47 protein-coding genes and 2 pseudogenes (2 of these 49 running past the window's edge) are annotated in these 57,671 nt (G+C 65.9%); 25 read left to right on the forward strand and 24 right to left on the reverse strand.

Features of this window, described 5'->3' with window-relative positions:
• A protein-coding gene (locus ABC383_RS22140; RefSeq protein ID WP_413017294.1) for a nuclear transport factor 2 family protein crosses the window boundary here: on the forward strand, positions 1-328 show its 3' portion. It extends 116 nt beyond the left edge of the window; 328 of the gene's 444 nt are visible here — the last part of the coding sequence; the start codon falls outside the window, past its left edge; its stop codon occupies positions 326-328.
• Between the two features lie 42 nt (positions 329-370).
• Positions 371-1,381, forward strand: coding sequence for an NAD(P)H-dependent flavin oxidoreductase (locus tag ABC383_RS22145; RefSeq protein WP_413017296.1), 1,011 nt, complete (start codon positions 371-373; stop codon positions 1,379-1,381).
• A gap of 9 nt (positions 1,382-1,390) precedes the next feature.
• On the opposite strand, the gene ABC383_RS22150 is transcribed toward ABC383_RS22145, so the two are convergent.
• Positions 1,391-2,041, reverse strand: coding sequence for a PEP-CTERM sorting domain-containing protein (locus ABC383_RS22150; RefSeq protein ID WP_413017298.1), 651 nt, complete (start codon positions 2,039-2,041; stop codon positions 1,391-1,393).
• 237 nt (positions 2,042-2,278) lie between these two features.
• On the opposite strand from ABC383_RS22150, the gene glxR reads away from it, so the two are divergent.
• The gene (glxR, locus tag ABC383_RS22155; protein ID WP_413017300.1) at positions 2,279-3,178 is read left to right on the forward strand and encodes a 2-hydroxy-3-oxopropionate reductase; all 900 of its coding nucleotides are present in this window, start codon (positions 2,279-2,281) and stop codon (positions 3,176-3,178) included.
• A gap of 8 nt (positions 3,179-3,186) precedes the next feature.
• Entirely contained in the window at positions 3,187-3,966 is a 780-nt protein-coding gene (locus tag ABC383_RS22160) for an SDR family oxidoreductase (protein ID WP_413017302.1), read from the forward strand.
• 253 nt (positions 3,967-4,219) lie between these two features.
• On the opposite strand, the gene ABC383_RS22165 is transcribed toward ABC383_RS22160, so the two are convergent.
• The 6 genes and pseudogenes from ABC383_RS22165 to ABC383_RS22190 all read right to left on the reverse strand — a co-directional run bounded on the left by ABC383_RS22165 (position 4,220) and on the right by ABC383_RS22190 (position 19,397).
• Positions 4,220-4,588, reverse strand: a complete 369-nt coding sequence (locus ABC383_RS22165; RefSeq protein ID WP_413017304.1) for a hypothetical protein — start codon at positions 4,586-4,588, stop codon at positions 4,220-4,222.
• Positions 4,585-5,673, reverse strand: coding sequence for a CdiA family toxin C-terminal domain-containing protein (locus ABC383_RS22170; RefSeq protein WP_413017306.1), 1,089 nt, complete (start codon positions 5,671-5,673; stop codon positions 4,585-4,587). Before ABC383_RS22170 ends, ABC383_RS22165 begins: the two co-directional genes overlap by 4 nt.
• A gap of 292 nt (positions 5,674-5,965) precedes the next feature.
• The gene (locus ABC383_RS22175; protein WP_413017308.1) at positions 5,966-6,223 is read right to left on the reverse strand and encodes a hypothetical protein; all 258 of its coding nucleotides are present in this window, start codon (positions 6,221-6,223) and stop codon (positions 5,966-5,968) included.
• Positions 6,220-16,770 (reverse strand): two-partner secretion domain-containing protein, encoded by a 10,551-nt coding sequence (locus ABC383_RS22180; RefSeq protein WP_413017309.1) that lies wholly within the window; start codon positions 16,768-16,770, stop codon positions 6,220-6,222. Before ABC383_RS22180 ends, ABC383_RS22175 begins: the two co-directional genes overlap by 4 nt.
• A gap of 45 nt (positions 16,771-16,815) precedes the next feature.
• A pseudogene (locus tag ABC383_RS22185) lies at positions 16,816-18,849 on the reverse strand (ShlB/FhaC/HecB family hemolysin secretion/activation protein).
• 344 nt (positions 18,850-19,193) lie between these two features.
• A complete protein-coding gene (locus ABC383_RS22190; protein WP_413017311.1) occupies positions 19,194-19,397 on the reverse strand; it encodes a type 2 periplasmic-binding domain-containing protein in 204 nt (67 codons plus the stop codon).
• A gap of 275 nt (positions 19,398-19,672) precedes the next feature.
• Between ABC383_RS22190 and ABC383_RS22195 the strand changes: the two genes are divergently transcribed.
• The 8 genes from ABC383_RS22195 to ABC383_RS22230 are packed head-to-tail and all read left to right on the forward strand — an operon-like array spanning position 19,673 to position 26,761.
• A complete protein-coding gene (locus ABC383_RS22195; protein ID WP_413017312.1) occupies positions 19,673-20,635 on the forward strand; it encodes a Bug family tripartite tricarboxylate transporter substrate binding protein in 963 nt (320 codons plus the stop codon).
• Between the two features lie 47 nt (positions 20,636-20,682).
• Positions 20,683-22,350, forward strand: a complete 1,668-nt coding sequence (gene mdcA / locus ABC383_RS22200; protein ID WP_413017313.1) for a malonate decarboxylase subunit alpha — start codon at positions 20,683-20,685, stop codon at positions 22,348-22,350.
• Between the two features lie 7 nt (positions 22,351-22,357).
• Positions 22,358-22,693: a malonate decarboxylase acyl carrier protein gene (mdcC, locus tag ABC383_RS22205; protein ID WP_413017314.1), complete on the forward strand. Its 336-nt coding sequence runs from the start codon at positions 22,358-22,360 to the stop codon at positions 22,691-22,693.
• Complete coding sequence (locus ABC383_RS22210; RefSeq protein ID WP_413017315.1) at positions 22,693-23,589, forward strand: biotin-independent malonate decarboxylase subunit beta; 897 nt, start codon at positions 22,693-22,695, stop codon at positions 23,587-23,589. Before mdcC ends, ABC383_RS22210 begins: the two co-directional genes overlap by 1 nt.
• On the forward strand, positions 23,589-24,299 hold the full coding sequence (mdcE, locus tag ABC383_RS22215; RefSeq protein ID WP_413017405.1) for a biotin-independent malonate decarboxylase subunit gamma: 711 nt from the start codon (positions 23,589-23,591) through the stop codon (positions 24,297-24,299). Before ABC383_RS22210 ends, mdcE begins: the two co-directional genes overlap by 1 nt.
• Positions 24,283-24,963, forward strand: a complete 681-nt coding sequence (gene mdcG, locus ABC383_RS22220; protein WP_413017317.1) for a malonate decarboxylase holo-[acyl-carrier-protein] synthase — start codon at positions 24,283-24,285, stop codon at positions 24,961-24,963. The genes mdcE and mdcG overlap by 17 nt, the downstream gene beginning before the upstream one ends.
• A complete protein-coding gene (gene mdcB / locus ABC383_RS22225) occupies positions 24,951-25,826 on the forward strand; it encodes a triphosphoribosyl-dephospho-CoA synthase MdcB (RefSeq protein ID WP_413017318.1) in 876 nt (291 codons plus the stop codon). Before mdcG ends, mdcB begins: the two co-directional genes overlap by 13 nt.
• Before the next feature lie 2 nt (positions 25,827-25,828).
• On the forward strand, positions 25,829-26,761 hold the full coding sequence (locus ABC383_RS22230; protein WP_413017320.1) for an ACP S-malonyltransferase: 933 nt from the start codon (positions 25,829-25,831) through the stop codon (positions 26,759-26,761).
• Between the two features lie 79 nt (positions 26,762-26,840).
• On the opposite strand, the gene ABC383_RS22235 is transcribed toward ABC383_RS22230, so the two are convergent.
• Positions 26,841-27,434 (reverse strand): hypothetical protein, encoded by a 594-nt coding sequence (locus ABC383_RS22235; RefSeq protein WP_413017322.1) that lies wholly within the window; start codon positions 27,432-27,434, stop codon positions 26,841-26,843.
• A 595-nt stretch (positions 27,435-28,029) separates the two neighbouring features.
• On the opposite strand from ABC383_RS22235, the gene ABC383_RS22240 reads away from it, so the two are divergent.
• From ABC383_RS22240 to ABC383_RS22250, 3 genes are all read left to right on the forward strand, one after another.
• Entirely contained in the window at positions 28,030-29,469 is a 1,440-nt protein-coding gene (locus tag ABC383_RS22240; RefSeq protein WP_413017324.1) for a DUF2868 domain-containing protein, read from the forward strand.
• Positions 29,466-30,941, forward strand: coding sequence for a DUF3482 domain-containing protein (locus ABC383_RS22245; RefSeq protein ID WP_413017326.1), 1,476 nt, complete (start codon positions 29,466-29,468; stop codon positions 30,939-30,941). The genes ABC383_RS22240 and ABC383_RS22245 overlap by 4 nt, the downstream gene beginning before the upstream one ends.
• 118 nt (positions 30,942-31,059) lie before the next feature.
• On the forward strand, positions 31,060-31,485 hold the full coding sequence (locus ABC383_RS22250; protein ID WP_413017328.1) for a hypothetical protein: 426 nt from the start codon (positions 31,060-31,062) through the stop codon (positions 31,483-31,485).
• Between the two features lie 126 nt (positions 31,486-31,611).
• On the opposite strand, the gene gcvA is transcribed toward ABC383_RS22250, so the two are convergent.
• On the reverse strand, positions 31,612-32,514 hold the full coding sequence (gene gcvA, locus ABC383_RS22255; protein ID WP_413017330.1) for a transcriptional regulator GcvA: 903 nt from the start codon (positions 32,512-32,514) through the stop codon (positions 31,612-31,614).
• Positions 32,515-32,588: 74 nt separating this feature from the next.
• A complete protein-coding gene (locus tag ABC383_RS22260; RefSeq protein WP_413017332.1) occupies positions 32,589-33,269 on the reverse strand; it encodes a FadR/GntR family transcriptional regulator in 681 nt (226 codons plus the stop codon).
• A 195-nt stretch (positions 33,270-33,464) separates the two neighbouring features.
• Between ABC383_RS22260 and ABC383_RS22265 the strand changes: the two genes are divergently transcribed.
• The 6 genes from ABC383_RS22265 to ABC383_RS22290 all read left to right on the forward strand — a co-directional run bounded on the left by ABC383_RS22265 (position 33,465) and on the right by ABC383_RS22290 (position 40,079).
• Positions 33,465-34,334, forward strand: a complete 870-nt coding sequence (locus tag ABC383_RS22265) for a fumarylacetoacetate hydrolase family protein (protein WP_413017333.1) — start codon at positions 33,465-33,467, stop codon at positions 34,332-34,334.
• Positions 34,335-34,434: 100 nt separating this feature from the next.
• On the forward strand, positions 34,435-35,424 hold the full coding sequence (locus tag ABC383_RS22270; protein ID WP_413017335.1) for a Bug family tripartite tricarboxylate transporter substrate binding protein: 990 nt from the start codon (positions 34,435-34,437) through the stop codon (positions 35,422-35,424).
• Positions 35,425-35,611: 187 nt separating this feature from the next.
• Positions 35,612-37,066 carry an LVIVD repeat-containing protein gene (locus tag ABC383_RS22275; protein WP_413017337.1) on the forward strand — a complete coding sequence of 485 codons (1,455 nt, stop codon included), beginning with the start codon at positions 35,612-35,614 and terminating at the stop codon, positions 37,064-37,066.
• A 17-nt stretch (positions 37,067-37,083) separates the two neighbouring features.
• Positions 37,084-37,533: a copper-binding protein gene (locus ABC383_RS22280; protein WP_413017338.1), complete on the forward strand. Its 450-nt coding sequence runs from the start codon at positions 37,084-37,086 to the stop codon at positions 37,531-37,533.
• Positions 37,530-38,813, forward strand: a complete 1,284-nt coding sequence (locus ABC383_RS22285; protein WP_413017340.1) for a TolC family protein — start codon at positions 37,530-37,532, stop codon at positions 38,811-38,813. Before ABC383_RS22280 ends, ABC383_RS22285 begins: the two co-directional genes overlap by 4 nt.
• A gap of 3 nt (positions 38,814-38,816) precedes the next feature.
• On the forward strand, positions 38,817-40,079 hold the full coding sequence (locus ABC383_RS22290) for a multicopper oxidase family protein (RefSeq protein ID WP_413017342.1): 1,263 nt from the start codon (positions 38,817-38,819) through the stop codon (positions 40,077-40,079).
• A gap of 222 nt (positions 40,080-40,301) precedes the next feature.
• On the opposite strand, the gene ABC383_RS22295 is transcribed toward ABC383_RS22290, so the two are convergent.
• Both ABC383_RS22295 and ABC383_RS22300 read right to left on the reverse strand, forming a co-directional pair.
• Positions 40,302-42,536 carry an NADP-dependent isocitrate dehydrogenase gene (locus ABC383_RS22295; protein WP_413017344.1) on the reverse strand — a complete coding sequence of 745 codons (2,235 nt, stop codon included), beginning with the start codon at positions 42,534-42,536 and terminating at the stop codon, positions 40,302-40,304.
• A 386-nt stretch (positions 42,537-42,922) separates the two neighbouring features.
• The gene (locus ABC383_RS22300) at positions 42,923-43,147 is read right to left on the reverse strand and encodes a YjfB family protein (protein ID WP_413017346.1); all 225 of its coding nucleotides are present in this window, start codon (positions 43,145-43,147) and stop codon (positions 42,923-42,925) included.
• Between the two features lie 259 nt (positions 43,148-43,406).
• Here ABC383_RS22300 and ABC383_RS22305 point away from each other — a divergent pair, with 259 nt between their 5' ends.
• A complete protein-coding gene (locus tag ABC383_RS22305; RefSeq protein ID WP_413017348.1) occupies positions 43,407-43,739 on the forward strand; it encodes a hypothetical protein in 333 nt (110 codons plus the stop codon).
• Positions 43,740-43,798: 59 nt separating this feature from the next.
• Here the strand turns inward: ABC383_RS22305 and ABC383_RS22310 are convergent, their stop codons facing one another.
• The 4 genes from ABC383_RS22310 to ABC383_RS22325 form a co-directional block, all read right to left on the reverse strand.
• Positions 43,799-44,254: a PAS domain-containing protein gene (locus ABC383_RS22310; RefSeq protein ID WP_413017350.1), complete on the reverse strand. Its 456-nt coding sequence runs from the start codon at positions 44,252-44,254 to the stop codon at positions 43,799-43,801.
• Positions 44,255-44,324: 70 nt separating this feature from the next.
• Positions 44,325-44,993 carry a hypothetical protein gene (locus ABC383_RS22315; protein WP_413017352.1) on the reverse strand — a complete coding sequence of 223 codons (669 nt, stop codon included), beginning with the start codon at positions 44,991-44,993 and terminating at the stop codon, positions 44,325-44,327.
• Positions 44,990-46,396, reverse strand: a complete 1,407-nt coding sequence (locus ABC383_RS22320; protein ID WP_413017354.1) for a selenium-binding protein SBP56-related protein — start codon at positions 46,394-46,396, stop codon at positions 44,990-44,992. Before ABC383_RS22320 ends, ABC383_RS22315 begins: the two co-directional genes overlap by 4 nt.
• A gap of 116 nt (positions 46,397-46,512) precedes the next feature.
• Positions 46,513-46,749, reverse strand: coding sequence for a hypothetical protein (locus tag ABC383_RS22325; protein WP_413017356.1), 237 nt, complete (start codon positions 46,747-46,749; stop codon positions 46,513-46,515).
• A 25-nt stretch (positions 46,750-46,774) separates the two neighbouring features.
• Between ABC383_RS22325 and ABC383_RS22330 the strand changes: the two genes are divergently transcribed.
• The gene (locus tag ABC383_RS22330; RefSeq protein ID WP_413017358.1) at positions 46,775-47,347 is read left to right on the forward strand and encodes an H-NS family nucleoid-associated regulatory protein; all 573 of its coding nucleotides are present in this window, start codon (positions 46,775-46,777) and stop codon (positions 47,345-47,347) included.
• A 45-nt stretch (positions 47,348-47,392) separates the two neighbouring features.
• On the opposite strand, the gene ABC383_RS22335 is transcribed toward ABC383_RS22330, so the two are convergent.
• Together ABC383_RS22335 and ABC383_RS22340 are read right to left on the reverse strand one after the other, a co-directional pair.
• Entirely contained in the window at positions 47,393-48,082 is a 690-nt protein-coding gene (locus ABC383_RS22335; RefSeq protein ID WP_413017360.1) for a cupin domain-containing protein, read from the reverse strand.
• 180 nt (positions 48,083-48,262) lie between these two features.
• The gene (locus ABC383_RS22340) at positions 48,263-49,513 is read right to left on the reverse strand and encodes a glycoside hydrolase family protein (RefSeq protein ID WP_413017361.1); all 1,251 of its coding nucleotides are present in this window, start codon (positions 49,511-49,513) and stop codon (positions 48,263-48,265) included.
• A gap of 195 nt (positions 49,514-49,708) precedes the next feature.
• Here ABC383_RS22340 and ABC383_RS22345 point away from each other — a divergent pair.
• Both ABC383_RS22345 and ABC383_RS22350 read left to right on the forward strand, forming a co-directional pair.
• A pseudogene (locus ABC383_RS22345) lies at positions 49,709-50,428 on the forward strand (ribonuclease activity regulator RraA).
• A 350-nt stretch (positions 50,429-50,778) separates the two neighbouring features.
• Complete coding sequence (locus ABC383_RS22350; protein ID WP_413017363.1) at positions 50,779-51,627, forward strand: polyprenyl synthetase family protein; 849 nt, start codon at positions 50,779-50,781, stop codon at positions 51,625-51,627.
• A gap of 6 nt (positions 51,628-51,633) precedes the next feature.
• Here the strand turns inward: ABC383_RS22350 and ABC383_RS22355 are convergent, their stop codons facing one another.
• The 6 genes in view from ABC383_RS22355 to ABC383_RS22380 are tightly spaced (at most 11 nt apart) and all read right to left on the reverse strand, a layout consistent with a single transcriptional unit that may run on beyond the window.
• Positions 51,634-52,563, reverse strand: coding sequence for a phytoene/squalene synthase family protein (locus ABC383_RS22355; RefSeq protein WP_413017365.1), 930 nt, complete (start codon positions 52,561-52,563; stop codon positions 51,634-51,636).
• Positions 52,564-52,574: 11 nt separating this feature from the next.
• Positions 52,575-54,053 carry a phytoene desaturase gene (locus ABC383_RS22360; RefSeq protein WP_413017367.1) on the reverse strand — a complete coding sequence of 493 codons (1,479 nt, stop codon included), beginning with the start codon at positions 54,051-54,053 and terminating at the stop codon, positions 52,575-52,577.
• Complete coding sequence (crtY, locus tag ABC383_RS22365; RefSeq protein WP_413017369.1) at positions 54,050-55,219, reverse strand: lycopene beta-cyclase CrtY; 1,170 nt, start codon at positions 55,217-55,219, stop codon at positions 54,050-54,052. The genes ABC383_RS22360 and crtY overlap by 4 nt, the downstream gene beginning before the upstream one ends.
• A complete protein-coding gene (locus ABC383_RS22370) occupies positions 55,212-56,495 on the reverse strand; it encodes a glycosyltransferase (protein WP_413017371.1) in 1,284 nt (427 codons plus the stop codon). Before ABC383_RS22370 ends, crtY begins: the two co-directional genes overlap by 8 nt.
• A complete protein-coding gene (locus ABC383_RS22375) occupies positions 56,492-57,217 on the reverse strand; it encodes a fatty acid desaturase (RefSeq protein WP_413017372.1) in 726 nt (241 codons plus the stop codon). Before ABC383_RS22375 ends, ABC383_RS22370 begins: the two co-directional genes overlap by 4 nt.
• Positions 57,214-57,671 carry the 3' portion of a sterol desaturase family protein gene (locus ABC383_RS22380; protein WP_413016455.1) on the reverse strand. It continues 13 nt past the right edge of the window, so 458 of the gene's 471 nt are visible here — the last part of the coding sequence; the start codon falls outside the window, past its right edge; it ends in the stop codon at positions 57,214-57,216. Before ABC383_RS22380 ends, ABC383_RS22375 begins: the two co-directional genes overlap by 4 nt.

Genomic DNA, 57,671 nt, shown 5'->3' on the forward strand with positions numbered 1-57,671 from the left:
CCGCTCGCCGGTGGCGCACACACCCTATCCCGGCAAGGCCGCCATCCGCCTGGTGCTCAAGACCGTCAACACCGTATTTGAGAATTTTCACTATCACCGCAGCTTCGTCAGCGAGGACGGCCGCAGCATCGTGCTGGAATTCAGCGCCGAGGTCAGCGGCAAGGCGTTGAAGGGCATCGACATGCTGCGCTTCGACGACCAGGGCCTGATCGAAGAGTTCGAGGTGATGGTGCGCCCGATGAGCGGCCTGCAGGCGCTAGCGGCGAAGATGGGCGCGCAGCTGTCGTCGTCCACCGCCACGCTCAAGGGCAACAGCATTCCCGGCTGAACCCGAAACACCCACTTCAATCATTCCCCACCCGGAGCCACCATGTCACTGCCACCCATCCTCGAAGGCCGCCTCTCGCTGCCCATGATCTGTTCGCCGCTGTTCATCATCTCCAACCCGGACCTGGTCATTGCCCAGTGCAAGGCTGGCGTGGTCGGCTCCTTCCCCGCGCTGAACGCGCGGCCCGAGCCGGCGCTGGAGCAATGGCTGGAGCGCATCACCAACGAGCTGGCCGAGCACAATGCCCGCCACCCGGACCGGCCGGCGGCGCCGTTCGCGGTGAACCAGATCGTCCACAAGTCCAATGACAGGCTGGAGCGCGACCTGGAGCTGTGCGCAAAGTACAAGGTGCCCATCACCATCACCTCGCTCGGCGCGCGCGAGGACGTGAACCGCTCGGTGCATTCCTACGGTGGCATCGTGCTGCATGACGTGATCGACAATGCCTTTGCCAAGAAGGCGATCGACAAGGGCGCGGACGGCCTGATCGCGGTGGCTTCCGGCGCCGGCGGCCATGCCGGCCGGCTCTCGCCGTTTGCGCTGCTGCACGAGATCCGGGAATGGTTCGACGGCCCGCTGGCGCTGTCGGGCGCCATCGCCAGCGGCAACGCCATCCTGGCCGCGCAAGCCGCCGGCGCCGACCTCGCCTATATCGGCTCGGCCTTCATCGCCACCGCGGAAGCCAATGCCGACGAGCGCTACAAGCAGATGATCGTCGACAGCAGCGCGGCCGACATCGTCTATTCCAACCTGTTTACCGGCGTGCATGGCAACTACCTGCGCCAGAGCATCGTCAATGCCGGCCTGGACCCGGAGGCATTGCCGCAGTCCGACCCGTCGAAGATGAACTTCGGCTCCGGCGGCGGCAGCAAGGCCAAGGCCTGGCGCGACATCTGGGGCGCCGGCCAGGGCGTGGGCGCGATCAAGCGCGTGGTGCCGGCGGCCGAGCTGGTGGCCCGTTTCGCCGACGAGTACCAGGCCGCGCGCCACCGACTCAATCTCGCCATTGCACCGGCGGCCGGCAATGCCAGGCCGCAGGCTGTGAACGCCTGACCGGCGGGATCAGCGCGCAAGGACGCGGCGTCTCAGCAGCAGGCCGAGCCAGCCGAGGAAGCCCGCGCCCAACAGGGCCGGCATTGTCGGCTCCGGCACGTCGTGGGCGTCGCGCCCGTCCCGTGCCTCGCGCACCAGCCAGTGCGTCTGAGGGCTGTCGAGCCGGACGCCAAACAGCTGGCTGTCGTATTCGACTGGAAACCGGTCGCCGGGGTAATAGTAAAAGTGCACGCCAAAGGTGGCGGCGTAATCGTCGATCCACCCGAACTGCCTGCTCTGTTCTGGCGAAAACACGGAATACAGCGACCATTCCGTGAAGCCGGTGCCGAACAGGTTCAGGAAGGCCCGAACCTGCGCCTCGTCCGTCGAGGCCGAAAAACTGCCGCAGCCGAATCCGGTCTGCGGCTTCAGCAAGCCGCAACTGAATTCATCCTGCGTGGAATAGCGGAAGCCCTCGAACATCCCACCCGGCGCCATGGCGGCCCGGACCTGATTGACGGAAAGATTGCGCGTGTACGACAGCTTCAGCCACTCAAGACCGGAGCTGGTGTCCTGCACCGTACTGGCCGGACCCAACGGCGAAGCGACTTCAATCAGCGCCGCCCGGGCAGTGCCCAGCGACAAGGCGGACGCGACCAACAACATGAACAGCGCTTTCATGATTGCCTTTTCCTGAAGGTGGCCGCCAGATGCGGCGCTCCCCAAAATCGTCCGGCAGGCAAACGCCTGCGACTCTGATCAATGGCAAACATGGGAAACACCCGACGCCTGCAATTGTTTGCGCAATGCGCCGGATCAAGGCGCAGGTCCGCATGCCCCTCGCAGGTGAGGCTTTCTCGCCACGGCCGCAGCCATTACACTGCTGCGCACATACCAATCACTTCACGAGGAGGACACATGGCTAGCATCGGATTCATCGGGCTGGGCGTCATGGGCGCGCCGATGGCATTGAACCTGCAGAACGGCGGACACCAGCTGTTCGTGCATACCCGCACCCGGCGCGAACCCGATCCGCTGGATGGCAAGGCCCGCTATTGCGCATCGGCCGCCGAGGTGGCGCGCCAGGCCGAGATCATCTTCCTGATGCTGCCCGACACGCCGGACGTGCAGAAGGTGCTGTTCAACGACGATGGCGTGGCAGCCGGACTGTCGGCCGGCAAGGTGGTGGTCGACATGAGTTCGATCTCGCCGATCGAGACCAAGGATTTCGCCGAGCGCATCAATGCCCTTGGCTGCACTTATCTCGACGCGCCGGTATCGGGCGGCGAGGTCGGCGCCAAGGCGGCTTCGCTGACCATCATGGTGGGCGGACCGGACGATGCCTTCGAGCGGGTGCGCCCGCTGTTCGAGCTGATGGGCAAGAACATCACGCTGGTCGGCGGCAACGGCGCGGGCCAGACCACCAAGGTCGCCAACCAGATCATCGTGGCGCTGACCATCGAGGCCGTCAGCGAAGCGCTGCTGTTCGCTTCCAAAGCCGGCGCCGATCCCGCCAAGGTGCGCCAGGCCCTGATGGGCGGCTTCGCCTCCTCGCGCATCCTGGAAGTGCATGGCGAGCGCATGATCAAGCGCGCCTTCAATCCGGGCTTCCGGATCGATCTGCACCAGAAGGACCTGAACCTGGCGCTGCAGGGTGCACGGGCGCTGGGCGTGGCGTTGCCCAACACGGCCACCGCGCAGGAATTGTTCAACACCTGCGCCGCCAACGGCATGGGCCGGCTGGACCATTCGGCGCTGTGCCAGGCGCTGGAGCTGATGGCCAACCATCCGATCGCGCCCGACGGGCCGGCGCAGTGAGCGCGCCGATGGAGCAGCAGCCAGCAACGCCGGCCAGGCCCGCCGGCAGCCCGCGCGCAGTGCTAGTGACCGGCGGCGGCCGCGGCATCGGCGCCGCCGTCTGCCGCCTGGCTGCGAGGCGGGGCTATGCGGTGGCCATCAATTACCTGCATGACGAAGCAGCAGCGCGCCAGCTTGCCGACGAGATTAGCGCCGGCGGCGGCGCCGTTTGCCTGGCGCAGGGCGACGTCGGCGAGCAGGCCGATGTCGAGCGCATGTTCGACATCACGCAGGCCCAGCTCGGCCCCTTGTTCGGGCTGGTCAACAATGCCGGCATCACCGGCCGCCTGGGCCGTTTCGCCGATGCCGACCCGGCATCGATCGAGCAGGTATTCCGCACCAATGTGCTGGGCACCATGCATTGCAGCCGTGCCGCCCTGAAGCGTTTCCGTGACGCCGGCACGCACGGCGTGATCGTCAACCTGTCGTCGATCGCGGCTGTTACCGCCAGTCCGAATGAGTACGTGCATTACGCTGCCAGCAAGAGCGCTGTGGAGACTTTCACGCTGGGTCTCGCGCGCGAAGTTGCGGCGGACGGCATCCGCGTCTGCGCGGTCGCGCCTGGCTCGACCCTGACCGGCATCCATGCCGCCGCCGGCGAACCCGACCGGCCGCTGCGGGTAGCGCCCAAGATCCCGATGGGCAGGCTGGCCACGCCCGAAGAGATCGCCGCGCCGGTGGTGTGGCTGCTGTCGGATGAGGCTTCCTACATGACGGGGGCGGTGGTGCGCTGCGCGGGAGGGCTGTAGGGAGAGAGGATTGCGGCTGCCGAACACGCCTGACTTCTTCTCTTCATGCAGATGGTATTCCTGACGGCTTTCGCGGGCGGCTTCGACGACCACATTACCGCCGGCCGACAGGCTGACCGTGCCGCTGCCGGCAATGGCGCTGCCGCGAACGGTCAGGTCGCTACCGCTGGTGACGCCGTCCTAGCCGTCTAATGGACGATGCCCGACTTGTATATAACGAGATGGATTATTGCTCAGCGCACAGGCAAAAAAGTTAGTGATCTAACGCATATCGCTTTAGTGTCTCTTTGACTTCATGCTCGCGTTCTGGTTGTGTCTCGACTAATGCTAGCAGGGAATTGCGGATCGCATGCATAACTGCTTCCTTGCTATATGTTGCAGCAGGAGGGTCAATTCCGCTCATATTCGGGTCAGCCCAAACGAGGAATCTGCAGTTACCGGTGCCGTCTGAAACTCGCTCTATTTCCCATCCTGGATCCCCACCCACACCACCATCTTGGCCGAGGATCTTCTTTAGCCAATGATCAATAGGATCATCAAAGTATGGAGAGAGCACATACATAAGCACCCAATAGAGAAGCCGTTCCGAGGCGTCGACCGTATCGAAATGAGCCCATTTCATTTCACAACTCCTGTTGGGATAACTGTCGGAACAGTGGGAACGCCATTTTGAACCCTAATCGGGACAGTAAATTTTATGCCTTCTACAACTACTGAAATGGACAAGTCTCCAGTTTGTTGATACTGCATCAGAGCCTTATTGGCTGCCACATTCACCAATTCAGTCATGTTTGGATAAACGACTGGATCATAAACCGTCTTGGTAGCCGATTTTGAAGCTCCCGGCATTTGATACTCAATTTCATAAATTCCTAGCGCTTTTTCATTGCGCGAAAGAACTTTTCCGCCGGCTTCATTGAGGGCTATGGTGAAGTTTCCTATCTCATGCCCCCCTGAAATTTGTCTGCCTGAGCGCGAAGCATTTACCAAATGGTTAGCTAGATCCTGCCTAACCAAGCCACGTCCTGCAAAATCCGCTTCTGGTTGTAAAAAATCTGGATTAACACGAAGGTTTTCTGATAGATGAGACGGAGGCTGTCCACTTGGCGATTCCGAATTCGTAGCTGATCGTACGGCAGGACTGCGATTCAATACCGTTCCTGCGCCAATCGCCATCACGCCAGGAATCATGCCTGTCACCAGATTCTTCGCATCCCGCGCCAACCGTTCTGTTTCACGCTGCTCGTACAACGCCTTATCTCGCGCAGACGCACTGGCCGGTGGCGCATAGTTAATCCCCACTGAGTTCCACATGAAATCCCGATACGCCGCATCCGCGTTGTATTGCGAGTACTTCAGCGGGTCGTAGAACTCATTGCCTTGCACCGTAAAGACCCGTTGCGCTTTGCCTTGATCATTGATGAAGACGTCAGGTTGGTTGTTCAGGAATTGCTTGGCCGCGATATAGCTTTCATCCTTGCCAATCCCGAGTAACACGTTGGCTTTCTGTTCACCGTTATCGTCATTACCCAAGGCTGCATAAGTCAAATAACTCTGGGCCTGCGCGATCTGATCTTTCGATGGCGTGTCTGTGCTGTACAGCTTCTTTGCAAACTCAGCTGACTTGTTTTGGATCCATTTCACTTCAACCGGATGCAATTGCCGGTTATACCGCTGCACCCGCCTGCGCTGCTCCACTACCACCAACCATCGCTCCTACCGCGCCACCCGTGACCACTGCTGCCCACTGCTCGATCACGTTTCTCTGACTTGGCGTCAGCTCCGGGTGCCGCTCCAGGTAGCCGCTCACCTGTGTCAGCACATACTTTGGAAAACAACTCCACCAACCGGCTGCCAGGCTCCGAGTGCTTGTGAAGTTTTTCAGTCCGCGTTATTGCAGAACGCACCGGGCACTTATGGCGCGATCTGGGGATAGCTCGAGTCCGCAGATATTAAAGGTAACCCGGGTTTCGATTTTCTCACCCAGGCTAGAGCACGATTACGAGACGCGTTCCCATAAACCAGCAAACGGCGGATCAGGCTCCACCAAACGCCACACACCTTCGCACTTACTGCACTGATACCAATGCTCATCTAAGCCAACATTGGAGTGAGGTGAAATAACAGGTTTTGGCAAGAAGTCATCTGACGCCTTAATCAAGGCAACAAATGCGTCAAAGTCATTCCAACCGCTAAATGATCTAGGCTCCCCAAGTTTTTCGCAGTCGCGTTGTCCTGCTTCTGAATTTGTGTTCACTTTAATGTTCCTCCACCAGTTTTCCAAGAAGGTTGCACACCACCTTCGATCAGCAATTGACTCTTGCCACCAACCCAAACGCTTCCCTGGGAACCAACCTCGCCAACGTAAATGGTTGTGCCAGCAGGTAATGTGATGGTGGTGTACTGCGTAGCTTGAGCGCTAAACGGTGTACCGCGCACATTTCCCCACTGTGGCAAAAGATCTGCATCAATGCTTGTCTGCAAAGACCCTACGGGCTCTTCTAGAGACCAGAAGGCACCAAACTCTCGCGACTGGCCTGGTGCCCACGCTCGATAAACTGTCATAGGCTTATCCAATTGAACAGTCGCATAGCGACCACCTGAAAATGTTCCCGGCAATCCAGATGGATCATTGCCTAAGGCTCCAGGAGTCAGCGCATCAGCCTCATAAATTACTTTTCCTGGTATGCGGCCGAGGATGCTCTGGTAGGTAGAGCCTGCACTATTTCCCCCTGCGGTTGCTTTAACATTTTCCGGCTTAGGTACTTGGTTTCCTGCTTCACCTGAACCAGGCAATTTTACGGCAGAACTCCGATTCAATACCGTTCCTGCGCCAATCGCCATCACGCCGGGAATCATGCCTGTCACCAGATTCTTCGCATCCCGCGCCAACCGTTCTGTTTCACGCTGTTCATACAACGCCTTATCTTGCGCAGACGCACTGGCCGGTGGCGCATAGTTAATCCCCACCGAGTTCCACATGAAGTCGCGATACGTCGCATCCGCGTTGTATTGCGAGTACTTCAGCGGCTCATAGAACTCATTGCCTTGTACCGTAAAGACTCGCTGCGCTTTGCCTTGATCATTGATGAAGACGTCAGGTTGGTTGTTCAGGAACTGCTTGGCCGCGATGTAGCTTTCATCCTTGCCAATCCCGAGCACCACGTTGGCTTTCTGTTCGGCGTTATCGTCATTACCCAAGGCTGCGTAAGTCAAATAACTCTGGGCCTGCGCGATCTGTTCTTTCGATGGCGTGTCTGTGCTGTACAGCTTCTTTGCAAACTCAGCTGACTTGTTTTGGATCCATTTCACTTCAGTTGGGTGCAACTGCCGGTTATACCGCTCCCCATCCAGCGCCGACGCTGCGCCCGCCTGCGCCGCTCCACCACCACCAACCACCGCCCCCACCGCGCCACCCGTCACCACCGCCGCCCACTGCTGGATCACGTTTCTCTGACCCGGCGTCAGCTCCGGATGCCGCTCCAGGTAGTCGCTCACCTGCGTCAGCACATACTCGCCTGCCGCCGCGCCCGCTGCCCCGGCCAGCGCATTGCCGCCGGCGGCACTCGCCTGCAATGCCCCCACCGCCGCATGCAACGCCATCTTCTCCGGGCTGCCATCGGCCAGCCCCAGCTTCTGGCTCACCGTGCCCACAGCCTGATTGCCTACCTCGCCCACCAGCCGCGACAACTCCTGCTGTTGCTGCACCTTCTTCTGGTCGAAGATCTTCCCGATTGCGCCATTGGCATTGGCCGTGTCACGGTTCAGCGTCGCTACCGTGGTGGCCGCATCCTGGCCCGTTCTGGCTTGCTGGCTGGCGTCATCGGTGATCACGATCGTGCCTGGGCTGATGGCGCTTCTGGTTACGCCCGCTGCACTGTCCCCGCTCGGCATGCCAACGTTCGGGGTGACGACAACCGTGTTCTTATCGCCTGTCGAGAGACTGATACCGGAAATGCTGGCGCTGTACTCGGCACGATTCTCCAGGTCGCTCGTCGTCAGCGTGCCGGTCACCAGCCGGTTCTTGGCCGCCTCTGCCGAGCTCGCGATCACCGCGCCCGTCAGGTTCGTGTTGCCCTTGACCTGCACTTCGTACCCTTCCTTGCCGGCGTACAGGCCGCTCTGCTCGCGTACTGACAAATAGCCACTGTCGACGTCGGCGCGCTGGTAGCTCACCGACCCCTGCACCGGCGTGCCCACGCAGGCCGGCGGCACGCAGACGCTGATGCCGGCGCTCGCGCTTTGCTGCTCGATCCGAACCGTCTCCTTGTCCTGCGTGCTGGTGATGTCGAGGTTGCGGCCGATCTGCGTTTCGACACGGTTGCCACTGGCTTGCGCACCGTGCAGCGTGGTGTCGCGACCGCTCTCGATGCGCAGCGTGTCGGCCGCGCGGATCTGGCTGGCGTCGTAGCGGCTGCTGTCCTGGTCGGCCTTGCCGCGGCTGGCCGAGGCTTGCGCTTCCAGTGTCACGCCGTTCTGCTTGCCGCCCACCGCAAAGCCCACGCCGACGCCCACGCTGCTGCCGCTGGACTGGCCGCGGTTGCTGGCGGTGCTCTCGGCTGCGGTAAGTTCGACGTCGCGTGCGGCGGCAATGGTGATGTTGTTGCCGCTGATCCTGGCCCCAGCCGCTTTCAGATCCCCGTCCACCGCGTAACCTGCCGCGTCCCTTTCGCCATTGCCGGTGGCGCTGATGTACACGTCCTTGCCCGCGGCGATGCTGCTGCCGCTTTGCACCGTTTCCCGGCTCACGCTTTGCGCATGGCTCTTGCTGCTGCCTACTGTGGCGCTGATCTTGAAGGCCATGGGCTTGCTGGCCGGTGCGGCGTTTGGATCGCCGTTGGCGGCGTTGGCTGCGTCCAGTGCTTTGGCTTGCCCGGCCTTGTCCAGGTAGTCGTTGACCATCAGCCCCGCTTTCACGCCCTGCAATGCGGCGATGCGCGGGTCCCGGCTTTGCACGTCGCGGTCGGCGGCACGCGCCACGCTCTGCGCCACCGCGGCGGCGGGGCCGCTGACGGTGATGCTCAGGCCGCTCTGTTTGACATCGTGTGTCTCACGGCTGTCATGGCGGTCGGTGCCGGGGTTGAGCGTCACATTGCGGCCAACCAGGATCGTGTCCTGGCCCGATACCAGGTCGCTGCCGGCAATCGTCACATTGCCCTGCGCCTGCACCACTACGTCACCCGTGCTGCTGCCTACCAGGCTGCGCCGCCGGTTCTCGGTCAGGCCATCGCCCTGATACTCGTCACGCTCGCTGCGGCTGCCGATGGTGATGCCAATGCCGCTGCCGCTGGCGAACACGCCTGACTTCTTCTCTTCATGCAGATGGTATTCCTGACGGCTTTCGCGGGCGGCTTCGACGACCACATTGCCGCCAGCCGACAGGCTGACCGTGCCGCTGCCGGCAATCGCGCTGCCGCGCACGGTCAGGTCGCCACCGCTGGTGACGCTCACTGCGCTGCCGCTGACCGTGCTGCCGGTGGCGGTTTGCGCCTTGCGGCTGTCAAGGTCGCGGCGGTACGTGCTGGACAAGGTACTGCTGCTGGTCTGGCTCGACTCGGTGCGGTAGCTGAAGTTGCTGCGCGCGGCGTCGAGCTCGGTGCGGCCGGTGGCGCCCAGGCTCACCTTGCCATCCAGCGCCGGATTCAGGCCGGCCACGATGCTGCTGCCACGCAGCGTCAGGTCGCTGCCCTCCTTGCCTGCGCTGGGGTTGAAGCGCAGGCTGCCATCGGCACCCTGCTCCACCCCGGCATGCACCGACACCTGGCCGCCAGCAGCCAGCTTGCTGCCAATGACAGTGTCGGTCGTCAGGTCGGTGCTGCTGCGGTAGCTCGATGTGCGCGCCGACATGTTTAGCGTACTGCGGCCGGTGCTGTTGACGATATTGACCGGGCCTTGCGCGGCAATGGCGAGGTCGGCACCGGCACTGAGCTGGCTGCCTTCGATGTTGACCGCGCCGGCGCTGAACACATTCAAGTTGCCGCCGGCGGTGATGCTGCTGCCGACGCTGGTGCGGGTGCTCGACTGGTACGTGCTCTCGCGCCGCATGGAGTCGAATATGCTGGGCAGGCCTTTCATGCCTGCCCATCCGTCGCCGGTCGACAGGTCGTACTCGCTTCCGGTTTCCACGCCGCTTACCGATAGCTTGCGGCCGGCTTTCATTGTCAGGTCGCCTGCTGCGCTGACCTGCGCACCCTGCATGGTCAGGTCGCCACCGGCAGACATGGACAGATCGCCGGTGGCTGCGATGCGGCTCACGGCTGTCACGCTGGTAGTGCTGCTGCTTTGCTTGCCTGTCGTGCTGCGCTCGGTGCCAGTGAGCGAGCGGGCAAGCAGGTTGTTGCCGACCTGCAGGCTGACATTGCCGCCCAGGATGGCGCCGGCGCTGTTGTCCACATCGCCTGTGGTGCGCAGCACCAGCGCGTTGGTGGCTTGCAGTGTGCTACCGCGGTTGTCGACCTCGCTGGCCTGGATGCCCAACGCATCGCCGGCCACCAGTGCGCCGGTCGGCGTGAGCTGCGCATGGCGCGCCAGGTAGACCTGCGGCGCAAGCACGGTCTGCCGGCTGCCGTCGGGCAGGGTCACGCTCTGCTCGACCAGCCAGACGATGTTGCTGGTGAGCTGCGCCATCTGCTGGTCAGTCAGGGCGATGCCGGGGGTCAGGGCGAAGCGCTCGGCGAAGGCGACGCCGTTGGTCATCAGGTCGATGTACTGCGCTTCGGCGCTGGCATGGCCGTCGAGGAAGCGCTTGCCGGTCATGGCCGTGGCCTGGGCGAGTACCGGGCGCTGTTCGTAGAAACCGTCGCCCAGCCGCTTTTGCGTGCGCTCGGGCTGGATGCCCAGGCGCTGCAGCAGGTAGTCGCTGGAGATGAAGTTCTTGTAGCTGGTGAAGCGCGGATCGGTCTCGACCAGGTAGCGCCCTTGCGGCTGCGGTTCAATGCGGTACAGGCCGCTTGTGGGCAGGGTCTGGCTGAGCGCGCCGGCACGGGCGCCGTCGACCATGCGCGCCACGCCTGGCAGCGGCGCGGCTAGCGTGCCAGCCGCAGCCGCGACGGCTTGCATGATGCCCGGCATGCCCTGGATGGCCGGCTTCAACTGCCGGTCGGCGGCGCTGCCGGTATAGACCGCGATATCCTCGCCCAGGCCGATGGCAAGCGGGCTGGCGCCGCCAGGGCCGTTGACCTTGGTCACGGTTTGATTGACCAGCTTGCCGGCATTGATCACCACGGTTTGATTGGATGTGATGGTGCCACCCACGGTGGCGATGGGCTGGGTGATCGAGGAATTACTCCAGGACACCCAATCAACCGGTGGCGCCGCCTCGATCATGGCGCTGCCAAAGCCGGACTGGTTCTCAAAGGTGTAGGTGCGCTCCAGACGGGTGCCGATGTTGCGGATCAGGGCCTGGCTGCTGCTGTCAGACACGGCCTGGCCATTGACCAGCAGGTTGCCGCCGGCGGCAATCTGGCCATTGTCGTTACTGAGCAATGTGCCGATCTGGAGCTGCATGGCGCCGCCTGAGGTCATGCTAGCCACCTGACCGCTGTCGGCGCTGAGTCGGGTTTCAGTAATGGTCTGATGGGCCTTGCGCTGGACTTCCACGGGGAAGACGCCGGGTGCTGCAATACCCTCACGGGCTATGCGGTGGTTGGCCATGATCTGCGTAGTGGGATCGGTGAAGTCGGGCAGGGCTTCCAGGCGGACGCAGTTACTGGTGCAATTGCCAAAGTTGCCCGAGTAGCTAGCCGACCCCAGCATCTGACGAATCAGGTAGTTCGCTCTGTCGGCCCACGGGTCGACACCGGCGACCTGGTCAGGATTGGCCTCATTGTTACGCCGGTTGATGTAATAAATGATCCTGGTGCCGCTCTCGGGCGGGAGGCGGGATGTGCTGCCATACTGCACGTCGGACTGACCGTCCTCCAAGGGATAGGTCAGGCCGCCTACCATCCACTGGAATGCCGAGTCATTCGCGTTCAGCTTGACCGTCGCCTTATGGATCACATAACCGTCCGGCGTGAGCATGGCTTCATCGGACAGAATGGCTTTTGGGTCCAGGTAATAAGCGTCGAAGCGGTTGGTGTTGGTGTTGCGTTCCGGCGTGCCCCTGCCGGGCGCCAGAGAACTCAACCAGGGAAGCATAGTCAGGGTAAAGGCCGCATCGGCCACCGTCACGTTCTCGGTGCGAACGTTTTCGCGGACGTTGTTGACGAGCTCGGCGGCCAGGTTGAGTTGGCCACCCGCTTCCACCGTCGAAGACAGATTGTTGACCACACCGATGCGATGCAGCAGCAGGCCGGCACCATCCCTTGCCTCGTCGGCAGCCATATTGATGTCGCCCAGACTGAACAAGGTGGCGCCGCGGCGGTTGGAGAGCGTGCGCCTGATCCATAGATCAAGATTGGAGACAGCGGCGATCATGCCAGCCTGGCCATCGTTGTCGAGGCTGTCAGCCCTGACGCTGACAAGGTCGCCGAGCACCGTGCCGCGGTTATGGAAGTTGCTGCTGCGGCTATCTACCCGATTGCCTTCGATGCGGCCTGCATTGTCCACATCACCCGCAATGTTGAGCCGGGTCAGGCCAGTGGCCGGATCGTCCGGGCTGCCCGATGCGATCACTGCGTTATTGAGATTGACCAGCCTTGCCGCGTCAAGCACGATGCTGTCCGCCGCACCCAGCGTGCCGGCGTTGGTCAGGGTGCCGGTGGTGGAAAGGCGCAACTCGCGGTTGGCGCTGATCAGGTTGCCGGCTTCATTGGTGTAATCACCTTGCAGACGCACATCGGCATCGCGGCCGCCAACCAGGTTGCCCTTACCGGTCAGGCGGTCTGCCACCACCAGCAAGTCGCGGTCGCTGCCGATCCGTCCGCCCCCATTGACCAGCTGGCCGGTGTGGATGGCGACATTGCCATCGCTGCCCTTGGGGTTGGCGATGACGCCGCTGCTGTTGTCCAGGCTGGCAGTGGTGAGATTGATGTCCGCCGCGCTGATTTCGCCGCCGTTGTTGCGCAGGCTGGCGCCCGGCTGCCGCATCAGCAGCTTGCGGCCTGCAATCAGCTTGCCGCCATTGTCCGTCAGGCCAGTCACGGCAAGTGTCATGTCGCCACCCGCCACCAGGCTTGCCTGCGTCAGGTTCTGCAGCGTGCCGGCTGACACGAGCAGGTCGCCATTGCCGCCTATCAGGCCGGCATCCTGGGCGCCCTCGGGATTGGCATTGACGATGCTGCCGGCAGTCACCGCCGCGAGTCCCTTGCCGGCATTGATTATCAGGCCGCCGCTATTGATCAGCTGGGCGCCACTGGCCTCCAGGGCGCTGCCCTGGCCCAATGCGCGCAACTTGCCGTTTGCATTGTCAAGCACGGTGGTGGCGCGCGCCGCAAGCTTGCTCCATGACTGCATCACGCCGCCGGCGTTGCTGATCTGTACGCTGGAGGTGATGGTGGCATCGCCCTGCGCGCTGATCACGCCGGCGCGGTTGTCGATGCCGGCGGCATCAAGTTTCAGCTGGCCCAGGCCGACGATGCTGCCGCCCTGGTTGCTGGCCGTGCCCTTGGCATCCACGGTCAAGGCCTCGGTGCCGCGATTGACGATCAGGCCGCTGTCATTGCTGAGCTCACGTGCGCGCACGGTGAGACTGCTGGCGCTTTCGATGGTGCCGCCGGCATTGTCCAGCTTGCCGGCGGCCGTGGTCAGCATGACCTGGCCGCCGCTGATGGTGCCGCCCTGGCTGCCCAGCAGGCTGTTGTCGATGCCGCCACTGCTGCTGATATCGAGGTTGCCAACCGCGCTGATTTTGCCTGCGCGGTTCGATGTGGTGGCCGCCTGGAGTACGAGTCCGCCATTGGTGCGCAGCGCGCCGGCCTCATTGCTCATTGCTGCCGCGCCCAGGGTCAGCAAGCCGCCGCCGGTATGGAGGACGGCGCCGCCGTCGTTGCGGAATTGCCGGCCCGGGGTCAGCCGCAGTTCATGCGCTGCCACGGCAATGTCGCCGTTACGGTTGTCCAGTTCGGTGTGGACATCCACTACGGCATGGCCAGCCGCATCGCTCTGCAAGATCAGGCCGCCGTTGTTCTGCAGGGTGCCGGCAGCGAGGTCCAGCGATGCCGCGCTGATCTGCCCGTCGCGGTTGTCGATCCGCCCGGCGCTGACCTGAATCCGTGCCGGGCTGGCGGCGTCACCGGCTTGCAGGCTGCCGCCGGCGTTGACAAGCAAGGCGCCGGCCTTGACGGTGAGGTCGCCGCCGGAAATGAGAATGCCATCGTTGTTGCGCAGGGAGGTGGCTGCCACGCTCAGGCTGCGGGCGGCGCTGATGGTGCCGGCATTGCCGGCGTCGGTGGCGTGGATGTCTGCCTGGCCATTAGTGGCTACCGTGCCGCCGGCATTAACGAAGTCGCCGCTGTCTATCTTGAGCAGGCCGGTGCCGGCATGGCGGATTGCGCCGGCATCGTTGTGCAGCGCGCCGGCCGACAGCGTGAGCCTGTCGGCGTTCGCTTCAATCAGACCCTCGCTGTTGTCCAGCAGCCCGGACCGGGCATCGATGATGGCTGTGCCTGAACCGGACTGGCTGATCGATCCCTTGCGATTGTGGATGCTGGCCGCCGTCAGTTGAAGCTGGTTGCCGCTGGCGATGCCGCCTGCGTTCCACCAACCGGCTCCGGCCTGCGCATGAAGAAGACCGCCAGCCCGCAGCTGGCCGCCGCTGTTGTCCAGCACGTTGGCAACAAGGGCTTGCAGATCGCCGGTGGCATGCATCATGCCGCTATTGCGCAGCGCGCCGGCGCGAATGATGGCATTGCCATTGCTGCCTATCGATCCGGAGGGGCCGCCCGCGTTGGTCAACAGACCGTCTATCGTGAGGTCAAGCTGCTTGCCCAGCGCATGCAGCTGGCCGCCGCTGTTGTCCAATTGGGCGGCGCGCATCGTCAGGTTAGCGCCGGTGCTGAGCTTGCCTCCCTGGTTGCCGGCGTCGTCAGTGATGGTCAGGGTGGCGTCAAGGGCTGACGTGATCGCACCACCCTTGTTGTCAAGCGAGGATGCGGCCAAGTCCAACGTGCCGTTGCTGCCAATGCTGCCGCCGTTGCGATTCTTGAGAGCCCCTGCACGGATCAGCAGTGTGCCCGAGCCGGCATGACGGATGGCGCCGCCGTCGTTGAGCAAGGTGGCGCTGGCAATCGACAAGTCCTGTGCATTGCCCACGATGGTGCCGGCGCTGTTGTCCAGTTCTCCGCTGACATGGACCTTGCTGCCGGCTTCGTTGCCGGTCTGGCTGATCAGGCCGCCCCGGTTGCTCAAGGCCTGCGCATCGATCCCAATATGGGCGGCTTCGATGCGTGCGGCGCCGCTCCCGGAAGCGTTATTGAACACCGTTCCCTGCAGGGCTTCGATGCCAATGCGCGTGCCGGCCAGGGTTTGCGCATCATCGAGCACGATGTCGCCGGCCTGCGCCGTCAGCGTCAGCATGCCGCGAGCCTCGCTACGCGCTCCCGCAAGGTCCAGCCTGCCGGCGGTGAATGTGATGTCGCCAGCCGCCTGATTGCGCCCACCCGCATGGATCTGGCCAGTAGCCTGGACAGACAGGCTGCCGCTGGCCGCCATGCTGCCGTCGGCATGGACGCCAGCGGCCAGCATGCCCGAGGCGTCGACACTTGCGGCACGGATGGTCAGGTCGTCGCCGCCGGCGATGGTGCCGCTGTTGATGAGGCTCTCGCCGCTGCCGATGACGACTTTCTGTGTACCGTAGACGGTGCCGCTGTTTTCCAGCATGCCGGCGCTGTTTGCCCTGATTGCGCCGGCAGCGGAGACGGCGCCAGCGAATCGCAACCTGCCCTGGCTGTCGATGACGAGGTCGCCAGCCCTGGCATTGATCACCCCTTCGGTATTGACGCCGACGCCGGCTTCGGTGCCGATCAGGCGGATCTTGTCGCCGAACATGCCGCCCAGTCTTGCGAGGTCGATGGCCACCGTGGGCCGACCACCCTGGCCCTCGATGGCGCTGGCTTCGAGCCCGGCATAGGCCACCTGGTTGGCACCGGCAATCACGGAGAGCTGCCTGCCCCACAGGCTGCCATTGATTTCAACGCTGCGGGCAATCAGGTCCAGTTGATCGAGCTCTGCCGCGTTCAGGCCGTTGGCGCCGATCCGCACCTGTCCGCGCACGACGCGCAGGCTGTCGAGCCCTCCTGCCGCCCCGATCACCGGCGTGCCGGTGCTGAGCACGGCGCGGCTGGTATTGATGAAACCGCAGCCGTCGCAGCTGATGCCGTTCGGATTGGCAATCACGACTTCAGCCTTGCTACCGGCCACTTCCGCATAACCGAGCAACTGGCTGGGCGCCACGCCAGTGACTTCATTGAGGATGACGCGGGCGCTGCCGCCGGAGAGGTTGGGATTGCCGTCGATGAACCCGGCCTGGCGCGTCTGCGTGATGGTGATGGCATTGTTGAGCAGCATGCCGCGGCCATCGATATTGAACTGGCTGTACTGGTTATGGGACACGCCGGCGGCGCTGGGCCTGGCGATGCGCACCAGCGGCAGGCCATTGGCGCTGGCTTCGACCAGCGGCCGCCGGCCGGCGGCTGCATTCGGGTCGGCCACGATTTGCGCGAGCGCCGGGGGAAAGGCCAGGTACAGGCTGGCAAGCATGGTGCTGACGCGGTACAGCAGGCGCTTGTTGCACGACGGGACCGGATGCCGACAGACGCGGCCGGCCGACACCATGCCACCGCCGCAAGCCCGGGCCGTTTCGGCCACTGCCATCAGCAGGTCGCGGTGGCGGTTGAATATCACGCGAAAGGCAAGTTTGTTCATCGTCGCTCCTTGTCGGGTAATGCGGGCTTGTTTCGGTGAGACGGATCAATACTGGACACTGAGGCTGAAGCCGAAGACCGGATGGGTGCCGGCAAATCCCGGCGGCTTCTTCACGGGCCAGCCTGTAAAGAAGTCGTAGGAAACCTTGCCCAGATTGCCGCGCAGGCCAAGCGCGGCGCCCGCCAGATGCCTGCCCGCCAGCTGGCGGGTGGCCGGGCCAGAAACCTGTCCCGCATCCAGGCCCAGGTAGACGGCATGCCCGCTGTCGGCAAGCGGCAGGCTGATGTCATTGCGCAGGTAAAAGCCGCGCTCCGCGGCCAGCACTGCTTCACCGTCAAAGCCGCGCACCGTGTAACGGCCGCCTATGCTGAATTGCTCGCTCAGGTACAGCGGCGAGCGGCTGGTCTGCAGGCGCAGCGTGGCGTTATGCAGGGCGGAATGGCCGGCCAGCCTGAATGGCGTGGCCAGCGCGGCGTCCAGCGTATGCAGGGTGTAGCGCAGCGTTGGCGCATCGGATGCGCGGTCGGGTGGGTCGGCCTGGCCGTTGAACCAGCTCGTCCCCCAGCGCGTGGCCAGCGTCAGGTCCAGTTGCGATGGGCCAAGGTAATGACGATGCAGCCAGCCGAGTTCCGCAAAACTGGCATGGCGCCGCTGCACCGCGATTTCGGTATCGTCGATATAGGCCTGGCTCCAGCGCTTGCCCAGCCTGAGCTGCTAGCTATTCTTCTGCGTCTGGTCGCGCTGGAACAGATGCAGCACTTTCCACTCCAGGTTGCGGGCATCACCGCTGGAAAGGAAAGTCTGGTTATAGCCGGCGATGCGCTGGTGGTAGGCATGCCGGCTGGCCGATAGCGAGAAATTCCAGTAACCATACGGCACCGTGTAGGCGAACTGGCCGCCGCCCGTGCCACGGGCCGCGCCCGCGCGGTCGGCGTCGCGCAGCAGGCCGGCGCTGAGCATGTCATTCAGACCCAAGGGCCCGTCCAGCGCGAGTTGGACGCCGGCCTGCAGCTTCCCCGTGCTTCGGGCACCGCCATCGTCGAGGCTGGCGACCAGGCGCCAGGGTTTGCCGCGCTTCACGCGCAAGACCACGTCGCTTTCGCCGGCCTGCTCGCCCGGCATGATGTCGATGTCGACGTCCTGGCTGGGAAGGCGTTTCATCTGTTCCAGGCCCTGCTCGAGGTCGCGCAGGTTCAGCAGGTCGCCCGCTGCGGCGGGAAAGGCCGTGCGCCATTGGGCATCCCGGCCGGGCTCGGCAAACCGGATGCTGCGGATGATGCCGGGCAGCAGGGTCAGGGTCAGCGTGCGCGTCGACAAGTCCTGCTCGGGCACCATGATGCGGGTGGTGCTGTAGCCTTGCGCCAGCAGACGCCGGCCGATGCGGGCAGCCAGCTCGCCGATGGCGGCCGGTCCCAGGCATTGCCCCTGGTATTGCTGCAGTGAGGCTTGCGCCTGCTGAAATGCGCCCTGTGCAAGATGGCGCTGACCAGCCTCGCGCGCCGGGCCTGACAACTGCTCCGGCAGCGTCAGCATGATGCGCTGGACCAGGAAGCAGCTGGCATCGGCGGGCAAGGGCTGGCGGTCGGGATCGCCGTCGCCTGGTTTCGGAAGCAGCCTGACTGCCGGCGCCTGCTGGCGCTGCCGCAATTCCTGCTCGGCGGTTTCATCGCGCCGGCGCAGCGCTTCCGTATCAATGGTTGCCGGCGCTTGCGCCGACGCCTGCCCTGCCGGCAGCAGCAGGACAGTCAGCACCATGCATGGCAGCGCCAGCAGGCTGACAAGGTAAACGAGGGGATGACATAACCGGGATAAAGGCGTCATGGAGACCGTGCCTGGAGCCGGGAGCGGCGTGCGCCATGCGCCATGCGCTGTGTCGGGACGACGGCGCGCTTCGGCCGTGCCTGAAGCGGCGGAGACAGCGGGACGCCATGTCACGCGCCCTTTGGCATGCGACAGGGCTGTGCGCTCACGACGGATACTGCGAGAGACCCGCGTGGCGATCCGCCGGCGGGAAGGGTGAGGGCTGGTTGTCGGCAGGCGGACGGCACGGACGCCTTGCCGGCCGCGCCTGCCAGGCATTGGCGCCAGCTTTCCGTGTCACGGAAGGAACGCGGTGGGTAACCCGAAGGGTCGGTTATATCCGCACCGGAGTGCGGTGTTTGGGGCGGACAAGTTCATGCCGGTGCAGTTGCCCTGTTGGTGGCGCCGGGCGACTGCGTGCGGACGGGCTACGGTTCAACAACAGTTCAACCATCCGTCGCCATGCCGCCGCGACCGCCCGCTGCGACCTGCTTTGCCCTCTGCGTACGCCGCACTGGCACCCAAGGGTGCACCAGGCCGGACGCACATGAAAAAAGGGGATGGTCAACTGACCATCCTCTTACAAACGCGGCGGCAGCGCCGGCGCTGCTCCGCCGGCCCGCTCAGTCGGCGTAGACGCCGGCCTTCCTGATGATCGGCGCCCATTTATCCATTTTCGGTTTCAGATGGCTGCGCAGCGCCCCGGGCGTGGCGCGGTTCTGCGCCACCGGCTCGGTTCCGAGGTCGCCGAAGCGCTGCTTGACGGCGCTGTCGGCCAGCGCATATTGCAAGGCGCTGCTGAGCTTGCCTGGAAAAGCCGGCGGCAAGCCCGGCTTCTCCCGCCATTGTTAATTCACAGCCGCCACACTAGCTGCAATGTTTCTTTATTGAAAAGAAATTGGCGCAGCGGAAGTTTGGAGTGACATTTTTTAGTAAATGGTTCCAAAGGAAAGGCGATACAACGATCATTTGCTTGACAATGTATATATTCTCCGCCACCTTGTATACAAGAGCTGCCGTTATGTATGTCTGCAAGCGATCCAACCTATAAAGAAACATGCAGGCGGCGGTTCCCCACCCCTTTCCATGGATGGAGACAAACATGTTCAAACCTGCCCTGCTGCTTTTTGCCGGTCTCGGCTTCTGCGCCATGTCATCGGCGCAGACCTGGCCGGAACGCCCCGTGACCTTCATCGTGCCCTTCCCGGCCGGCGGCGGCACCGACACCTTTGCCCGCCCGCTGGCGGCCCAGCTCACCAAGCAACTCGGCAAGACGGTGGTGATCGACAACCGCGGCGGCGCCGGCGGCACCCTGGGCGCTGGCCTGGCGGCCAAGGCGGCGCCGGACGGCTACACCTTCTTCATCGGCGCGGCGCACCATGCGATCGCGCCGTCCATCTATCCCAAGCTGGACTACAGCATCCAGAAGGACTTCATACCGATCACCATGATCGCCACGCCGCCGCAGGTGATCGTGGTCAATCCGCAGCGCGTCACCGCGCCCGACCTGAAGTCCTTCATCGCCTACGCCAAGGAAAACCCCGGCAAGATCAATTTCGGCTCGGCCGGCAACGGCACCTCGCACCATCTTGCGGGCGAACTGTTCAAGATCCAGACCAAGACCCAGCTGAGCCATGTGCCCTACCGCGGCGCCGGCCCGGCGCTGCAGGACCTGATGGGCGGCCAGATCGACATGATGTTCGACGGCCTGGGCTCCTCGTCCGGTCATATCAAGGCTGGCAAGCTCAAGGCGCTGGCGGTGGCCTCGGCCAAGCGCGCGCCCGGCTTCCCCGACGTGCCCACCACGGCCGAGGCCGGCGTGCCGGGCTATGAAGTGTCGACCTGGTACGGCCTGTGGGCTGTGAAGGGAACGCCGCAGCCCATCGTCGACAAGATGGCGGCGGAAGTACGCAAGGCGCTGGCCAACCCCGACATCCAGGCCCGCTGGCACGAGGCCGGCTCCGAGGTGCCGCAGATGTCGCAGCAGGAATTCGCGGCCAAGGTGGATTCCGAGATCGAGCGTTGGGGTTCGGTGGTCAAGGCCGCCAACGTCAAGCTCGAATAAGCGGCCCGCAGCGCGCCACCGACTCAACAGTGACCTGGAAGGAATGCATGGGACATAGCGAACGCATCTGGAACCGGCAGCAGGCCAGCCGCGCCGCCCGCCACGCGCGGGCCGCGGCGGCGCTGGGCGCGGACCTGTCGGGCAAGCTGCTGCCGGCGGCGCGCATCGCCGACCTGCTGTATGCCGTGATCGAATGCGGCGACCGCGTCTGCCTGGAAGGCAACAACCAGAAACAGGCGGACTTCCTGTGCAAGGCGCTGGCCGGGCTGGATGCGGCACGTGTCAACCGGCTGCACATGCTGCAGTCGGTGATTGCGCTGCCCGAGCATCTCGACGTGTTCGACAAGGGCATCGCCGAGCAGCTGGACTTTTCCTTCTCCGGCCCGCAAGCCACCCGGCTGGCGCGGCTGGTGTCGTCCGGCCGGATAAAGATCGGCGCCATTCATACTTATCTGGAGCTGTTCGGCCGCTACTTCATTGACCTCACGCCCCAGGTGGCGCTGGTGGCGGCGGAAGCCGCCGACCGCGACGGCAATCTCTACACCGGCCCCAATACCGAGGACACGCCGGCCATCGTCGAGGCCACCGCCTTCAAGAGCGGCATCGTGATCGCCCAGGTCAACCGCATCGTCGACAAGCTGCCGCGGGTGGACATCCCGGCCGACTGGGTGGACTACACGGTGCAGGCGCCGACGCCCAACTATATAGAACCGCTGTTTACCCGCGACCCGGCGCAGATTTCAGAAATCCAGGTGCTGATGGCGATGATGGCCATCAAGGGCATCTATGCCGAATACGAAGTCGCCCGGCTCAACCACGGCATCGGCTTCGACACCGCCGCCATTGAACTGATTTTGCCAACCTATGCCGAGTCGCTCGGTCTGCGCGGCAAGATCGCCCGCCATTGGGCGCTCAATCCGCATCCGGCGCTGATTCCGGCGATCGAGGCCGGCTTCGTCGAGTCGGTGCATTCCTTCGGCTCCGAGCTGGGCATGGAAGACTATATCCGCGCCCGGCCCGACATCTTCTTCGTCGGACCCGACGGCTCGATGCGCAGCAACCGGGCTTTCAGCCAGGCCGCCGGCCACTATGCCTGCGACATGTTCATCGGCTCGACGCTGCAGATCGACCTGCAGGGCAATTCCTCCACCGCCACCGCCGGCCGCATTTCCGGCTTCGGCGGGGCGCCCAACATGGGCGCGGATGCCCGCGGCCGCCGCCATGCCAGCCCGGCCTGGCTGAAGGCCGGACGCGAAGCCGGCGCTGGCCGCAACGGCATGCCGCGCGGCCAGAAGCTGGTGGTGCAGATGGTGGAAACCTTCCGCGAGCACATGCAGCCGGCCTTCGTCGAGCGGCTCGATGCCTGGACCCTGGCCGAGCAGGCCGGCATGGCGCTGCCGCCGGTGATGATCTATGGCGACGACGTGACCCATATCCTGACCGAGGAAGGCATCGCCAACCTGCTCTTGTGCCGCGGCGAGGAAGAGCGCGAGCAGGCCATCCGCGGCGTGGCCGGCTATACCGCCGTGGGCCTGGGGCGCGACAAGCGCATGGTGGAAAACCTGCGCGACCGCGGCGTGATCCGGCGCGCCGAAGACCTCGGCATCGACAAGCGGCAGGCCACGCGCGACCTGCTGGCCGCAAAGAACATGAAGGACCTGGTGCGGGCCTCCGGCGGCCTGTATGACCCGCCGGGCCGCTTCCGCAACTGGTGAGGTCACGATGGAAACGCTGCAATTTCATTTCAGGAACCAGGGCGCGACGCGCCCGGTGGCCAAGGCCAGCCTGGTCGGCGTGGTCGGTTCGGGCAACCTCGAAGTGCTGATCGAGCCGGCGCCGGCCGGCGCCGGCTGCGCGATCGAAGTCCACACCGCCGCGCTCGGCTTTGCGCCGATCTGGCAGGCGGTGATGGAAGACTTCAACCAGCGCTGGCAGCTGGGCGACGTCTCGATCGCCATCAATGACATGGGCGCCACGCCGGCCGTGGTCAGCCTGCGGCTGGACCAGGCGGTGGAAGCGGTGGCGCCCTCGGCGCCAGGCGGCAAGGGAGGTCATTAATGGGCAGTTATCTCGAAGCGAATGCACGGGAGCGGCTGCGCCAGCTGCTCGACGCCGGCAGCTTCACCGAATTCCTGCCGCCGCAGCGGCGGCTGGTCAGCCCGCACCTGGCGCAGCTGGACTCGCCGGTATCGTTCGACGATGGCGTGACCATCGGCAGCGGCCGGCTGCGCGGCAGGCCGGTGCTGGTCGCTTCCCAGGAAGGCGGCTTCATGGGCGGCGCGGTGGGCGAGGTGCATGGCGCCAAGCTGGTGGGCCTGTTGCGGCGCGCCGTGCAGGAGCGGCCGGACGCGGTGCTCTTGCTGCTCGACTCGGGCGGCGTGCGGCTGCATGAAGCCAATGCCGGCCTGATCGCCGTCTCCGAGGTGATGCGCGCCCTGCTCGATGCGCGCGACGCCGGCATCCCGGTGATCGTGATGATAGGCGGCGCCACCGGCTGCTTCGGCGGCATGGGCATCGTTGCCCGCTGCGCCAATGCGGTGCTGATGTCGGAGGAAGGCCGGCTGGCCATGTCCGGGCCGGAAGTGATCGAGACCACCCATGGCGTGGAGGAATACGATGCGCGCGATCGGGCGCTGGTCTGGCGCACCAGCGGCGGCAAGCACCGCTATCTGCTGGGCGACTGCGACACGCTGCTGCCGGACAGCATCGCCGCCTTCGCCGATGCCGCCGCCGAAGCCATCGACCGGCTGCATGCCGGCACGGTGGCGCTGACGCTGGAAGAACTGGAGGCCGAGCAGCGCCTTCTGCGGCAGCGGTTGGACGCCTATGGCGAGCAGACCGAGCCGGCCGACATCTGGCGCGGCATGGGCATTGCCGACCCGGCCGCGCTGCCCATGCTGGAAGCCGACGCATTCGTCGCCGCTGCCGCGCCGCATCGCAGGAGGGCCGCATGATGGACTGGAAGACATTGGCGGCAACGCTGTTCCCGCAGGGCCACGAGATTACCGAACGCGAGCTGTTCCTGTCGGGCCAGGCCCGGGTAGCCGGGCGCGACGTCACCGTGATCGGCACCACCGGCCATGCGCCGATCGGCGTGGAGATCGCGCTGGCGCAGGCCGAGGCGGTATTGCGCACGGTGCGCGAGCAGCCGGGCCGGCCCATCGTGATCCTGATCGACACCCAGGGCCAGCGGCTGCGGCACCGCGATGAAATGCTGGGCATTAACAGCTACATGGCCCATCTGGGCAAGTGCATAGACCTGGCGCGCCGGCGCGGCCACCGGGTGGTGGGCCTGGTGTATGACCAGGCGCTGTCCGGCGGCTTTATCACCAGCGGCCTGATGGCCGACGCCTGCTATGCGCTGCCGGACGCCACCATCCGCGTGATGGGCCTTCCGGCGATGGCGCGCATCACCAAGGTGCCGGAAGCCCTGCTGACCGAACTGGCCCGCGACAACCCGGTATTTGCGCCCGGCGCCGAAAACTATCTGCGCATGGGCGGCGTGGTCGATCTCTGGCGCGGCGACCTGGCGCAGGCGCTGGCCGCGGCGCTGGACGAGGCCGGCCCGGTAGACCGGCGCAGCGAACTGGGCCGGGAACGCGGCGGGCGCAGGCTGGCCGCCAATGTGATCGAAGCAGTGCTGGCCGATGACGGCGCGGCATGACCTGGTCTGGCTGTCCGACGCCGGCTGGGATGCGGCGCAGCAGACAGCCACGCCGGCCCAGCAGCCAGTCCTGGCCCACTGGCGGCAGGCAGGCTGGCCCGCCACGGTGCGCCGCCGGGACGCCGACGCCGCGCCGGACCAGGTCTGCCTCGGCCTGACGCTGCCGATCGACGATAACGGCGCGGCGCGCATGCGGCTCGGCCTGCGCTGCAGGCACTCCGAGGTGGCGCGGCGACGGCGGCCGCTGTCGCTGCAGGAAGCGGCCCCGGCATTGCCGCCGGCCTGGCGCGCCGCCTATGCCAGCCTGGAACGGCAGGCGGCGCTGGCGCGGCTGGATATGCGCGTCTATGGCTCGCTGGCGCTGCAGGCCGCCACCGGCGCGCCCTACCTGACGGCGCGATCCGATATCGACCTGGCCTTCTTTCCTTCCGATGCGGTCCAGCTGGACGACGGCCTGGCGCTGCTCGACGACGCCAGCCGCCACCTGCCGCTGGATGGCGAGATCGTTTTCCCGTCCGGCCAGGCAGTGGCCTGGAAGGAGTGGCGCAACGCGGCGTCGACGCCCGGCCGAACCAAGGTGCTGGTCAAGGACATCGACCGCGTGCTGCTGGCCGGGCCGGCCGACCTGCTGGACGAATTCACGGAGCGCATGTGCCGGACCTAGCCCTGCCATCGCTGCCCGCCGCGCCGCGCACCGGCCGTGCCTTCTGCGCCGCCGCGGCCCGGCTGGCGGTGCGCAGCCTCTATATCGAACTGGCGCTGTATCCCAAGCCGGGCCTGGTGTCGCTGGTGGACAGCGGCAGCCATCGCGACATGCACGCCGGCACCTTCCTGCGCAGCCTGTTCGCGCTGCGCCACTACTTCGTGCGCATCACCCGCGCCGGCATCGACGGCGCGCCTTTCCCGGTGCTGCGCGAACTGGGCATTGCCGCCGAGCGGCGCATGCTGGAAGCGACCGGCGGCGTCAATACCCATCGCGGCGCGATCTTCTGCCTGGGCATGCTGTGCGCGGCCGCAGGCTGGCGCCACGGCCGCTGCCTGCCGCTTTCGCCGGCTGGCCTGCGCCGCACACTGCTGGCGCAGTGGGGCGATGCGCTGGGCAAACATCACGGCGGCGCCGGCGGCCAGTCGCATGGCCAACGGGTGGCGGCGCTGCATGCCGTGGGCGGCGCCCGCGCCGAAATGGCGCGCGGCCTGCCTTCCGTGTTCGAGCTGGCGCTGCCAAGGCTCAGAAACACCCTGGCGGCCGGACGCGGCGAGCGCGCCGCCCGCATCGATGCGCTGTTCGCGCTGATGGCCGAGCTGGGCGACACCAATGTCTATCACCGCGCCGGCGCGGAAGGCGCGCTGCTGGTGCGGCAAAGCGCGCAGGCCTTCCTGGCGCGGGGCGGCACCGCATTCGATGGCTGGGAAAGGATGGCGCTGGACTGCCACCGCCGCTTCGTTGCGCACCGGCTGTCGCCGGGCGGCGCCGCCGACCTGCTGGCGGCTACCTGCTTCGTCCATCAACTGGACGGAATCGCCTGACCATGGCGGCGCGCCTGGCGATTTTGTGCCCCGGCCAGGGCGGCCAGCATCCCGGCATGTTCGATCTTGCGCTCTCGGACCCGGCCACTGCCGCCGCGCTCGCCGGCTGGGGCGTGGAGCGGGCCGCCGGCCTGGCGCCGCAGGCGCTGCCGGCTTCGCCGGAGGCGCTGCACGACAATCGCATCGCCCAGCCGCTGGTGGTGGCCGCCACGCTGGCCATGTGGCAGGCGCTGCGCGCCGACCTGCCCCCGCCGGCGCTGGTGGCGGGCTACAGCATAGGCGAACTGGCGGCATCCGGCGTGGCTGGCGCGCTGGCGCCGGCGGAGGTGGTCGGCCTGGCTGCGCGGCGGGCGGCATTGATGGATGACTGCGTCGAGCCTGGCCGGCCGCACGGCATGCTGGCGGTCTCGGGGCTGGAGGAAACGGCACTGCAGTCCCTGCTGCCTGCGGGTGCGCTGCATATCGCGATCGAGACCGGGGAAGCAAGTTTCATCGTTGCCGGACTGCGCGATGCATTGCCGGGACTGGAAGCAGAGTGCGAACAACGCGGCGTGCATGCGACACGGCTACCGGTGAAGGTGGCTTCCCATACGCCGCTGATGCATGCGGCCGCCGGCAGCTTCCGGCCTCTGCTGGAAACCGCGACGTGGTCGGAACCCGCATTGGCGCTGCTCTCGGGCACCAGCGCCAACCCGGTTCGTCAGCGCGACCAGGCGCTGCAGGCGCTGACGGAACAGATCGAGACGAGGATACGCTGGTCGGCCTGCATGGATGCGATCGCCGAGGCGGGCGTGACCGTGGCGCTGGAACTGGGGCCGGGGGCGGCGCTGTCGCGCATGCTGCGCGAGCGGCACGGCCACATCGAAGCGCGTTCGGCCTCGGAATTCCGCTCGCTGGCGGGGCTGGCGGAATGGTTGCGGCGCCGGTGCGGCTGACCGGCGCCGGCGCCGCCCGTATGCCCGACAGAATGCGGGCCGGGCGGCAGGCATGACGGACAGTCAGCCGTCATCCGGATCAGTACACCTGGTAAGCGTTTTCGAATGCGGTCTTGGAGAAGGAGATGGCGCCAGTCGCCTGCAGCTTGCCCGGCATGTTCAATGGCACGCCGCCCAGCGCGTTCGTGATGTCCACATAGCCGCTCAGCTTGCCGCTGCCGGTAGCGCCCTCGAACACGCCGGTGCCGCCGGTGATGGTGAATTTCGCATCCTTGCTCATCGTCAGGATGGGCGAGCCGGCGGTACCGACGAAGCTGCCCGCATAGTCGGCGGTCAGCGTGGAGCCATTGACGGCGTTGATGGTCATCTTGCCGTTCGAAAACACGAAGGTGGGCGTGGCACAGTCACGGGCATTGGCCATCACCTGGCCAACATAGCCGCGGTTCTTGTAGCCCACACTCATCGTGCCCGAACCAGTCGTCATGCCTACGGATTCAGCCAGGGTGCTGCAGGTAACACCCGGGGTTTCCTGTGGCGCCAGCGATTCCAGCGTGTCGATGGAAATGCTCAATGGCAGATTACGCAGTTCGGCGGAGGCATTTCCAGAATGAAACGCGAAAGCGGCGAACAAGACGGAGGTCGAGTATTTGACGAGATTGGTGGCTATTTTCATTGAGGTTCCGGTAGAGAAAAAGTTTCAAAAGGGCGACATGGTAACGGCAAAGGCTTTTATTACAAAGAAAGCATGTTTGAATTACTGAAAAAATATCTTTTTATCAATTTTCAACGGATGAAATCGACACTCATTCCGGGAAATATTTCCTGCAGGATCAATTACTTATCATTTCTTTTACTATGCGGCGCATTGCATGGAAAAGGCGCGTCTCATTGTCAAAATAGGAGATGCAAGAATCTGCGGCTCCTTTCTGCAATCCCTCAATTTGGCACTCTTATTCCAAATTCAATCCCCGTTTTTATGCATGAAACGGGAATTACCTATAATTTATTCGCTTTTAATCCACTGCTTGTTAATTCAATGCGCCGAGTGCGTAATGCAGTAAAACTCGTTTCATAGATAATTCTGCTTAGAAACAATATCCTGTTCAGCAGGCGGTAACACGACAATCGTCAAGCTTTTCCAAAAAATATTGGTTTACAGCACTATTTTTCGGAGCTGTTTATCTTTCGACAAGGGCTGCACGCCTGTCGAGGCACGGTCTCGCCTGTCCAAATTACAATGGGTCCGGACTAATTCCGACTAAGACTCCATGGATGAACGCGCTGCGCATGATGTGCTGCTGGTCAAGGCGATCGAGACGAGCGACCGCGAGCGCCAGATACTGAATGAAGACGACCGGCGTTACGCCAGCCGCACCGCGCGCGAACTGGCGCAGTGGACGGCCGCCGAGCGCAAGGTGGCGGCTACGCCGGAACTGTTCCTGCACAAGCGCGCCGAGCAGCTGCTGGCGCGCCTGACGGAGCGCACGCCGGCGGCTGCCGCCATGCTGCGTCCGCGTCCCTGGCTGCGCATTGCCGGCATCGTGCTGCCCGTACTGGCATTGCTGTTTGGCATGCTGGCCGACCGGATCGGCGACGTCCACCGCGTCAACCTGCTGTCGGCGCCCCTGCTGCTGATCCTGCTGTGGAACCTGGCGGTTTATCTGTTCCTGCTGGTGCGGCCGCTGCTGCCGCGCCGCGCATTGCGCCCTCGCGTCGGCAGGATGCGCTGGCCAGCGCTGCCGCGCGTTCGCCGCGTCCAGGCCAGGTTCGGCGCGGCGCTTGCCCGCTTCGCCGAGGAATGGCTGTCACTGTCGGCGCCGCTGACTTGGGCCCGCAGCGCCCGCATCCTGCACCTGTGCGCCGCCCTGCTGGCCGCGGGCGCCGCGCTGTCGCTTTACCTGCGCGGCGTGCTGGCGGCCTACCGGGTCGGCTGGGAAAGCACCTTCCTCGACGCCGGCCAGGTGCATGCGCTGCTGTCGTGGCTGTTTCTGCCCGCGGTGTCGCTGCTGGGCCTGGAAGGCTTCACGCCGCAGCAGGTGGATGCGCTGCGCTTCGGACAGCCGGCGCCGCCCGACTCCGGCGCCCAGTGGGTGCATCTGTATGCCGCTACGCTGATCCTGCTGGTGGTGCTGCCGCGCCTGGCGCTGGCTGCGCTGGCCTGGTGGCGCGAGCGGCGACTGGCCAGGCACTTCCCCCTCGACCTGTCCCAGCCCTACTTCCAGCGCCTGTGCGCCGGCCTGGCGCCGGGGACCGCCACCCTGCGGATATGTCCTTACAGCATGCGCGTGGATGAAGCGCGTCAGGCCGGGCTGGCCAACGCGGCCCGCCTGCTGCTGGGCGAGCAGGCCGAACTTACCGTGCTGCCGGTCACGGCCTATGGCGAGGCGCCGCCGGCGCCGGCCGCCAGCCAGGCAGTGACCGCGGCGCTGTTTGCGCTGTCGGCGACGCCGGAGCCGGAAAATCACGGCCAGTTCCTCGACCAGTTGCGCGGCAGCCATCCGTCCGGGGTGGTGGCCCTGATCGACGAATCCGGCTATCTGGAGCGGCTGGGCCCGCAGGCCGGCGCCCGCGCCGCCGAGCGGGCCGGCCTCTGGCGCCAGTTCTGCGCGCAGCACCAGATACCGGCGGCCATCGTCAACCTGCTCGCGCCGGACGCCGGCGGCGAGGAACTGGAGCGGCTGCTGGGCGCGGCCCGGAGCGTGTCATGAACGACCGCCAACAGCAGGAGCAACCGGTGAAGCAGGAGCAGCAGGAGCAGCATGGCCAGCAGATCCAGCTGGTGCTGATTTCCCATACCAATGCCGGCAAGACCACGCTGGCCCGTACCCTGGTCGGCATGGACGTGGGCCAAGTGCGCGACGCCGCGCATGTGACCGTGGCGTCCGAGTCGCATTCATTGCTGCGCACGGCCGGGGGCGATGCGCTGCTGCTGTGGGACACACCGGGCTTCGGCGACTCGGTGCGGCTGGTGAAGCGGCTTGCCATGGCCGACAACCCGATAGGCTGGCTGCTGCGCGAAGTGATCGACCGTTACCGCGACCGGCCGTTCTGGCTCAGCCAGCAGGCGCTGCGCACCGCGCGCGAGGAAGCCGACCTGGTGCTGTACCTGGTCAACTCTTCCGAAGACCCGCATGACGCCGGCTACCTGGCGCCGGAAATGAAGGTGCTGGACTGGCTGGGCAAGCCGGTGGTGGTCCTGCTGAACCAGATGGGGCCGCCGCGCCCCGCCGCGCAGGAGCAGGCAGAGCAGGCGCGCTGGGCCGAGGCGCTGGCCGGCTCTCCGGCAGTGCGCCGGGTGCTGGCGCTGGACGCCTTTGCCCGCTGCTGGGTCCATGAACGCGTGCTGTTCGAAACGCTGGCGGCGCTGGTGCCGGCCGACAAGCGGGCCCCCTGCGACCGGCTGCTGGCGCAATGGGCGCACGACAACCAGGCCCGCTTTCACGGCGCCATGCAGCTGCTCGGCCGGCAGCTGTGCGCCGCCGCCGCCGACAGCGAGCCGGTGCCGCCGGCCGAGCGGCCCATGCTCGACAGCGTGGCGCGCACCGTCGGACTGGGACAGAAGCTGGGCGCCAGGCGCGAGGAACAGGCGATGAAGGCGCTGATGGCGCGCCTGGAACAGGGCATCGCCGACAGCACCGCGCAATTGCTGCGGCTGCACCGCCTCGACGCTGGCGCGGCGCAGCGGATACACGAGCGGGTGCAGAAGGCCTACGTGGTGCGCACGCCGGTCGACGCGCGCCAGGCCGGGCTGCTGGGAGCGGTGATGTCGGGCGCCGCCACCGGCCTGTCGGCCGACCTGATGGCCGGCGGCCTGAGCTTTGGCGCCGGCGCGCTCTTGGGCAGCATCGTCGGCGCGCTGACCTTCGCCGGCGCCGCCTGGACCTTCAACACCACCACCAGCCGCAACGAGGCGCGGGTGCGGTTCTCGCCGGAATTCCTGCGCTCGCTGCTGGTGGCGGCGCTCTTGCGCTATCTCGCGGTGGCGCATTTCGGACGCGGCCGCGGCGGCTTCGTCGAAAGCGAGGCGCCGTCCTTCTGGCAGGCGGAGGTCGAAGCCGAGGTGGCGCGGCATGCGGCCCGGCTGCCGGCGCTCTGGGGCAATGCCGCCTGCGATGCGCAGCTTGGCGAGCTGCTGGAACAGATGGCCACTGCGATCCTGCACCGGCTCTATCCGCGCTGAACCGCCGGCATCCGTAAAACTTGTAACAAGGCATAAGAAGCGAACATCGCTGCGCGGGAAGGCCGTATATTCAGGTCCTCGCCGGTCCATGCCGGCGTTTCCTGGAAAGGACATAGCCATGCGCAGCAAGACCCTGATTTCCACCCTCGCCGCCGCCGGATTGCTGGCGGCCTCCCTGTCCAGCCCGGCCCTGGCCGATGGCGGCCGCTACCACGGCAACGGCGGCTATCGCGGCCACGGCGGCCACGGCAACAATGGCGCGGCGGTGGTGGCCGGCGTGCTGGGCGCACTGGTGGTCGGTTCCATGATCGCCAGCGCCAACGCGGCCCCCAGCTACGCGCCGCCGCAAACCTACTACCAGCCGCCGCCAGCCCCCACCTATTACGAAGCGCCGCGCACCTATTACCAGCCGGCGCCGCCGCCGCAGGTGTACTACCAGCCGGCCCCGGTCTACCAGGCCCAGCCGGCCGCCGTGGTGATCGAGAGCGGCTATGGGCAGCCTTACTGGCGCGAACGGCATCATCGCCATTACTACGGCTACTGAAGCCGCCGCCCGCGCTCCGGAAAGGAAGGGCCTGCCAGGAACGGCAGGCCCTTCCTGCATCCAGGCCCGCCTTGCACGGGCGCCCCATGATCGCGGCGCGCGCGCCGGGGCGTCAAACCCGGCGGCTCATCCTCCCGCCTGCCGCGTTTCGGCCAGCAGCCAGTCCCGGAACACCCCCACCTTGGCCGGCATCGTGTCACGCTGCGGCAGCAGCAGGTAATAGGCAAAACCGGGACGTGTCACCGTCTCGAACGGACATACCAGCGCGCCGCTTTCCAGCTCCTGGTCCAGCAGGCTGATCTGCCCGATGGCCACCCCCAATCCTTCCACCGCGGCCTGATAGGTCAGTATGGAACTGGAAAACACCATGCTGTCGCGGTGCTCGGCCAGGTCGGCCCGTCCCATCGCATTGCACCAGTAGGGCCAGTCATTGCTGCGGTAATGCGAATGCAGCAGCCGGTGATGCTTCAGGTCGTCCAGCGTCCGCAGCGGCGCGCCGGGCCTGTCGAGCAGGGCCGGGCTGCAGACCGGGGTGATGCGGTCGCCGAGCAGGCGCTCGCAGTGCATGTCGGGCCAGCTGCCGTCGCCGAACTGGATCGCGAGATCGATCTCGTCGCTGGCAAAGTCGGCCGGGGCGACATCGGTGCTGAGCCGCACGTCCACCTCCGGATGCACCTGCTGGAACAGGGGCAGCCGGCGCATCAGCCACTTGGCGGCGAAGGTGGTGTAGGCGCGCACCCGCAGCGGGCCGCTGCGGTTGTTGGCCAGCAGGTCGCGGGTGGCGGCGGCAATGCGGGCAAACGCGGGGCCGACTTCCTGCTGGTAGCGCCGGCCGGCGTCGGTCAGGCTGATGCCGCGCTGCTCCCGGTTGAAAAGCTTCACCTGCAGATAGTCTTCCAGCAGCGAGATCTGCCGGCTCACGGCGGACTGGCTCACATGCAGCTCGTCAGCGCCCCTGGTAAAGCTGCCCAGCCGGGCAACGGCTTCGAATACCCGCAATGGATTCAGCGGTGGAATGGTTTTGGCCATGATCTCTCCTGAGGCCCGAAGTATAGGGCAGGCAACACGCCAGGCAGGGCGACATCGCGCGCAGGCGGCCGGACTCAGTAGCCAAACATGTTGCGCCTGACCTGCACCAGGTGCGCTTCCATCAGTTCGCGGGCCGCCTCGGCGTCGCGCGCCTTCAGCGCGGCCACCAGGTCCCGATGCTCCTGCTCGTAGATGGCGCGCCGCTGCGGCGTCACGCTGCGCTTCTTCAGCACGCCCCAGTCGCCCTGCTCGCGCACGCTGTTCATCAGCTGGAACATGCTGCGCGCGAAGTTGTTGTGGGTGGCGTCGGCGATCGTCTGGTGCAGCGCGCCGTCCCAGTGCTCGAACTCCTCCAGGGTCTGCGCCGCCTCGGCACGGGCGCAGCACTCTTCCATCTTCATGAAGTCGGCCGGCGTCGCGTGGCGAATGGCGAGCTGCATCACTACCGGTTCAAGCAGCACCCGCACTTCCATCAGTTCGGCCGGGCTGGTCTCCATCGCGGTCACCTGGGCCGCGCCGGCCTGCAGCTTCTCGCTGGCATCGGCGCTGACATAGGTGCCGCTGCCCACTACCTGGGTGATCAGCCCCTGCTCCTTCAGTTCCGACAGCACCCGCCGCACCACGCTGCGCCCGATATTCCATGTCTCGGACAGTTCGCGCTCGGTCGGCAGGCGGTCGCCGCCATGCAGCCGGCCGGAACGCAGTTCGTCCAGCAGGAAATGACGGAATTCATGCAAGGTGTCTGATGAGTACATTCGCCCTCCCGGAAATGGTTGAAATTATAAACCAATTGACGGACCAAACAGATCAACTTCCCGCCTGCACGGTGCTGGAAAGGCATGCTCTGCGCTCCTGCCCTGCCATCAAAGGCGATTTCACGGGTTGACATTGGTCGATACTTGGTTTAACTTGGTTCATCTTAAAACCAATTTGCACCAAGGAGAGTGAGCATGCGTTTTGCGACCATAGAACTGAACGGCGCCCCCACCGTCGCCATCGTCGACCGCGACCTGTCGCGCTACTGGCCGGTGGCCGATGTGATGCCCGGCTTCAACGGCGACATGGTCGACCTGATCCGCGCCGTGCCCGAGCCCGCCAAGCAACTCAAGACCAGCGGCGAAGGCAAGCCGCTGGAAGGCGTGCGCATCCTGGCGCCGCTGTCGACGCCGCGCCGCAACCTGTTCATGGTCGGCAAGAACTATCACGAGCATGCGAAGGAATTCAACAAGTCGGGCTTCGACGGCTCCAAGGAAGACATCTCGCCGCTGCCGTCGGTGTTCACCAAGCCGGCCTCCACCATCGTCGGCCCGAACGATGCGGTGAAGTGCCACCAGCAGGCCACGCAGGAAGTGGACTATGAAAACGAACTGACCGTGATCATCGGCAGCGGCGGCCTGGGCATCGCCAAGGCCGACGCCTACAAGCATGTGTGGGGCTATACCATCGTCAACGACATTACCGCGCGTGACCTGCAGAAGAAGGCGCGCCAGTGGTTCCTCGGCAAGGCGCTCGACACCTTCTGCCCGATGGGTCCGGTGATCGTGACCCCGGACGAGATCGACCCGGAGAACCTGCAACTGAAAACCTGGATCAACGGCGAGCTGCGCCAGAACGCCAACACCGGCGACCTGATCTTCGACATCCCGACCATCATCGAAGTGCTGTCGGCCGGCATGACGCTGGAAGCCGGCGACGTGATCGCCACCGGCACCGCGGCCGGCGTGGGCATCGGCTTCACGCCGCCCAAGTTCCTGAAGCCGGGCGATGAAATGCGCCTGGAGATCGAAGGCATCGGCACGCTGGTCAACCGCATGGAATAAGGCGCGGGCCGACAGGCCTTTTGTCGGATCGAAACGGCAGCCCCGCCGCGCCCGATGGCGGGCGGGGCTGCGCCACATAAGAACATCAATGGAGACAATCATGTACAGGTTTGCAGCACGACTGGGTTTTCTTTCCGCGGCGGGCGCCGCACTGATCGCCACCCTTCCGGCCACCGTCGTGGCCCAGGACAACTGGCCGGCCAAGCCCATCACCATGGTGGTGCCGTTTCCGCCCGGCGGCGTTGCCGACACCGTGGGCAGGCCAGTGGCGCAAGCGATGGCGCGCGAGCTGAAGCAGTCGGTGATCGTTGAAAACAAGGCCGGCGCCGGCGGCGCGATCGGCATGGCCGCGGTGGCCAAGGCGCAGCCGGACGGCTATACCGTGCTGATGTCGCTGGCATCGATGACCACCATCCCGGAAGCGGACAAGGTCAACGGCAAGACCTCGCTGTTCCAGCTGTCGCAATTGAAGCCGATTGCCCGCTTCACCGCCGACCCGGTGGTGCTGGTGGTGCGCAGCGAAGCGCCGTGGAAGAACCTGAAGGAATTCGTGGCCGACATGAAGAGCAAGCCCGGCAAGTACAGCTTCGCGTCGTCGGGCAACTACGGCACCATGCACGTGCCGATGGAAATGCTCAAGTCCAACGCCGACTTCCGCATGCTGCATGTGCCCTATACCGGCGCCGGCCCGGCCCTGATCGCGCTGCTGAGCGGCCAGGTCGACGCGGTGGCCACCGGCCCGGCCAGCGTGCTGCAGCAGATCAAGAGCGGCAAGCTCAAGGCGCTGGCACACTGGGGCGAAGGCCCGCTGGCTTCCCTGCCCGGCGTGCCGACCCTGAAGCAGGCCGGCTACCCGCTGGAATATGCGCAATGGGCAGGCCTGTTCGTGCCGGCCGGCACGCCGGACGCGGTTGTGGAGAAGCTGCGCGCGGCAGCGCACAAGGCGGCCGACGATCCGGCGGTGAACACCGCCATCAACGGCTCCGGCAGCTCCATCATGTATATGGATGCGCCCGAATTCCAGACCTACCTGAACGCGGATGCCAAAAAGATGGCGGAGGTGGTGCAGAGGATCGGCAAGGTCGAATAAGCCAGCCCCGGCTTGAAGCGCAAAGGCAATGCTGCGTCCAGGCGTCGAAGAACGCATGACGCAGCGGCGGCTCCGGAGCAGTTGAACGCCCGAAGCGCCAGGTAGCGCCGGAACATGGATGGCTTCCACTGCGTGTGGATCGCATGTCTTCCGGTTTTGGCCCATGAAGCATCATCAGGAGACAAGCGTGAGATCCGGAATCCACCCAGCCTTTCGCAGGCGCCTCGCGGCCTCGCTGGCCTGCGCCGTATCGCTGCTGGCCGGCGCCAGCGTGCATGCCCAGGCGAAGGAAGAAGCCAGCAACATGCAGCTGCTCGGCCACAATGACCTGCAGGCCCGCACCGCCTACCAGCCCACCATACAGCAGCAGGGGGATCGCTGGATCGCCTATGTCGGCCACCATGGCGGCAAGCAGCCCAATCCCCTGACCGGCAAGGATGAATACAACGGCACCTCCATCGTGGACGTGACCGATCCGAAGGCGCCACGCTATTTGGCGCATCTCCCCGGCGAGGAAGGCGAAGGCGAAGCAGGCGGCGCGCAGATGGTGCGTGTCTGCAGCGGCAAGACCCTGCCCCATGCCGACCAGAGCAGGTTCTACATGCTGCGCACCTTTGGCGGCAGCGCGCATGAGATCTGGGATGTGTCTGCGCCGGAAAAGCCCAGCCTGGTGTCGCGCATCACCGGCAACCTGCGCGACACACACAAGAACTTCTGGGAATGCGACACCGGCATCGCCTACCTGATCTCCGGCGCGCCAGGCTGGAAGACCCGGCGCATGACCCAGGTCTATGACCTCAGCGATCCCGCCAAGCCGCGCTTCATCCGCAACTTCGGCCTGGTGGGCCAGCAGCCCGGCTCGCCCGACTCGCTGCGCGGGTCCGACTACGACATGCATGGCCCGATCAGGCTCGGCAACCGCATCTACTTCGGCTACAACACCTTCCTCAACGGCGTGATCCAGATCATCGACCGCGAGAAGCTGCTGCGCGGGAACCCGTCGGCCAAGGACCCGTTCGAACCCACGGACGAGAACCTGACCTATCCGGTCATCACGACCTTCTACACCTCGCCGCGGCTGGGCGCGCACACCACGCTGCCGCTGATGGGCATGGACATTCCCGAATTCGAAAAGAACAAGGAAGGCCGCAGCCGCGACATGCTGCTGGTGGTGAACGAATCGCTGCGCAACGAGTGCCAGGAAAACCGGCAGATGATGTACATGGTCGACATCACCACCGAGACCAAGCCATGGGGCGTGTCGAACTTCCAGGTGCCGGAAGCCAGCGGCAACTTCTGCGCGCGCGGCGGCCGCTTTGGCAGCCACTCGTCCAACGAGAACATGACTTCGAAGTACCACAAGAAGCTGATCTTCCTGGCCTACTTCAACGCCGGCATCCGGGCCGTCGACATCCGCGACCCATGGTCGCCGAAGGAGGTCGGCTACTACATCCCGGCTGTCACCGCCAATACCGACAAGCGCTGCATCAAGGTGGACGGCGCCGACCGCTGCAAGGTGGCCATTCAGACCAATAACGTCGAGACGGACGACCGCGGCTATATCTACGCGGTGGACCGGGCCAATACCGGCATGCACATCCTCGACCTGACCGGGCCGGCCAGGGCGATCGTCCAGCCCTGATGCGCCGGGGCCGGGCAATGCGCGCATCGGCCGGCGGCATCGGCGCCCTGCTGGCCTGCTGCCTGTTATGCCCGCCGGCGGCGGCCGACCCTGCCGGCGAAGGCGGTCCCGCCAATCCGGCAGCCGCGACGGCGCTGCTGGAGGTCGACAGCGGCCTGGCCAGGACGCCGGCAGCCGACCCGCCCGCCCTGCCCTGGGCCGCGGCGACCGTGCGGCCGCACGCGCCGCCCATCGCTGCGGCAGCGCAGGCCGATACCGTTGCCCGGGTGTTGACGGTCAACCGGCGCACCGGCGAAGTGCTGCTCGAACACAGCCCGATAGCGCGCCTGCGCATGCCGGCGATGACCATGCAGTTCAGGGCGGCCAGCGCCGCCGTGCTGCGCCAGCTGCGCGAGGGCGAACGGGTAGGCGTCGCCATCGCGCCGGCAGGCCAGGAGATGCTGGTGACGGCGGTGTTCAGGCCATGAAGCCTGTCCTTTCTTCCCTTGGCAAACCGGGCGCGACGGTGGCGTCGATCGCCATGGCCATCATGTCTGGCTGCGCATCGGTGCCGCCGTCCGGCAGCGGCGCTTCGGTGCCGGCGCAGGTCGCAGGCCAGCCCGATGCCGCCCTGCGGCAAAGGCAGGATCGTCTCCTTGCGCAGCCGCTGAGCCAGGATACGGCTGCCGAGCTGGCCCTGCTGCACCCGGCCCTGACGCCGCACTACGCCGCGCTGCAGATCGATGCCGCAAGCCGGCTGCGCCTGGCGCATGCGCCAGCGCCGGGAAGCGATGCGGCACGCGGCCAGGGCGCGGCGGAAAGCAAGGTGGAGCGCACGCTGACCATCAACCTCGCCAGCTGGCTGGCGGCGCCGGCGCTGCGCCCGCAGCCCACCGCCGCAACGGCAAGAGCGGGTGAAGCCGCGTCCGACAACGACACCCAAATGGCGGCGGCCGATGCCATCGGCGACTGGGTCTTTTTCACGCGGCGCGCCTGGGTGCGGGCCATCGCCGCGCGGCAGGCCTTGCGCCACGCGAACGAGGCGGTCAGGCTGGCCGGCGCCAGCCAGGACCTCGCCCGCACCATGCGCCAGGTCGGCAGCGCCGCCACGCTGGACCTGCTCAGGGCGCAGCAGCTGCATGCGCAGGCGACGGCGTCCGGGGCGCAGCGGGACGCCGAGGCCCGGCTGCTGCGCGAGCAGCTGCAGTACCGCACCGGCATCTGGGGCATGGCGATCGAGAGCCTGCAGCTGGCCGACCGCCTGCCCGACCTGCCGCCATCGGGCGTGAATGCGGAAGGGCTGGAAGCGGTAGCGGTATCGCAGCGGGTGGACATGCAGGCAGCGCGCGCGGCATTTGCGCGCCACGAGGCCGACGCCGCCCGGCCGGCCTTGCATGAAGCGCACCAGGCCATGCTGGATGCCGCCGCGCTGCGCGCCCGCGCCGAAATACGCGGCGCCTGGATAGGCTACCGCTCGCGGCTCGAGCTGGCGCGCCATGCCTGCGACGTTGCGCTGCCCCTTGCACAGCGCATCGCCGAGGAACAGGGCAAGCGCTACAACGGCATGCTGGCGAGCGTGTTCGAACTGATCGAAAGCACCGGGGAGCAGATCGATGCCGGCGCGCGCTGCACGGCGGCGCAGCGCGCATTCTGGCTGGCCGAAGTGGATCTGCAGCAGGCGCTGGCCGGCCTGGGCAGGCTGCCCGCGCCGGCAGGCGACATCACGGGCGCGGCAGACATCGGCCCGAACCATGCGGGAGACCATTGATCCATGATATCGAGACGACGATTCCTGCAGGGCGGCGCCACCCTGATCGGCGCGCAGGCAATGTCGGCGGCAGCGCAGGCCGACCTGCCGGCGCCCACGATGGCGCCCGCCGGCACGGAGCGGCCGCCGCCGGCCATGCCCGGCATAAGGACTGTGACGACGCTCAATGGCTGGTCGCTGCCGTCGCGCATGCGCGACGGCGCAAGGGAATTCCATCTCGTGGCCCAGCCGGTGGCGCAGGAGATCGCGCCCGGGATGCAGGCCAATCTGTGGGGCTACAACGGCCGTTCCCCCGGCCCGACGCTGCAGATGGTGGAAGGCGAGCGGGTGCGCATCTTCGTCACCAACAGGCTGGCGGAGCCGACCACGGTGCACTGGCATGGCATGCCGGTGCCCAATGGCATGGATGGCGTGGCCGGCGTCACCCAGGCGGCGATCGCGCCGGGCGACACCTGGCAATATGAATTCATCGCGCGCCGCGCCGGCACCTTCATGTATCACCCGCATGCGGACGACATGATGCAGATGGCCATGGGCATGATGGGCTGCATCGTGGTGCATCCGAAGGACGCCAGGACGATGCGGGTGGACCGCGACTATGCCTTCCTGATCAATGCCTACGACATCCGGCCCGACACCCAGGTGCCGCGCGTGGGCACCATGACCGACTTCAACACCTGGACCTGGAACAGCCGGGTCTTTCCCGGCATCGAGCCGCTGTTTGCGCTGCGCGGCGAACGGGTGCGCATACGCATCGGCAACCTGAGCATGGACAGCCATCCCATCCACCTGCACGGGCACAGCTTCGAGGTGACCGGCACCGACGGCGGCTGGGTGCCGAAGTCGGCGCGCTGGCCCGAGGTGACGGTCGATGTCGCGCCTGGGCAGATGCGGGTGATCGAGTTCATTGCCGAGGAAGCCGGCGACTGGGCGCTGCACTGCCACAAGTCGCATCATGCGATGAATGCAATGGGCCACGGCGTGCCGACCATGCTGGGCACGGATGCCAGCGCTGCGCAGTCCACCCTGCGCAGCATGGTGCCGGGCTATATGCCGATGGGCGCGAATGGCATGCACGAGATGGCGTCGATGCGCATGTCCCTGCCCGACAACACCCTGCCGATGATGAGCGGCCAGGGTCCTTACGGACCGATCGGCATGGGCGGCATGTTCACGCTGCTGAAGGTGCGCGATCGCGCCGTGCAGGGCCCGCTGGAGAACGACTGGTACGATGGCGCCGGCGCAGCGCGCGCCCGCAAGATCTGAGCAGGTGCGCGAGGCCTTTGCCGCTGCTGGGAGGAGAGGGAAATGCGGTGCCCGCGGCCTTGCAGTGGGCATGCGCGAAACGCCATCGCGGCAAGCAGGCCAGGGAAAAGACAACGCAGGCATCCATCACCCGAACAAGCCGGATGGCGGATGCCTGCGCTCGGCCGGACGTGATGCAATCAGCCCCACCCCGGCGCGCCTGGCGGCGCGCCGTTTGCTGGATCAGGCGCCGAGGCTGTCCAGCGCCGTGTTGAAGGTGGCGCTCGGGCGCATCACGGCTTTCACCTTGGCGTCGTCCGCCTTGTAATAGCCGCCGATGTCCGCCGGCTTGCCCTGCACTTCCAGCAGTTCGGCAACGATCTTCTGCTCGTTCTCGGCCAGCTGCTTGGCCAGCGGCGCGAAGTAGGAAGCCAGTTCGGCGTCTTCCGTCTGCGCGGCCAGTTCCTGCGCCCAGTACATCGACAGGTAGAACTGGCTGCCGCGGTTGTCGAGCTCGCCGGTCTTGGGCGAAGGCGACTTACGGTTGTCCAGCAGCTTGCCGGTGGCGGCGTCGAGCGTCTTGGCCAGGATCTTGGCGCGGGCGTTGCCGGTCTTGATGCCGAGGTCTTCGAAGCTCACCGCCAGCGCCAGGAACTCGCCCAGCGAATCCCAGCGCAGGTGGTTTTCCTGCACCAGCTGTTGCACATGCTTGGGCGCGGAGCCGCCGGCGCCGGTTTCATACAGGCCGCCGCCCGCCATCAGCGGCACGATGGACAGCATCTTCGCGCTGGTGCCCAGTTCCATGATCGGGAACAGGTCGGTCAGGTAGTCGCGCAGGATGTTGCCGGTGACCGAGATCGTGTCCAGGCCGCGCATCACGCGCTCCAGCGTGTAACGCATCGCGCGCACCTGCGACATGATCTGGATGTCCAGGCCGGTGGTGTCGTGGTCCTTCAGGTAGGTGCGGACCTTCTTGATCAGCTCGTTCTCGTGCGGACGGTACGGGTCCAGCCAGAACACGGCCGGCATGCCGGAGTTGCGGCAGCGGGTAACGGCCAGCTTGACCCAGTCGCGGATCGGCGCGTCTTTCACCTGGCACATGCGCCAGATGTCGCCCTTTTCCACGTTCTGCGACAGCAGCACTTCGCCGGTGGCGATATCGGTGATGTTGGCCACGCCGTCTTCCGGGATCTCGAAGGTCTTGTCGTGCGAACCGTATTCCTCCGCCTGCTGCGCCATCAGGCCCACGTTGGGCACGGTGCCCATGGTGCGCGGGTCGAATGCGCCGTGCCATTTGCAGAAGTTGATGATTTCCTGGTAGATGCGGGCGAAGGTGCTCTCCGGGATCACCGCCTTGACTTCCTTCAGGCGGCCGTCGGCGCCGTACATCTTGCCGCCGGCGCGGATCATCGCCGGCATCGAAGCGTCGACGATCACGTCGCTGGGCGAATGGAAGTTGGTGATGCCCTTGGCCGAGTCCACCATCGCCAGTTCGGGCCGGTTCTCGTGGCAGGCGTGGATGTCGCGCATGACTTCCTCGCGCTGCGAGTCGGGCAGCTTGGCGATCTTGTTGTACAGGTCGACCATGCCGTTGTCGACGTTCACGCCGAGGCTGTCGAACAGCTCGCGATGCTTCTCGAATGCTGGCTTGTAGAAGATGCGCACGCAGTGGCCGAACACGATCGGGTGCGACACCTTCATCATGGTTGCCTTCACGTGCAGCGAGAACATCACGCCGGACTTGTAGGCGTCGTCGATCTGTTTCTCATAGAACTCGCACAGCGCCTTGCAGCTCATGAACATCGAGTCGATGATCTCGCCTTCCAGCAGCGACACCTTGGGCTTCAAAACGATGGTCTTGCCGCTCTTGGTGAGGATTTCCATCTTCACGTCGCGCGCGCGGTCCAGCGTCATCGACTTCTCGCCATGGTAGAAGTCGCCGTCGTGCATGTGCGACACATGGGTGCGCGATGCCTGCGACCATTCCGCCATCGAATGCGGGTTCTTGCGTGCATATTCCTTCACGGCGCGCGGCGCGCGGCGGTCGGAATTGCCTTCGCGCAGGACCGGGTTGACCGCCGAGCCTATGCACTTGCCGTAGCGGGCCTTGATCGCCTTTTCTTCATCGGTCTTCGGGTCGACCGGGTAGTCGGGCAGGTTGTAGCCCTTTTCCTGCAGTTCCTTGATCGCGGCCAGCAGCTGCGGCATCGATGCGCTGATGTTGGGCAGCTTGATGATGTTGGCGTCCGGCTCCAGCGTCTTCTTGCCGAGTTCGGCGAGGGTGTCGGGCACGCGCTGCTCAGGGGTCAGGTAGTCGGCGAAATTGCCCAGGATGCGGGCGGCGACCGAGATGTCGCTCTGCTCGATGCGGATGCCGGCCGGCTTGGCAAAGGTGCTGACGACAGGCAGGAAGGCGTGGGTCGCCAGCAGGGGCGCCTCGTCGGTTAGCGTGTAGATGATGGTCGGATCGCTGCTCATGCGCTTTTTCCTTGGAATGTGGCGAAGGTTCTTGGGAGTCGTGTTCTGCAAATCATCGCCTGCGCAGGCTCACGGTCGGCGCACCATGCCCGGTCACCTGACCCACTGGCGGAGCATGGTGGAACCTGGTGGACAGACCGGCCCTGCGGCGCGATCAGGTCTTTATCTTTAATTAAGTCTTCTATAAGACATAAGACACATTCCATATTATGCACGAGATTTTCACGATGTACCACTGTTTAAGCGCTCACCCGGCGCCGCCGCGGGGCGGCCGAGGGGCGAACGCGGCATGTCAACGCGGCAAGACAAGCGGCCAAATGCAAGCGGCGCCTTGCCGCAATGCATGCGGCAAGGCGCCGTGATGGTGCCGGGTGCTGGACAGCGGATCAGGCAGTGGTGTCGATGTTTTGTCCGATGTGCGCGGGCTGGCGCGCCGCGGGCGCGGGCGCAGGCGCCGCGGGCGCGGGCGCAGGCGCCGCGGCGGCAATCAGCGCGGAGGCGGTGGAAGCCGACAGGTCGAGCGCCTTCTTCAACACCGCCGTACCTACTTCCTCGCTGGTCTTGGCTGTTGTCATTGCCGTGGACAGTCTTGCAATGCCGGTAACGTCCATTCGATGCTCCTTTTTCGTGGTCAGAACCTGTTATCGGCAGCGCCGGGCCGGTTCTGAAGCCAGGAGCCCGCGCTGCCAGGCCGCCGGCTTCCCGCCAGGGACGTTCCGGCCCCGGCCGAAAGCGTTCTGTCAAGCCATCGCCGTTGCGTATCCAAGACAGACAGGTCCCGACCGGCCCAGTAGAATCTTGACCCGCAGCAACGCCAGGCGCAGCTGCCAGCAGGCCGCCCCTGGCACCGGAATCAGAAGAAGGGCAGTAATGAGCGCAGTCTATAAATCGATTTTTGCAAGCAGGCAGTCGGATTCACTGCTGGACCGCCTGCTGGTGCGGCTGGACCAATCCGACGACTCGGCACAGTGGAAGGAATACCGGGCCGCGGCACTGGGTCTCAACAACCCGACCTCGGCAGCCCGGAAGCTGCGCGTCTCGCCGGGACGGGTAACCAGCCTGATCAAATCCGGCAGCGTGCGGCTTTACCCGGTCAACAATCAGTACCGCTACGTAAAGGTGAAGGAAGTGGCGCAGGCCCTGCAAACCGAGCAGGCGCTGCACGAGACGGCGCCGGCCGGCATGCCCGCGCAGCAGGGCTGACCAGACTGCCGCATCCTGGCGCTCCGGCCTCAGGCCGGAGGGTATGCTGGCGGACCGCCTCAGCCGGCTGGCGTCGCGCCCGAAGCGGCCACCCTGGCCGCGCGCTCGGCCATGTAGCGGGCGGTGGCATCGCGCGCCACGGCCAGCGAACCCATCATCTCCCCGGCCCGGTTCCTGACCATCGCAAAGCTCATGTCGACATACAGCGCGTCGCCATTTTTCTTCAATGCCCGCGTCATGCGCGATCCGGGTGCTGACAGGATATCGCCATGCTCCACCGCCTTGTTGAAGCCGGCCCAGTGCGCCTTCCTCAGCTTTTCCGGGATGATGATGTCCACGCTCTGCCCGACCGCCTCTTCCGCCGTGAACCCGAAGACATGCTCCGCGCCCTTGTTCCATAACCTGATGATGCCCTTGAGGTCCGAATACACCACTGCTTCCTGCATGCAGGAAAGGATGGCTTCGGCATCCACTGCGGCATCGCCCTGCTGTTCCGACGTGATCTGCTCGTTCATTTCTGGCTGTCTCCATGTAGGTCTTGTCAGCGCATGATACAAGGCCGCGGCGCATCGATGCACGACGACGTCATATCGCCAGCGCAATACCCGCGGCCCCGGCCGCCACCAGGCTTGCTCCCCATACCAGATCCAGGTTGAGCCAGGCGTGCCGCAGAAATCGCAGGCCCAGATGGCGATACACCAGCCAGGCCATGGCCGTTGCAGCCGCGAAGCCGGCCAGGGTGTGGACGGCGGTGACCAGCGCCGCGATGCCCAGCGACGACTGCGCGGTGTAGTTCATCACCGCGGCATGACCCATGTCGGCCGCGCTCGGCGCCGGCCCTGCTGTAACGCACAGGCCGAGCATGAACGGCGCCAGCATCAGGCCGGCGCCATGGGCGGTGGCCATCAGGAAGGACCACCATGCCAGCCGGGTCGGTGCGATGCGCGCCAGCGCCCGCGGGTGGCGGCGCCTGACGAGCTTGAACAAGCCCAGGAGCAGCAGCGCCGAGCCCGCGCCGATGCGGATGGCGCGGCCATACTGCACGTACCAGCCCAGCCAGGCCAGCGGCGCCAGCACCACCGCCATCGCCATCAGATGGCCGCCGCTCAGCGGCAGCAGCGTGGCAAACAGGGAACGGGCGCGGCGGTCCATCATCGCATTGGCCACGGCCAGCGGCCAGCCCATTGCCGGGTTCAGGCCGTGATACAGGCCGAGCGCGATGATGGTGAGCCAGAGCGCCGCGGTGCTGTTCAAGCCGATGGATAGCAGAAGGAATCGGTCGAGCAGTCTCCTCCCTGCAGCCGGATCTGATGCGCGGCGTAATGCGGGCCGAAGTCCACATGGAAATGCGGATCGAGTTCGATGCCGCCATTCGCGCCGACATGGCACATCACCTGCGCGCCGCCGATGCCGTCCGGATAGAACTGCCGGTCCCAGCTGCTGTAGAGCGAGTTGGTGAAGTACACCCGCTTGCCGTCGCGGCTGATCTCGGTCATCTGCGGTCCGCCGCCGAAGGGCTTGCCATTCGGATGCCTTGCCTTCTGCACGATGCCGCCGATGCGCACGCTGCCGGCCAGGGTAGGCTTCATCGGGTCGGTGACATCGTACTGGCGCAGTTCGCCCGTGCCCCAGCAGGCCACGTACAGGAAGCGGTCGTCGAGGGAGAGGTCGATATCGCTGATCAGCGGCGGCACCGCGCCGAAGCCCCTGAGCAGCGGCGGCAGCTGCGCGGCATCGGCGGCCTCGGGCGGCACCGTGGCGGTTTTCCTGGCGTGGAACTTGCCGTTCTCGCGGTACCAGGTCCAGATCGATCCTTCCAGGTTGGTGGTGTCGACCACCACGCCCAGAAAGCCGTATTCGCGGGTGGGATCGTGCGCCGGCCGGATTTCCAGCGCCATCTGGTGGTTGGCGCCGAGGTCGATGGTCTGCACATGCCGGCGCTCGCGCAGGTTCCAGAAATGCAGCGAATGGCCGTATCGGTTGGCCAGCAGGTCATCCGGCACGATGCCGTTTTCAAACTGCGGCGGCAGCCCCCATTCGCTCGAGACCATGTAGTCGCGCGGCAGGTTCCACCAGAAGTCGTAATGCAGCTTCTGCGGCCCGCGGTCGATTTCCCAGCGGCCCAGGATCTCGAAGGTCTCGCAGTCCATGATGAACACGCCTGGCGGCCCTTCGGTGCCGTCGGCGCCGGCCCCGCCCAGCGTGCTGATGTAGATGCCCTCGGGTCCGCAATGCACGGTATGAGGACGCGAATAGCCGGTCTTGCGCATCAGTTCCTCGGGCTCGATGGTCTTGACCAGCTTCGGGTTCCTCGGATCGGGCTGGGTGTCGACGATGTAGATGCGCGAGGAGCGGATGCCGGGAATGATCAGGTACCGGCGCTGCAGGAAAGCATGGCCCGACAGCGGGGACAGCGCCGAGCTGCAGGCATTCCAGCCGAAATGGTGGAATTCGTCGCCGGTGTTGGGCATGGCCAGGCGGCTGATGACGGTGCCGTGGCTGGCCGACTGCGGGTCGACATCGATCACGGCCAGGGCGTCGGGCTGCGACCTGTCGGGCGAGAGCAGCACGGTGTAGGCAAGATGTTCGGGTTCGGCTTCCATCGCCAGCCGCGGCGAGGGATGAAAGCTCGGATCGGGATGGTATGTTTCCAGCATGATGTCCTCGCATGGAAAGAAACGGAATGCCCCTGGGAGGAGCGTGTGAAGCGAGCCAAGGCTGCGCGCCCGTCATGGCAGTGTCAATAGACGAGTTGGAGGCGGTTTGGCGCGGATCAGAAAACCGTCATCGTCAAGGCGCAACCGCATGCTGCAATGACATCCCGGCCGGCTGGCAATCCGGGGCGATGCATCCCCATGCGCAGGCAATCAGGCACGAACGTGCCCGGCAAGTTATCGCAAGGCATGACCTGGGGCTTGCTTGCGCTAAATGCGTGGTCTTTTCTGCCGCATTCGTGCAGACTTTGCGCTGCGCGCAGGCAATTCATGAAATCCCGGTCGACCGTGGCCAACGCCGGCGCCTTACAAGGAGGAGTCATGATCAGCAATCTCGCATCCGCAAGGGCGTTACTGCAGGCCGACCTCGACCATGCCCGCAGCGTATTGGACCTGTGGGCCCACCAGGTGGCGGAGCTGGAAAAGGCATTGCAGCAGCTCGACGCGGTCAGCATGTCGCGCGACGGCCTGCGGGCACAGTATCAGGCAGCGAAAGGGGCAGGCCCGATGCTCGGCGCACCCGCCCCGATCGACAAGCCCGCCAGGCGCGGCAGGAAACCCAAGCAGGCAGGCAGCGCATCCGCAGCGTCCAAGGCAAGCGCGCATGGACCGGCAAAGCGGGACCGCAAGGCCGCGGTGGTCAGCGGCGCAGGGAAGACGCGGCCAGCCGGCAAGGCCAGGCGCGCGGCCTCCGGCAACGGCGCTGCGTCACCGAAATACCAGGACCCGGAATCGGGCAAGACATGGACCGGCAGGGGCCGCCATCCGCTCTGGCTCAAGGGCGACCCGAGCCAGTACCTGATCGGCGCCAATGGCGATGCCGCGTCCGTTGCGACAAGGCCAGGCAACGGCCCGGCGCATGGGCGCGAGGCAGCGCCTGCGCCGGCTGCGTAGAACCCTTCGCCGGCCCGGCGCGCCCGGCGTCCGCTGGCGGCGACGCTATACCGCATCCACCTCCCCGGTGGTGAAGTCGCCGGGCATCACGATCTCGAGCATTTCGACGTCATCGCTATGCCCGACTTCGCGATGGCGGATGCCTGGCGGCTGATGCACGCATGAACCGGCTTCCAGGCGGACGCGGCCCTGGCCTTCATACTCGAACTCGATCCAGCCCTTGAGGACGTACACCAGCTGGAAGCTGGTTGCATGCGCATGCGGCTGGCTGGAGAAATCGGTCCCCGCCGCCGCCCGGATCACATGCGCCGCCACCCTGCCGGCCGTCGCCTCCCTGATACCCAGGTCGCGATATTCAAAGAAGGACCGCAGGCCGCGCGTGAAGCCGGCGTCCTTTGCATGCGATACGACGAAACCTTGCGTTGTCATTGTTTGCTCCGTGGCTGTAAATGTGGTGCCGACATGCTGCTTGGGTTCGGCGCGAATGTCCAGGCTGCCACGCCTGCCGATGAGCTGACGCCGTCCCTGTGTGGACATGTGAACGGGCTCAAATGCCGGGCACGAAGCCAGCGTAGCCTGGGTTGAGCGCAGGCGAGACCCGGGTCGCCCCATCCCTGCGCAATACGCTTTCACCGCGGCGGCAAACTGATCGCCCGCTCCCTCCTTCAACAACACGAAGCGAAAAAGCTCGCACACGCCCTGATTGCCCATGATGAAAATGCCGTCGGGCGCCAACCGTCTTTTCACTTCGCCTGATGGAAGCGAATTTGATTGCTGCCGGCTTTGTTTTGGCGATCGGTGCGTCCCCGGGTTTCGTTTGCGCTCAATCCAGGCTACGCTTCCTCAATCCAAACTGCATTTGCTTGGCCACCGAACCCTCCCACTCCCAACAAAGCAAGCCCCGCCGCTCATTTCTCATTCCCGGCACCAGTCGCGGTCCGGCTGCTTGTTCAGCCGATGCGCCGCATCCACCACATCCTGCAATTCCACCGGGTCGCTGAACGGGTCTTCATCCAGCGCGGTGACGCGGTTCAGTTCCTTTTGCCAGCGGCGCAACTCGGCCACATAAGCCGGGTCCGGCACCCGGCGCAGGTCGCCATCCTCTTCAACCAGGTCGCACAGGCCGTTGTGCAGCCAGGCGCCGGTATGCCAGTCCGGCATGTCGACCGCGGGAAACAGGCAGATGCCCTGCAGGTCCATGCCGCGCTCCACCGCCGCCAGCGACTCCTCCATCACGTCGCACAGCCAGTCGGCGCGGCCGGCGCCCATGCCGCTGGTTTCGCCGATGATCATGGGCCGGCGGTAGCGCTGCCATACCGGGTCCAGCATCTCGCACAGCGGCACGATGCGGTCGTCATCCGGCGCCAGCGCGGCATGCGGACCGTGCTCGCGGTATTCCATCTGGCCGAAGGAATAATTGTTGGCGCCGACGATGTCGAGGATCTCCGGCGAGCCGCCGAGCTCGGGATGCTCGCGGCCGCACAGCATGTCCCAGGCGAGGAAGGTATCCACACAGGTTTCATGCCGCGCCGCCTCGATCAGATCTGGCCGGTCGCGTGGCGCGACTACATGTACGAGCGGGTCCATGTGCACCATCCTTGCCTCGGGGTCGACTTCGCGTATGGCGTTGGCGCCCGCGATCGCGGCCCGGCACAGGGCCACGCGCAGGCGCATGCGGTCCTCGCGGCTGTTGCGGTAGGGCGCGACCCATCCCCACTCGCCGCCACAGAAGGAGAAGAAGGTGATCTCGTTGATCGGCGTGAAGAAGTGCGGCCCGCGCACCCGCGGAACGACATACTGCGCGGCTGCCCGGCAGTAGGCCGCGAAGCGCTCGGTGAATGCCGGCCCGAACGGGTCGAGGTCATCCGGGTAGCCGTAATGGCAGAGGTCCCAGATGGGAATCATCTTGTTGGCATTCATTGCATTGATCAGCGCGTCGAGGCTGGAGAAATCCAGCCTGCCCTGCCGGTCCACCAGCGGCCAGGGGATGCCTTCGCGCGCCACGGCGATGCCAAGATCGTGGAGGATGCGGTAATCCTCCATCGCATGGCTGTCATGCCGGGTTTCGGCGACCAGGTTGCGGCGCCGCCGGTCTTTCCAGAGGAAGGTCGAACATTCGAATCCCGAAAGGAAAAAGGTGGGGAAGATACCCGGATGGCTGGTCATGTCGGCGCCCTTCATCGCTGGTGTAATGGAAAGACCGGCGCGGCACGATTAAGTTGCCGGCTTGCGCCCCGGGCCGATGCCGCGTGCAGCCGGCGCATGACCATGCGCCGCGGTCGCGGTCACACTCCGAAGGCGCCTTCGTCCTGCCGGATGGCGGCGCGTCCACCCTCAAGTTTCCGCAGTAGAAGGCATGACATGGGCGTTGATCCAGTTCCGCTGGACCCTGACATCGTCCGGCGCCTGTCGGGCGGGACGACCGCCACGCTGACCACGGTGTTGTTGAAGAAGGGCCTGCGCAAGGTCTGGCTGCGCGGCGCGATGCCGCTGGTGCCCGGCCAGCCGCGGCTGGTGGGCCGCGCCTTCACGTTTCGCTTCGTGCCGGCGCGCGAAGACCTGGCCACGCCGGCCTCGTGGGGCGCGCCGATCTCCACCCGCGCCGCGATCGACGCCATGCCCGAAGGCTGCATCGCCGTGGTCGGCGCAATGGACGTGACGGCGCCGGCATTTTCGGCGACATCCTGTGCGCGCATGCAAAAGCGCGGCGTGACCGCGCTGGTAACCGATGGCGTGGTGCGCGACGTGGCCGGCGTGCTGGGCACCGACCTGCCGACCTGGTGCCAGGGCGCGGCCGCGCCGCCTTCGGTGGCGGGCCTGACCTTCGTCGGCTGACAGAAGCCCATCGGCTGCGGCGGCGTTGCGGTGTTCCCTAACGACGTGGTGGTGCCCGACGGCGACGGCGCGGTGCTGATCCCGGCCGCCCTGCTCGACGAGGTGGTCGCGGCCTCGGTCGAACAGGAAAGGCTGGAAGCCTGGATCATGGAAGAGGTCAATGCAGGCGCGGCCTTGCCGGGCCTTTATCCGCCAAACGAGGAAAACCGCAAGCGCTACGAGGCCTGGGCCGGCAAGGCCGGCTGATGCCCATGTGCCGGGCCGCGCGGCAGCCGCCACGGACCCGGCAATTCTTTCCTGCCGTTACCAGATGCCAGCCGCAGGCGGCTTTCCGCCGACGCACGAGCAGCGGCCTGCACCTTAAAAGCTTGTTCAAATCGAAGGCAAGCGCATTTGATGATCAAAGTCAGCGTTTAAGCACAGCAAGGCGCGGCGCTTGGCGCTATTATTTTTGAGCCAGTTTCATGCCGGGCCGAAAGCACACTCCCGATACCCAGCGTCCGTAATGACGGACAGCGCGGGGCTTGCGCGCTGCATTCCCACGGAGCGTTTCCCGGCTGGCACCAACCGATCGACCATCAAGCGCCGAGGAAAAATTGCTAGTTGCCAATCCGCCCACTGCGATAGACCAGAACTGGATTGCCGATACACGGCGCCTGGTCGATCAGCATCTCGATACCCTGCTCGCTCCTTCACAGACATCGCCGGTCGCCGAGGCGATGCGCTACAGCGTGCTGGCCCAGGGCAAGCGCATCCGTCCCCTGCTCACGCTGGCGGTGGCCAGCTATTTCGGCGTGCGGCCGGCGGCGGCGATGCATGTGGCCTGCGCGCTGGAGATGATCCATTCGGCCTCGCTGATCCTGGACGACCTGCCCTGCATGGACAATGACCGCGAGCGGCGCAACCGCGTGGCCACCCATGTCCGTTACGGCGAAAGCCTGACCATCCTGGCGGCGGTCTCGCTGCTCACGCAAAGCTGCTGCACCATCGCCTCCCACCAGAGCCTGGAGCCGGACCTGCGGCTGAAGCTGGTGCAGATGCTGTGCGAAACCGTGGGCCCGCATGGCCTGTCGCTGGGCCAGTACATCGATCTGCATGGCGTGGCCGGCATGGCCACGCCTTCGGCCATCACCAACATCCATCACCTGAAGACCGGCGTGCTGTTCCTTGCCGCGGCGCGGGCCGGCTGCCTGATCGCCCGCGCCAGCCCGGCGCAGGAAGACAAGGTGATGCGCTTCACCAATAACATCGGCCTGGCCTTTCAGCTGCTGGACGACCTCAAGGACATGGACAGCCCCGGCACCAACATGGTGGCGCATATCGGCGTGTCCGGCGCGCATCGCCGCCTGCAGGATTACCTGGATGCGGCCAACGATGCGATCGCGGGCGAGCGCAACGCCGGCATGCTGCAAGGTTTTGCGGAAGCCTTCTTCAGGCGCGCTTAGAAGTTATTACAGGTCCGGATGGGTCCACAGCCCGCTGCGCGCCGCCTCGGCAGGCCGCCGCGCTTTCGCGTGAACCGCGACGAATCCACCCTGGAACAGGCGCAGCAGCTTGCGCCTGCCTGATACGCTGGTGCGCTGCTCCCAGGCAGCCGCGCCTTCGGCGCGCACCCGCAGGCCGATCTCGCGGTAGATCAGCAGCGCGCCGGCGATGGCCCAGGCGCAGCGCCACGGCAGTTGCGTCATGCCGATGCGGGCGGATGCGTAATACTGCTCGGCCAATTCCACCAGTTCGCAGGCCAGCGCATGCAGCGCGGGCAGGTGCTGCGGCTGCGCCGCCTCGCCCGGCGCGATGCCCTTCTGCGCCAGCCAGTCTTCCGGCAGGTAGCAGCGGCCGATGCGAAGGTCGTCCCGCACATCGCGGGCGATGTTGGTGAGCTGGAAGGCAATGCCCAGGTCGGCCGCCCGATGCATCACTTGCGCATCGCGCACGCCCATGATGCGGGCCATCATCACGCCCACCACGCCTGCCACGTGGTAGCAATAGCGCAGCGTGTCGTCCAGAGTGTGGAAGCGCTGTTCGCGCGCATCCATCGCAAAGCCTTCCAGCAGTTCGAACAGGTGGCGCCGGGGCAGCGCATGCCGCCGCACCACCTGGCCCAGCGCGGCAAAGGCCGGGATGTCGCTGGCATGGCCGTCGCATACCCGCGCCGTCTCGCGCTGCAGCGCCTGCAGCCGCGCTTCCTTTTCCTGCCGGCTCAGTTCCTGGGCGTCATGGCCCAGGGTCTGGCCGTCGATCACGTCGTCGCAGTGGCGGCACCAGGCATACAGCATCATCACGCTGTCGCGGGTGTCGCGGTCGAACAGCATCGCGGCCTTGGCAAAGCTCTTCGAGCCCTGCCGGATGCTTTGCTGGCTGTAGGCGGAAATGTCCTGCATCGCGGCCTCCGTCACGCGGCGCTCCGGGCGGGCTGTTCATCCAGGATGATGCGCGCGGTGGCCTTGGCCGAGCCGACCACGCCGGGGATGCCGGCGCCGGGATGGGTGCCGGCGCCGACGAAATACAGGCCGGGTATCTGCTGGTCCTTGTTATGGGTGCGGAAATAGGCGCTCTGCCACAGCACCGGCTCCAGCGAGAAGGCCGAGCCGACATGGGCGTTGAGTTCGTCGCGGAAGTCGCAGGGCGTGAAGATGCGCGAGGTGACGAGGTCGCGCTTTAAGTCCGGTATGTAGTGCTGCTCCAGGTAGTCGAGGATGCGGTCGCGGTAGCGCGGGCCTTCGCTTTCCCAGTCGATGTCGGCATTGCCCAGGTGCGGCACCGGCGCCAGCACGTAATAGGCGCTGTGGCCGGGCGGCGCGAGCGACGGATCGGTGACGGTAGGCGCATGCAGGTAGAGCGAAAAATCGTCCGCCAGCGTGGCGCCATGGAAGATGTCCTTCAGCAGTTCGCGGTAGCGCGGGCCGAACAGCACGGTATGGTGCTCCAACCCCGGCCGCGTGCCCTTCAGGCCGAAGTAGATCACGAACAGCGACATCGAGAAGCGCTTCTTCTTCAGGGCGGCCGCCTTGCGCTGCGCCGGCGGATGCTGGCGCAGCAGCTTCTCGTAGGTATGCACCACGTCGGCATTGCTGGCGGCAAGGAGGCAGGGCAGGCGCTCGCCGGAGCGCAGCCGCACTGCCGCCACCCGGCCCTGCTCGACCAGGATCTCGTCCACCGGCGCATTCAACCGGATCTCGCCGCCGAGGTCGGTAAAGAGCTTGATCATGCCGCGGATCAGCGCCCCGGTGCCGCCCTGCGGGAAGGTCACGCCCCACTGCCGTTCCAGCGCATGGATCAGCGCATAGATGGACGAGGTCTCGAACGGATTGCCGCCCACCAGCAGCGAATGAAAGCTGAAGGCCTGGCGCAGGTGCGGGTCCTTGATGAAGCGCGAGACGATGCCGTAGACGCTGCGGTAGCTTTCCAGCTTGATCAGTTGCGGCGCCACCTTCACCATGCTGCGGAAGTCGGGGAACGGCACATGGCCCAGCTTGATGTAGCCTTCTTCCAGCACCGCCTTGGAATAGTCGAGGAAGCGGCGGTAGCCTGCCACGTCGCCCGGCGACTTGGCGCCGATCTGCCGGTCCAGCGCCTCCTGGTCGTTCACGTAATTGAAGCAGTAGCCGTCTTCCCAGCACAGGCGGTAGAAGGGACTGACAGGCAGCAGCTTCACATAGTCGTCCAGCCGCCGGCCCGACAGCGCGAACAGTTCCTCCAGCGCGGTGGGGTCGGTGATGACGGTCGGCCCGGCGTCGAAGGTGAAGCCCTGGTCTTCATACACATAGGCGCGGCCGCCCGGCTTGTCGCGCTGTTCCAGCACGAGTGTCGGTATGCCGGCCGACTGCAGCCGGATGGCGAGCGCAAGGCCGCCGAATCCGCTGCCGATCACGATGGCTTTGATGATGTTCCCCTTTCGATGTTGGCCATGGCCATGAATGCCGCGCCCAGTGGCACCGGCGGCTTGCCGGACAGGATGCGCAGCTTGTCGGCCCAGGTCAGGCGGGCTGCATAGAAGCGTTCGATGCGCGCCTGCGGCAGGCCGTAGAAGCGCTGCAGCAGGCGGTAGCGCTGCGCCGGCGCGCTGGCGAAGAACAGCATGCGGTTCAACAGGCGCATGAAGAGCTGGCCGCGCCACTGCGCGACGGACCTGGCGCGGATGCAGTCGCCCGCTTCCGACAGCGCCGGCAGCGCCGCGATCTCGTCGGCCAGGCGCACCGCGAACGGCAGCGAATAGCCGGTGGTGGCATGGAACAGCCCGGCGCGCAGGCCGCTGCAGGCCAGCTGCGCCGGCTTGTCGCGCCAGAAGCGCTCGATGTCGCCCGACAGCGCAATCGGCAGCACGCCGCTCTCTTCCCGTTCCACGCGCTCGACCTGCCAGCCGCGTGCGGCGATGTAGTCGTCGATGCGGCGCCGCAGCGCTGCCTCGTCCAGTGCGGGTGCGCCGCTGTAGTAGGTGTCCTCGACCAGGATGCGGCGCTCGTCCAGCGGCAGCGTATAGACGAAGCGGTAGCCGTCGTCCTGCGACACGGTGGCGTCCATGATGACGGGCAGCGCCTGGCCATGCGGCTGGCGCAGCAGCACCTCGCGGCCGACGAACTTCTGCCAGGCATAGCGCATATGCGGCGAGGCGGCATGGCCGCGGCCGTCGATCACCAGGCCGGCCGGCTGCCATGCGCCATTGATGCGGGCGCCGGTGGCGCTTACCTCGTCCACGATAGCGCCGAGCAGCACCGCGTCGCCCAGCGCCGGCTGCAGCACCTGATGGAAGCGGTCGGCGCTGATGCTGTAGCAGGGCGTCGACAGCCGGCGCCGGTGCGCCGGAAAGCGCACTTCGTAGCCGGGCCAGCGGTGCGCCACCAGCGGCGCCAGCCAGGCATGCTGCGCCGGCGTCAGGTCGGGATGATAGTAGGACCAGGTATGGTTGCCGCCCAGCGTCGCGCCGCGTTCCACCAGCAGGATGCGCAGTTCCGGCCGCGTCTGGCGCAGCCGCCAGGCGATCAGGCCGTTGGCCAGGCCGCCGCCGATCAGCAGCACGTCAAGCGGTGCGTCAACCATGACCAAGCGCCTCCTCGATGGCATGGCAGCCGGCCTGTACGCCATCCTCGGCGCGACTCGGCCCGGCCAGCCGGGCCGCCGCCTCATGCATGCGCTCGTCGGCCAGGGCGCGCGCCAGCGCGGCGCGCAGCGCATGGCGGCCGGCGCGCCGCTTCGGCAGCACCAGCGCCGCGCCCGATGCGCGCAGCCGCAGCGCATTGTCCATCTGGTCGTGCGCATGGGGCACGATGACTTGCGGCTTGCCGGCCCGCAGCGCCTTGAACGAGGTGGCGACGCCGCCGGAATGCACGATCACCGCCGCATGCGGAAACAGGGCCTCGAACGGCGCATAGCCGATGCGCAGCGCGCCTTCGGGCAGCGGTTCCGGCAGATGCGCAGCGGCCGCCAGTCCGCCCGTCACCAGCAATGCCCGCATGCCCAGCGCCAAAGCAGCCGCCAGGCCATCGGCATAGAAGTCGCCGGCGTCATTGCTGGCCGCGGAGCCGAGCGTGAAGACCGCCAGCGGCGCATCGTTGCGCGCCAGGAAGCGCTGCAGCGCATCCGGCAGCGCCGGCGCCTCGTCCAGGTACAGCGCGGTGCCGGTCTGCACCGCGGCCGCCGGCCAGTCGGGCTGCGGGCCGCCCAGCAGCGGCGAGAACATCGCCAGCACCCGGCGCGGCGAATGCTGGCCCTCGTACAGCGGATGCTCGCGCGAGGCGATGCCCAGTTCGGCGCGCAGGGCCAGCACCGGGTCGAGCCAGCGCTCGGTATGCTGCCTGACATAGCCGAACACCTTGCCGTGGAGTTCGGGCGAGCGGCCGCACAGCCAGGACAGCGGCGCGAACGGCAGGTAATTGGGCCGTTCGTGCAGCGAGAAGAAGGACATCGGCTGCAGCACCGCCGAGACCCAGGGCACGCCGGTCGCGGCCGCCACCAGCGGCGCGGCCAGCGCCATCAGCGACTGGCTCACCAGCATATCGGCGCCGCGGCTGGCCTCGGCCAGGTCGGCATAGCTGTGGCGTATCGCCGGACCCAGGTAATGGCGATAGACGAATTCGCCGCCGCTCCTGGGATGCATGTAGCGGCGGTGGAAGGCCGGCGTATTGTCGGGGTCGGGCCGCATGTGGCGAAAGCCCAGCCCGGCCCGCGCCACATGCGCTTCATGCGCGGCATTGGTGGCGACCGTGACACGGTGCCCGCGCCGTCGCAGCTCGCTGCCCAGCGCCAGGAAGGGATGCAGGTCGCCCAGCGAGCCGGAGGTCGCGAACACGATGTGGCGGGAAGGCGGGCTATTCATCGCGACCGCGCTCCCGGCAGGCGCCACCACGGCGTGCCCGGCCGCAGGTGATGCTCGTGGTGATAGCCGAAGTGAAAGCAGGTCAGCAGCGACAGCAGGTAACCGAATTCATTGCTGCGCGCCCGGTGGTGGTCGGCGAACTGGGCGGCGCCGTGGCCGTCGATATGGCGGTGCGGCAGGAAGGTGCCGAAATAGAACAGCTGCAGCGAGGACACGATGCCCGGCACGGCGAAGAACAGCAGGATGTTCCAGACGCTGGCGCCCAGCAGCAGATAGGCCGACACCCGCAGCGCCATCACCGCCAGTTCGCGCCAGCCGAAATAGGTAGTCAGGAATTGCAGGTACCAGCGCAGCGGCCGGCTGGCATGGGCAACGGCGAAGTCCGGGTCCTGCGCGCTGCCGGAATGACGGTGATGCAGGTCATGCTTGGGCTTGATGCGGCCGAAGGAAAAGCCGGCATACAGCAGCAGCGCCAGCCTGCCCACCAGGTCGCCGCCGGCGCGCCGCGCCGGCCACAGCGAGCCATGCATCGCGTCATGCGCCACGATGTACATGCCCACCGACAGCCAGGTCAGCAGCACAGCCAGCAGGGCCGCCTGCGGCAGCGCCCACGGCGCGTTCCAGTCGAACAGGAACACCGCATACAGGTGCAGCGTGGTCCATGCGGCGATGATGGCCGTGGCCAGCGCCATGCCGATGCGGCCCTGCCTGGCGGGGTTCATGGCTGGCGATCGCCGCCGCGCAACTCGCGGCGTATCGCCTCGACCGGCGGCGCATACAGGAAACCGAAGGAAACGCCGTTCTCGCGGGTGCGCACGGCATGGTGCAGATGATGCGCAGTGGCCAGCCGGTGCAGGTAGCCGCTTTTTGGCCGCCATGCCAGCGGCAGGCGCCGATGGATGATCACATCGTGCAGGATGCCGTACAGCATGCCGTAGATCGTGATCCCCAGCGCGATCCACCACAGCCACGGCCGGCTCGCGCCGACCATGAACAGCAGGATGGTGGCGGCGGCGAACACGATGGCATACAGGTCGTTTCGCTCCCAGCCCGCGCCCTTGGGCGCTTCATGGTGCGAGCGGTGCCAGCCCCAGCCGAAGCCATGCATCACATGCTTGTGGACCAGCGCAACCGCGAACTCCATCGCAAACAGCGTGGCAACCAGAAGAAAAAGGT

Origin of the sequence: Noviherbaspirillum phoenicis (assembly GCF_047237965.1) — a bacterium.
Classification (GTDB): Bacteria; Pseudomonadota; Gammaproteobacteria; order Burkholderiales; family Burkholderiaceae_D; genus Noviherbaspirillum_A.

What these genes read in the sequence shown, in the direction of transcription:
- ABC383_RS22145 (WP_413017296.1), top strand. Translation starts at nt 371, where the DNA reads ATGTCACTGCCACCCATCCTCGAAGGCCGCCTCTCGCTGCCCATGATC.
- ABC383_RS22150 (WP_413017298.1), bottom strand. Translation starts at nt 2,041, where the DNA reads ATGAAAGCGCTGTTCATGTTGTTGGTCGCGTCCGCCTTGTCGCTGGGC.
- glxR (WP_413017300.1), top strand. Translation starts at nt 2,279, where the DNA reads ATGGCTAGCATCGGATTCATCGGGCTGGGCGTCATGGGCGCGCCGATG.
- ABC383_RS22160 (WP_413017302.1), top strand. Translation starts at nt 3,187, where the DNA reads ATGGAGCAGCAGCCAGCAACGCCGGCCAGGCCCGCCGGCAGCCCGCGC.
- ABC383_RS22165 (WP_413017304.1), bottom strand. Translation starts at nt 4,588, where the DNA reads ATGAAATGGGCTCATTTCGATACGGTCGACGCCTCGGAACGGCTTCTC.
- ABC383_RS22180 (WP_413017309.1), bottom strand. Translation starts at nt 16,770, where the DNA reads ATGAACAAACTTGCCTTTCGCGTGATATTCAACCGCCACCGCGACCTG.
- ABC383_RS22195 (WP_413017312.1), top strand. Translation starts at nt 19,673, where the DNA reads ATGTTCAAACCTGCCCTGCTGCTTTTTGCCGGTCTCGGCTTCTGCGCC.
- mdcA (WP_413017313.1), top strand. Translation starts at nt 20,683, where the DNA reads ATGGGACATAGCGAACGCATCTGGAACCGGCAGCAGGCCAGCCGCGCC.
- mdcC (WP_413017314.1), top strand. Translation starts at nt 22,358, where the DNA reads ATGGAAACGCTGCAATTTCATTTCAGGAACCAGGGCGCGACGCGCCCG.
- ABC383_RS22210 (WP_413017315.1), top strand. Translation starts at nt 22,693, where the DNA reads ATGGGCAGTTATCTCGAAGCGAATGCACGGGAGCGGCTGCGCCAGCTG.
- mdcE (WP_413017405.1), top strand. Translation starts at nt 23,589, where the DNA reads ATGGACTGGAAGACATTGGCGGCAACGCTGTTCCCGCAGGGCCACGAG.
- mdcG (WP_413017317.1), top strand. Translation starts at nt 24,283, where the DNA reads ATGACGGCGCGGCATGACCTGGTCTGGCTGTCCGACGCCGGCTGGGAT.
- ABC383_RS22230 (WP_413017320.1), top strand. Translation starts at nt 25,829, where the DNA reads ATGGCGGCGCGCCTGGCGATTTTGTGCCCCGGCCAGGGCGGCCAGCAT.
- ABC383_RS22235 (WP_413017322.1), bottom strand. Translation starts at nt 27,434, where the DNA reads ATGAAAATAGCCACCAATCTCGTCAAATACTCGACCTCCGTCTTGTTC.
- ABC383_RS22240 (WP_413017324.1), top strand. Translation starts at nt 28,030, where the DNA reads ATGGATGAACGCGCTGCGCATGATGTGCTGCTGGTCAAGGCGATCGAG.
- ABC383_RS22245 (WP_413017326.1), top strand. Translation starts at nt 29,466, where the DNA reads ATGAACGACCGCCAACAGCAGGAGCAACCGGTGAAGCAGGAGCAGCAG.
- ABC383_RS22250 (WP_413017328.1), top strand. Translation starts at nt 31,060, where the DNA reads ATGCGCAGCAAGACCCTGATTTCCACCCTCGCCGCCGCCGGATTGCTG.
- gcvA (WP_413017330.1), bottom strand. Translation starts at nt 32,514, where the DNA reads ATGGCCAAAACCATTCCACCGCTGAATCCATTGCGGGTATTCGAAGCC.
- ABC383_RS22260 (WP_413017332.1), bottom strand. Translation starts at nt 33,269, where the DNA reads ATGTACTCATCAGACACCTTGCATGAATTCCGTCATTTCCTGCTGGAC.
- ABC383_RS22265 (WP_413017333.1), top strand. Translation starts at nt 33,465, where the DNA reads ATGCGTTTTGCGACCATAGAACTGAACGGCGCCCCCACCGTCGCCATC.
- ABC383_RS22270 (WP_413017335.1), top strand. Translation starts at nt 34,435, where the DNA reads ATGTACAGGTTTGCAGCACGACTGGGTTTTCTTTCCGCGGCGGGCGCC.
- ABC383_RS22280 (WP_413017338.1), top strand. Translation starts at nt 37,084, where the DNA reads ATGCGCGCATCGGCCGGCGGCATCGGCGCCCTGCTGGCCTGCTGCCTG.
- ABC383_RS22285 (WP_413017340.1), top strand. Translation starts at nt 37,530, where the DNA reads ATGAAGCCTGTCCTTTCTTCCCTTGGCAAACCGGGCGCGACGGTGGCG.
- ABC383_RS22290 (WP_413017342.1), top strand. Translation starts at nt 38,817, where the DNA reads ATGATATCGAGACGACGATTCCTGCAGGGCGGCGCCACCCTGATCGGC.
- ABC383_RS22295 (WP_413017344.1), bottom strand. Translation starts at nt 42,536, where the DNA reads ATGAGCAGCGATCCGACCATCATCTACACGCTAACCGACGAGGCGCCC.
- ABC383_RS22300 (WP_413017346.1), bottom strand. Translation starts at nt 43,147, where the DNA reads ATGGACGTTACCGGCATTGCAAGACTGTCCACGGCAATGACAACAGCC.
- ABC383_RS22305 (WP_413017348.1), top strand. Translation starts at nt 43,407, where the DNA reads ATGAGCGCAGTCTATAAATCGATTTTTGCAAGCAGGCAGTCGGATTCA.
- ABC383_RS22310 (WP_413017350.1), bottom strand. Translation starts at nt 44,254, where the DNA reads ATGAACGAGCAGATCACGTCGGAACAGCAGGGCGATGCCGCAGTGGAT.
- ABC383_RS22320 (WP_413017354.1), bottom strand. Translation starts at nt 46,396, where the DNA reads ATGCTGGAAACATACCATCCCGATCCGAGCTTTCATCCCTCGCCGCGG.
- ABC383_RS22330 (WP_413017358.1), top strand. Translation starts at nt 46,775, where the DNA reads ATGATCAGCAATCTCGCATCCGCAAGGGCGTTACTGCAGGCCGACCTC.
- ABC383_RS22340 (WP_413017361.1), bottom strand. Translation starts at nt 49,513, where the DNA reads ATGACCAGCCATCCGGGTATCTTCCCCACCTTTTTCCTTTCGGGATTC.
- ABC383_RS22355 (WP_413017365.1), bottom strand. Translation starts at nt 52,563, where the DNA reads ATGCAGGACATTTCCGCCTACAGCCAGCAAAGCATCCGGCAGGGCTCG.
- crtY (WP_413017369.1), bottom strand. Translation starts at nt 55,219, where the DNA reads ATGGTTGACGCACCGCTTGACGTGCTGCTGATCGGCGGCGGCCTGGCC.
- ABC383_RS22370 (WP_413017371.1), bottom strand. Translation starts at nt 56,495, where the DNA reads ATGAATAGCCCGCCTTCCCGCCACATCGTGTTCGCGACCTCCGGCTCG.
- ABC383_RS22375 (WP_413017372.1), bottom strand. Translation starts at nt 57,217, where the DNA reads ATGAACCCCGCCAGGCAGGGCCGCATCGGCATGGCGCTGGCCACGGCC.